The organism is Rhizobium anhuiense bv. trifolii, assembly GCF_024346605.1.
Classification (GTDB): Bacteria; Pseudomonadota; Alphaproteobacteria; order Rhizobiales; family Rhizobiaceae; genus Rhizobium; species Rhizobium anhuiense.
On record NZ_CP098803.1, the window covers coordinates 3,181,678 to 3,238,255 of the forward strand.

At 60.9% G+C, this 56,578-nt stretch carries 56 protein-coding genes and 1 pseudogene; 24 read left to right on the forward strand and 33 right to left on the reverse strand.

The window, feature by feature from the left end; translation table 11 throughout:
- Positions 1-131 precede the first annotated feature (131 nt).
- Positions 132-515, reverse strand: a complete 384-nt coding sequence (locus tag NE851_RS24450) for a VOC family protein (protein ID WP_254958375.1) — start codon at positions 513-515, stop codon at positions 132-134.
- A gap of 206 nt (positions 516-721) precedes the next feature.
- Here NE851_RS24450 and ubiA point away from each other — a divergent pair, with 206 nt between their 5' ends.
- The 3 genes from ubiA to NE851_RS24465 all read left to right on the forward strand — a co-directional run bounded on the left by ubiA (position 722) and on the right by NE851_RS24465 (position 3,205).
- Complete coding sequence (gene ubiA, locus NE851_RS24455) at positions 722-1,636, forward strand: 4-hydroxybenzoate octaprenyltransferase (protein ID WP_132573297.1); 915 nt, start codon at positions 722-724, stop codon at positions 1,634-1,636.
- Positions 1,637-1,659: 23 nt separating this feature from the next.
- On the forward strand, positions 1,660-2,436 hold the full coding sequence (locus tag NE851_RS24460) for a phosphodiester glycosidase family protein (protein ID WP_254958376.1): 777 nt from the start codon (positions 1,660-1,662) through the stop codon (positions 2,434-2,436).
- Positions 2,437-2,590: 154 nt separating this feature from the next.
- Positions 2,591-3,205, forward strand: coding sequence for a LysE family translocator (locus NE851_RS24465; RefSeq protein ID WP_028758944.1), 615 nt, complete (start codon positions 2,591-2,593; stop codon positions 3,203-3,205).
- 35 nt (positions 3,206-3,240) lie between these two features.
- On the opposite strand, the gene NE851_RS24470 is transcribed toward NE851_RS24465, so the two are convergent.
- On the reverse strand, positions 3,241-5,121 hold the full coding sequence (locus NE851_RS24470; protein ID WP_132572268.1) for an ABC transporter ATP-binding protein: 1,881 nt from the start codon (positions 5,119-5,121) through the stop codon (positions 3,241-3,243).
- A 231-nt stretch (positions 5,122-5,352) separates the two neighbouring features.
- Between NE851_RS24470 and NE851_RS24475 the strand changes: the two genes are divergently transcribed.
- Positions 5,353-5,754, forward strand: coding sequence for a GFA family protein (locus NE851_RS24475; protein ID WP_028827839.1), 402 nt, complete (start codon positions 5,353-5,355; stop codon positions 5,752-5,754).
- A gap of 100 nt (positions 5,755-5,854) precedes the next feature.
- On the opposite strand, the gene NE851_RS24480 is transcribed toward NE851_RS24475, so the two are convergent.
- The gene (locus NE851_RS24480) at positions 5,855-6,328 is read right to left on the reverse strand and encodes a VOC family protein (protein WP_018242578.1); all 474 of its coding nucleotides are present in this window, start codon (positions 6,326-6,328) and stop codon (positions 5,855-5,857) included.
- 245 nt (positions 6,329-6,573) lie between these two features.
- Between NE851_RS24480 and NE851_RS24485 the strand changes: the two genes are divergently transcribed.
- On the forward strand, positions 6,574-7,158 hold the full coding sequence (locus tag NE851_RS24485; RefSeq protein ID WP_028758918.1) for a histidine phosphatase family protein: 585 nt from the start codon (positions 6,574-6,576) through the stop codon (positions 7,156-7,158).
- Between the two features lie 147 nt (positions 7,159-7,305).
- Positions 7,306-7,521, forward strand: coding sequence for a hypothetical protein (locus NE851_RS24490; protein ID WP_047611689.1), 216 nt, complete (start codon positions 7,306-7,308; stop codon positions 7,519-7,521).
- A gap of 32 nt (positions 7,522-7,553) precedes the next feature.
- Here NE851_RS24490 and NE851_RS24495 read toward each other — a convergent pair whose 3' ends face one another.
- On the reverse strand, positions 7,554-7,817 hold the full coding sequence (locus NE851_RS24495; RefSeq protein ID WP_047610514.1) for a hypothetical protein: 264 nt from the start codon (positions 7,815-7,817) through the stop codon (positions 7,554-7,556).
- An 86-nt stretch (positions 7,818-7,903) separates the two neighbouring features.
- On the opposite strand from NE851_RS24495, the gene dapB reads away from it, so the two are divergent.
- Positions 7,904-8,674 (forward strand): 4-hydroxy-tetrahydrodipicolinate reductase, encoded by a 771-nt coding sequence (gene dapB / locus NE851_RS24500; RefSeq protein WP_028758920.1) that lies wholly within the window; start codon positions 7,904-7,906, stop codon positions 8,672-8,674.
- Between the two features lie 15 nt (positions 8,675-8,689).
- On the opposite strand, the gene NE851_RS24505 is transcribed toward dapB, so the two are convergent.
- The 3 genes from NE851_RS24505 to NE851_RS24515 all read right to left on the reverse strand — a co-directional run bounded on the left by NE851_RS24505 (position 8,690) and on the right by NE851_RS24515 (position 10,714).
- Positions 8,690-9,610 carry an ornithine cyclodeaminase family protein gene (locus NE851_RS24505; protein ID WP_063475127.1) on the reverse strand — a complete coding sequence of 307 codons (921 nt, stop codon included), beginning with the start codon at positions 9,608-9,610 and terminating at the stop codon, positions 8,690-8,692.
- A gap of 86 nt (positions 9,611-9,696) precedes the next feature.
- Positions 9,697-10,203 (reverse strand): GNAT family N-acetyltransferase, encoded by a 507-nt coding sequence (locus tag NE851_RS24510; protein ID WP_028759167.1) that lies wholly within the window; start codon positions 10,201-10,203, stop codon positions 9,697-9,699.
- A gap of 109 nt (positions 10,204-10,312) precedes the next feature.
- Positions 10,313-10,714 (reverse strand): hypothetical protein, encoded by a 402-nt coding sequence (locus NE851_RS24515; RefSeq protein ID WP_097542290.1) that lies wholly within the window; start codon positions 10,712-10,714, stop codon positions 10,313-10,315.
- A gap of 311 nt (positions 10,715-11,025) precedes the next feature.
- On the opposite strand from NE851_RS24515, the gene NE851_RS24520 reads away from it, so the two are divergent.
- From NE851_RS24520 to NE851_RS24530, 3 genes and pseudogenes are all read left to right on the forward strand, one after another.
- A complete protein-coding gene (locus NE851_RS24520; RefSeq protein ID WP_047610523.1) occupies positions 11,026-12,423 on the forward strand; it encodes a pyridoxal phosphate-dependent decarboxylase family protein in 1,398 nt (465 codons plus the stop codon).
- Positions 12,424-12,563: 140 nt separating this feature from the next.
- On the forward strand, positions 12,564-13,229 hold the full coding sequence (locus NE851_RS24525; RefSeq protein WP_254958388.1) for a hypothetical protein: 666 nt from the start codon (positions 12,564-12,566) through the stop codon (positions 13,227-13,229).
- Between the two features lie 128 nt (positions 13,230-13,357).
- Positions 13,358-14,142 (forward strand): annotated as a pseudogene (locus NE851_RS24530) (class I SAM-dependent methyltransferase).
- Positions 14,143-14,180: 38 nt separating this feature from the next.
- On the opposite strand, the gene NE851_RS24535 reads toward NE851_RS24530, so the two are convergent.
- The 3 genes from NE851_RS24535 to tyrS form a co-directional block, all read right to left on the reverse strand.
- Positions 14,181-14,603: a TIGR02594 family protein gene (locus tag NE851_RS24535; protein ID WP_028758913.1), complete on the reverse strand. Its 423-nt coding sequence runs from the start codon at positions 14,601-14,603 to the stop codon at positions 14,181-14,183.
- Between the two features lie 504 nt (positions 14,604-15,107).
- A complete protein-coding gene (locus NE851_RS24540) occupies positions 15,108-16,283 on the reverse strand; it encodes an MFS transporter (RefSeq protein WP_097542287.1) in 1,176 nt (391 codons plus the stop codon).
- Positions 16,284-16,418: 135 nt separating this feature from the next.
- The gene (tyrS, locus tag NE851_RS24545) at positions 16,419-17,699 is read right to left on the reverse strand and encodes a tyrosine--tRNA ligase (RefSeq protein ID WP_132572271.1); all 1,281 of its coding nucleotides are present in this window, start codon (positions 17,697-17,699) and stop codon (positions 16,419-16,421) included.
- Positions 17,700-18,044: 345 nt separating this feature from the next.
- Between tyrS and NE851_RS24550 the strand changes: the two genes are divergently transcribed.
- Complete coding sequence (locus NE851_RS24550; protein ID WP_028827843.1) at positions 18,045-19,946, forward strand: potassium transporter Kup; 1,902 nt, start codon at positions 18,045-18,047, stop codon at positions 19,944-19,946.
- 99 nt (positions 19,947-20,045) lie between these two features.
- Here the strand turns inward: NE851_RS24550 and NE851_RS24555 are convergent, their stop codons facing one another.
- Together NE851_RS24555 and NE851_RS24560 are read right to left on the reverse strand one after the other, a co-directional pair.
- Complete coding sequence (locus NE851_RS24555; protein WP_028827844.1) at positions 20,046-21,629, reverse strand: Na+/H+ antiporter; 1,584 nt, start codon at positions 21,627-21,629, stop codon at positions 20,046-20,048.
- A gap of 50 nt (positions 21,630-21,679) precedes the next feature.
- Entirely contained in the window at positions 21,680-21,991 is a 312-nt protein-coding gene (locus tag NE851_RS24560) for a hypothetical protein (RefSeq protein WP_132572277.1), read from the reverse strand.
- Between the two features lie 38 nt (positions 21,992-22,029).
- Here NE851_RS24560 and NE851_RS24565 point away from each other — a divergent pair, with 38 nt between their 5' ends.
- Positions 22,030-22,806 carry a dioxygenase family protein gene (locus NE851_RS24565; RefSeq protein ID WP_132572280.1) on the forward strand — a complete coding sequence of 259 codons (777 nt, stop codon included), beginning with the start codon at positions 22,030-22,032 and terminating at the stop codon, positions 22,804-22,806.
- A gap of 47 nt (positions 22,807-22,853) precedes the next feature.
- On the opposite strand, the gene NE851_RS24570 is transcribed toward NE851_RS24565, so the two are convergent.
- The 3 genes from NE851_RS24570 to NE851_RS24580 all read right to left on the reverse strand — a co-directional run bounded on the left by NE851_RS24570 (position 22,854) and on the right by NE851_RS24580 (position 24,823).
- A complete protein-coding gene (locus NE851_RS24570; protein WP_132572283.1) occupies positions 22,854-23,630 on the reverse strand; it encodes a molybdopterin-binding protein in 777 nt (258 codons plus the stop codon).
- Complete coding sequence (locus NE851_RS24575) at positions 23,627-24,469, reverse strand: cytochrome b/b6 domain-containing protein (RefSeq protein WP_132572286.1); 843 nt, start codon at positions 24,467-24,469, stop codon at positions 23,627-23,629. Before NE851_RS24575 ends, NE851_RS24570 begins: the two co-directional genes overlap by 4 nt.
- An 84-nt stretch (positions 24,470-24,553) precedes the next feature.
- Positions 24,554-24,823 carry a pentapeptide MXKDX repeat protein gene (locus NE851_RS24580; protein ID WP_132572289.1) on the reverse strand — a complete coding sequence of 90 codons (270 nt, stop codon included), beginning with the start codon at positions 24,821-24,823 and terminating at the stop codon, positions 24,554-24,556.
- A 182-nt stretch (positions 24,824-25,005) separates the two neighbouring features.
- Between NE851_RS24580 and NE851_RS24585 the strand changes: the two genes are divergently transcribed.
- The 3 genes from NE851_RS24585 to NE851_RS24595 all read left to right on the forward strand — a co-directional run bounded on the left by NE851_RS24585 (position 25,006) and on the right by NE851_RS24595 (position 26,645).
- Positions 25,006-25,554, forward strand: coding sequence for a sigma-70 family RNA polymerase sigma factor (locus NE851_RS24585; protein ID WP_132572292.1), 549 nt, complete (start codon positions 25,006-25,008; stop codon positions 25,552-25,554).
- Positions 25,551-26,195, forward strand: a complete 645-nt coding sequence (locus tag NE851_RS24590) for an NrsF family protein (RefSeq protein ID WP_047610542.1) — start codon at positions 25,551-25,553, stop codon at positions 26,193-26,195. Before NE851_RS24585 ends, NE851_RS24590 begins: the two co-directional genes overlap by 4 nt.
- A gap of 168 nt (positions 26,196-26,363) precedes the next feature.
- Positions 26,364-26,645, forward strand: coding sequence for a hypothetical protein (locus NE851_RS24595; protein ID WP_047610543.1), 282 nt, complete (start codon positions 26,364-26,366; stop codon positions 26,643-26,645).
- Between the two features lie 70 nt (positions 26,646-26,715).
- On the opposite strand, the gene NE851_RS24600 is transcribed toward NE851_RS24595, so the two are convergent.
- The 7 genes from NE851_RS24600 to NE851_RS24630 all read right to left on the reverse strand — a co-directional run bounded on the left by NE851_RS24600 (position 26,716) and on the right by NE851_RS24630 (position 36,051).
- The gene (locus NE851_RS24600; protein ID WP_254958402.1) at positions 26,716-28,197 is read right to left on the reverse strand and encodes a right-handed parallel beta-helix repeat-containing protein; all 1,482 of its coding nucleotides are present in this window, start codon (positions 28,195-28,197) and stop codon (positions 26,716-26,718) included.
- A gap of 597 nt (positions 28,198-28,794) precedes the next feature.
- Positions 28,795-30,282: a right-handed parallel beta-helix repeat-containing protein gene (locus tag NE851_RS24605; protein ID WP_254958403.1), complete on the reverse strand. Its 1,488-nt coding sequence runs from the start codon at positions 30,280-30,282 to the stop codon at positions 28,795-28,797.
- Between the two features lie 320 nt (positions 30,283-30,602).
- Positions 30,603-31,817, reverse strand: coding sequence for an ABC transporter permease (locus NE851_RS24610; RefSeq protein ID WP_127430301.1), 1,215 nt, complete (start codon positions 31,815-31,817; stop codon positions 30,603-30,605).
- Between the two features lie 4 nt (positions 31,818-31,821).
- Positions 31,822-32,961: an ABC transporter permease gene (locus NE851_RS24615; RefSeq protein ID WP_127430300.1), complete on the reverse strand. Its 1,140-nt coding sequence runs from the start codon at positions 32,959-32,961 to the stop codon at positions 31,822-31,824.
- The gene (locus NE851_RS24620) at positions 32,958-33,662 is read right to left on the reverse strand and encodes an ABC transporter ATP-binding protein (RefSeq protein WP_047614052.1); all 705 of its coding nucleotides are present in this window, start codon (positions 33,660-33,662) and stop codon (positions 32,958-32,960) included. Before NE851_RS24620 ends, NE851_RS24615 begins: the two co-directional genes overlap by 4 nt.
- Positions 33,659-34,948 (reverse strand): efflux RND transporter periplasmic adaptor subunit, encoded by a 1,290-nt coding sequence (locus NE851_RS24625; RefSeq protein ID WP_373289055.1) that lies wholly within the window; start codon positions 34,946-34,948, stop codon positions 33,659-33,661. Before NE851_RS24625 ends, NE851_RS24620 begins: the two co-directional genes overlap by 4 nt.
- Positions 34,945-36,051, reverse strand: coding sequence for a helix-turn-helix domain-containing protein (locus NE851_RS24630; protein WP_063475139.1), 1,107 nt, complete (start codon positions 36,049-36,051; stop codon positions 34,945-34,947). Before NE851_RS24630 ends, NE851_RS24625 begins: the two co-directional genes overlap by 4 nt.
- Before the next feature lie 343 nt (positions 36,052-36,394).
- Here NE851_RS24630 and msuE point away from each other — a divergent pair, with 343 nt between their 5' ends.
- The 8 genes from msuE to NE851_RS24670 all read left to right on the forward strand — a co-directional run bounded on the left by msuE (position 36,395) and on the right by NE851_RS24670 (position 44,644).
- Complete coding sequence (gene msuE, locus NE851_RS24635) at positions 36,395-36,979, forward strand: FMN reductase (RefSeq protein WP_127430298.1); 585 nt, start codon at positions 36,395-36,397, stop codon at positions 36,977-36,979.
- A gap of 28 nt (positions 36,980-37,007) precedes the next feature.
- Positions 37,008-38,117: a dimethylsulfone monooxygenase SfnG gene (sfnG, locus tag NE851_RS24640; RefSeq protein ID WP_127430297.1), complete on the forward strand. Its 1,110-nt coding sequence runs from the start codon at positions 37,008-37,010 to the stop codon at positions 38,115-38,117.
- 112 nt (positions 38,118-38,229) lie between these two features.
- The gene (locus NE851_RS24645) at positions 38,230-39,141 is read left to right on the forward strand and encodes an ABC transporter ATP-binding protein (RefSeq protein ID WP_127430296.1); all 912 of its coding nucleotides are present in this window, start codon (positions 38,230-38,232) and stop codon (positions 39,139-39,141) included.
- Entirely contained in the window at positions 39,141-40,037 is an 897-nt protein-coding gene (locus NE851_RS24650) for a branched-chain amino acid ABC transporter permease (RefSeq protein ID WP_254958404.1), read from the forward strand. Before NE851_RS24645 ends, NE851_RS24650 begins: the two co-directional genes overlap by 1 nt.
- A gap of 3 nt (positions 40,038-40,040) precedes the next feature.
- Positions 40,041-41,087, forward strand: coding sequence for a branched-chain amino acid ABC transporter permease (locus tag NE851_RS24655; protein WP_127430294.1), 1,047 nt, complete (start codon positions 40,041-40,043; stop codon positions 41,085-41,087).
- 69 nt (positions 41,088-41,156) lie between these two features.
- On the forward strand, positions 41,157-42,500 hold the full coding sequence (locus NE851_RS24660) for an ABC transporter substrate-binding protein (protein ID WP_127430293.1): 1,344 nt from the start codon (positions 41,157-41,159) through the stop codon (positions 42,498-42,500).
- Between the two features lie 90 nt (positions 42,501-42,590).
- Entirely contained in the window at positions 42,591-43,370 is a 780-nt protein-coding gene (locus NE851_RS24665; protein ID WP_127430292.1) for an ABC transporter ATP-binding protein, read from the forward strand.
- Between the two features lie 35 nt (positions 43,371-43,405).
- Positions 43,406-44,644, forward strand: coding sequence for an SfnB family sulfur acquisition oxidoreductase (locus tag NE851_RS24670; RefSeq protein WP_254958410.1), 1,239 nt, complete (start codon positions 43,406-43,408; stop codon positions 44,642-44,644).
- Positions 44,645-44,794: 150 nt separating this feature from the next.
- Here NE851_RS24670 and NE851_RS24675 read toward each other — a convergent pair whose 3' ends face one another.
- From NE851_RS24675 to NE851_RS24695, 5 genes are all read right to left on the reverse strand, one after another.
- A complete protein-coding gene (locus NE851_RS24675; protein WP_127430290.1) occupies positions 44,795-45,532 on the reverse strand; it encodes an SDR family oxidoreductase in 738 nt (245 codons plus the stop codon).
- 266 nt (positions 45,533-45,798) lie between these two features.
- Positions 45,799-46,395 (reverse strand): dienelactone hydrolase family protein, encoded by a 597-nt coding sequence (locus NE851_RS24680; protein ID WP_127430289.1) that lies wholly within the window; start codon positions 46,393-46,395, stop codon positions 45,799-45,801.
- A gap of 97 nt (positions 46,396-46,492) precedes the next feature.
- Entirely contained in the window at positions 46,493-48,481 is a 1,989-nt protein-coding gene (locus NE851_RS24685) for a primary-amine oxidase (protein WP_127430288.1), read from the reverse strand.
- A 93-nt stretch (positions 48,482-48,574) separates the two neighbouring features.
- Positions 48,575-48,748, reverse strand: coding sequence for a hypothetical protein (locus NE851_RS24690; RefSeq protein ID WP_164735912.1), 174 nt, complete (start codon positions 48,746-48,748; stop codon positions 48,575-48,577).
- Positions 48,745-50,196: an APC family permease gene (locus NE851_RS24695; RefSeq protein ID WP_127430287.1), complete on the reverse strand. Its 1,452-nt coding sequence runs from the start codon at positions 50,194-50,196 to the stop codon at positions 48,745-48,747. Before NE851_RS24695 ends, NE851_RS24690 begins: the two co-directional genes overlap by 4 nt.
- A gap of 122 nt (positions 50,197-50,318) precedes the next feature.
- Between NE851_RS24695 and NE851_RS24700 the strand changes: the two genes are divergently transcribed.
- Positions 50,319-51,356, forward strand: coding sequence for an AraC family transcriptional regulator (locus tag NE851_RS24700; RefSeq protein WP_127430286.1), 1,038 nt, complete (start codon positions 50,319-50,321; stop codon positions 51,354-51,356).
- A gap of 63 nt (positions 51,357-51,419) precedes the next feature.
- Here NE851_RS24700 and NE851_RS24705 read toward each other — a convergent pair whose 3' ends face one another.
- The 6 genes from NE851_RS24705 to NE851_RS24730 form a co-directional block, all read right to left on the reverse strand.
- Positions 51,420-51,785 carry a cytochrome C oxidase subunit IV family protein gene (locus tag NE851_RS24705; RefSeq protein WP_127430285.1) on the reverse strand — a complete coding sequence of 122 codons (366 nt, stop codon included), beginning with the start codon at positions 51,783-51,785 and terminating at the stop codon, positions 51,420-51,422.
- Between the two features lie 7 nt (positions 51,786-51,792).
- Positions 51,793-52,512 carry a heme-copper oxidase subunit III family protein gene (locus NE851_RS24710; protein WP_127430284.1) on the reverse strand — a complete coding sequence of 240 codons (720 nt, stop codon included), beginning with the start codon at positions 52,510-52,512 and terminating at the stop codon, positions 51,793-51,795.
- Positions 52,513-52,521: 9 nt separating this feature from the next.
- Positions 52,522-53,235 carry a cytochrome c oxidase subunit 3 gene (locus NE851_RS24715; RefSeq protein ID WP_127430283.1) on the reverse strand — a complete coding sequence of 238 codons (714 nt, stop codon included), beginning with the start codon at positions 53,233-53,235 and terminating at the stop codon, positions 52,522-52,524.
- Positions 53,232-55,001, reverse strand: a complete 1,770-nt coding sequence (ctaD, locus tag NE851_RS24720) for a cytochrome c oxidase subunit I (protein WP_127430282.1) — start codon at positions 54,999-55,001, stop codon at positions 53,232-53,234. The genes NE851_RS24715 and ctaD overlap by 4 nt, the downstream gene beginning before the upstream one ends.
- A 64-nt stretch (positions 55,002-55,065) precedes the next feature.
- The gene (locus NE851_RS24725) at positions 55,066-55,884 is read right to left on the reverse strand and encodes a cytochrome c oxidase subunit II (protein WP_047610571.1); all 819 of its coding nucleotides are present in this window, start codon (positions 55,882-55,884) and stop codon (positions 55,066-55,068) included.
- A 148-nt stretch (positions 55,885-56,032) separates the two neighbouring features.
- The gene (locus NE851_RS24730; RefSeq protein WP_127430281.1) at positions 56,033-56,422 is read right to left on the reverse strand and encodes a c-type cytochrome; all 390 of its coding nucleotides are present in this window, start codon (positions 56,420-56,422) and stop codon (positions 56,033-56,035) included.
- Positions 56,423-56,578 lie beyond the last annotated feature (156 nt).

Below are 56,578 nucleotides of genomic sequence, written 5' to 3' on the forward strand. Positions count from 1 at the left end.
ATCCGTAGGATCGCCTCGAAGAACACACGCAACGCCGCTTCTTGCCTGTCGGACGCCTGCGGTACCGATCCCCATGTTAGGGGAAATATGAACATTCTCCGAGACATCGGAGAGCGGAAATCGGGATGACCTCAGCCGTCGTAGACGACAGCAACCTTGTTCCCAGCCGGGTCACGCATGTAAGCGGAATACCAGTTCGGCCCGTAATGCGGACGTAGACCAGGTGCGCCCTCATCCGTTCCCGAATTGCTCATCGCAGCTTCGTAGAAAGCGTCTACTTCGGCGCGGGACTGGGCCATGAAACCAACCATCGAGCCGTTTCCGGCGCTTGCCTGCTCCCCATTGAAGGGCTTGCAGACCCACAGAATAAAACCTTCGCCTTTCCCGCCTTCGGAATAGGCTCGCCATCCAGGAAATTCCTTATGTTTGCTCCATCCGATCGTTGCCAGAGCGGCATCGTAAAAGGCGTTCGATTTGGCGAAATCGATTGCGCCGAGGGTTGCGTAAACGTTCATCACCTTCCCTTCCCTGCTGCAGGATCACGCAGAATTCATATCGCGCACACACGAACATAACAAGAACAATTACGGGCAGTTTTGCGAAGGATCCTCGCAGCAGACGGTGATTGCCGTGTCTGCAAAAATTCCTATTCTGCGCATTGCCGATGGCGATGAAACCTCGGTGTACCCCCATGACTGCGACGGGAAATTTGGATCACATCATGATGACTTTGGACCGCCCTGATCTCAGCGATATCCACCGTGGCGACTGGGTGGATCGCCGTTTGCCGGCCGCATGGCGGCCATATACGCGGTTGGCGCGGCTGGATCGCCCGGTCGGGATATGGCTGACACTTTTCCCATGCTGGGCCGCCCTTATTCAGGCATCGAACGGCCTCCCGGACCTCAGGCAATTGGCGATCTTTTCCCTCGGCGCTCTTCTGATGAGAAGCGCCGGTTCCACAATCAACGACATCGCCGACCGGAAGTTTGACGGCCATGTGGAACGGACCCGCTTTCGGCCCTTGGCAAGCGGAGAGATTTCCACGCTGCCGGCCTTTGTCTTCCTGGCCGTTGAACTCGCACTGGCGGCTTTGCTTCTGTTCTTCCTGACGCCCTACACACGCCTCATTGCGATATGTGTACTGCCGCTCGTCTTCGTCTATCCGCTCTGCAAGCGCTTCACCCACTGGCCGCAGGCCGTCCTGGGCGCAGCGTTCAATTGGGGGATGCTAATGGCATGGGCCGAGGCTGCAGGCCACATCCCGGTTGGTGCCATGCTCATGTGGGCCGGCGCCATCGCCTGGCAGATTGGCTATGATACCGTCTATGCCTATGTCGATCTGAAGGACGACACCCGTCTCGGCCTGAAATCGACGGCAATCCTGTTCGGCCGGCATGGCAAGATCTTGATCGGCCTGTTCTATGCCTTGGCGGTCGGCGCGTGGTCGCTCGGGGGCTGGCTGTTGGAAATGTCACCGCCTTATGCGATCGGAATGCTGGTGATCGCTGTCCATCTTGGCTGGCAGACCCGGCGGATCGACCTTGCCCGCCCGGACGTGAATTTTCGCTTGTTCCTGGCGAATATCCTGACGGGAGTGCTGCTCGCTTGCACGACGTTTTCAGGCACATGGTAAGCAGCTCGAGGACGTTAGCACCGATGACCTACGTCAAACATGGCGTGCTCGCCGCGGTCGTGACGCTGGCGGCAACGATGACATCCCTCCATCAGGCGTATGCGCAACCATGCGAGCAGCAAACCTTCGAAGAGGCGAAATATGTCGTCTGCACGCTGGAACCGGGCAAAGCCGATCTGCGATTGTTCTGGAAGGATGACGATGGCGCGCCATACCGCGCTTTTTCAAGCCTTGCCGAAGCTGTTCGCGCCGAGGGGCGAACCCTGGTTTTCGCCGTCAATGCCGGGATGTATCGGGCCGATTTTTCGCCGATGGGACTTTATGTCGAGAACAGCAGGGAATTGAACCCCGCCAATACGACGCCAGCCGAAAGCTCCGCCGGTCAGGTGCCGAATTTCTACAAGAAGCCGAACGGCGTGTTCTTTCTGAGTGAAGCAGGCGCCGGGATACTCCCGACCGCTGAATTTCTGAAGCGTCGGCCCAAGGTGCGGTTCGCCACCCAGTCCGGCCCGATGCTTGTTATCGCCGACAAGCTGAACCCAATCTTCATCGTCGGCTCGACGGACCGAACCCGCCGCAGCGGTGTCGGAGCCTGCGAGCGCGGCACGGTTCGTTTCGCGATCAGCAAAGACGGGGTGAATTTCCACGATTTCGCACGGCTCTTCCGCGACCATCTGAAATGCCGGGACGCCTTGTTTCTCGATGGCGGACGAGGGGTCGGACTTTACAATCCGGACATGGGCTACAACGACTGGTCCTGGCACGGCGGCTACGGCCCTATCTTCGGGTTTGTCGAGTAGCGCAAGGAAAAGCCGGCTTCTACCAGGCCGAGGATCCTTTCAGTCGACCTTTCACTGCCAGTCCGATGCCTGATGGATGATGTCCAGGATGACGCGCCTTTCAAAAACCGCCTGCTTCGCATAGGCTCCCAAATTTCAAAGTTGGAAGGGCCGGATGGAATATATCGATTCACTCGCATTGCTCATCAGCGTCTATGTCGTCTCCCTCGTCAGCCCCGGACCGAATTTCATCATCGTCACCAACACCAGCATGACGGTGTCGCGCGCGGCCGGCCTCTTTGCGGGTCTCGGACTTGCGATCGCATCCCTGACCTGGGCCGTCATGGCGATGGCAGGCCTCGGCTTTCTGCTGACCCATTTCGATTGGCTGCATATGACGTTGCAGGTGGTCGGCGCGCTGTATCTGATCTGGCTGGGCCTGAAGATGATCCGCGGCGCGGCCAAGCCCTTGAAGACGACCGGACCGACTGAGGTCACATGGCGCTCCGCCATGCGCCGTGCTTACGTCGTCAGCATGACCAATCCGAAATCAGTGGCTTTCTTCGGAAGCATCTTTGCGCTTGTCATCCCGGCACATGCGCCTGTCTGGCTCTATTGCGTCATTGCCCTGACCTGCTTCCTGCTCTCGGCTCTCTGGTATTGCGGCCTGGCCTTTTTCTTCTCGAACCCGCGCGTTTCCGCCAGCTTCCTGCGGTTCAAGGCCGGCATCGAGCGCGTGATGGGCGCCGCCCTCATCCTCATCGGCGGCCGCCTGCTCTGGGCTCGCTGATGTCATTCCGGCATGCGGGAGGGCCGGCCACTCGGTCAGGCAGCAGGCGAGGCCGCCAAGGGTTCGTCGATCTCTTCGGGAATGAAGCCGCCGGTCTGGCGTTTCCATAGGCGGGCAAACAGGCCGTCCCGTTCGACCAGTTCATCCGGCCTGCCCTCCTCCACGATGCGCCCGTGATCGAGCACGACGATCCGGTCCATCCTGGCAATGGTCGACAGGCGGTGGGCGATAGCGATCACCGTCTTTCCCTCCATGACGAGGTTCAGCTTTTCCTGGATGGCGGCTTCGGATTCGCTGTCGAGGGCGGAAGTCGCCTCGTCGAGCACCAGGATCGGCGCGTCCTTCAGGAGAACGCGGGCGATGGCCACGCGCTGGCGCTGGCCGCCGGAAAGTTTGATGCCGCGGTCGCCGACGAAGGCATCATAGCCCCTGCGGCCTTCGCCATCGGAAAGATCGGCTATGAAGGCATCGGCGCTGGCCATCTTCGCCACCCTTTCGATCTCGTCCGTCGTCGCCTCCGGCCGGCCGTAACGGATATTGTCGCCGACCGAACGATGCAGCAGCGCGACGTCCTGCGCGATGACGCCGATGGCGCGGCGAAGGCTTGCCTGCGTGACCGTGCGGATGTCCTGCCCGTCGATCAGGATCGCGCCGTCGGCGATGTCGTAGAAGCGTAAGAGCAAGCTCACCAGCGTCGTCTTGCCGGCCCCGGAGAGGCCGACGAGCCCCACCTTTTCGCCGGCACGAACCGTCAGCGACAGGTCATCGATAACAGGCTTGCCGGAGGTGTAGGCGAATCGGACATTCTCGAAACAGATTTCCCCACGGCTGACCGTCAATTCGGTCGCATCCGGCCGGTCGGTGATGGTGGGTGGTGTCGTCATGACCGGCATGGCATCCTTGATCGTGCCAAGTGCGCGGAAGATCTGCTGTCCCATTTGCAGGAAGGTGAAAGACCCGGCCGAAAGGCGCTGGAGGATGTACACCGTTGCAACGAAATCGCCCACGGTCAGGAATCGGTCAAACAGACCCCAGAAACCAATGCTGAGCATGACGAGCCAGAGCACCATGTTGAGGCTGATGACGACGAGTTCCGTTGTCCGGTAGATGCGCTGTTCGTGGTGAAGCGTGTCGACCCCCTTGGACATGGTCTTTCTCAGCGCACCCGCCTCGCTATCTTCTGCTGCGAACTGCTTGACCATCTGGATGTTGCCGTAGATGTCCGTCAGGGCACCGGAGATGAGGCTGTTCTGCTTTGCCGAGCGGCGCGCGCGCTCCGTAAAATCCGGAACGACCTTGATCGTGAAGAGCACGTTGAAGGCAACCCAGACGACGACCGGCAGCGCAAGCTGCCAGGAGAGCGCGAGCAGAAGAACCACCGACCCGATGATCTGAAGCAGAAAGCGGGGGGCCGTCTGGAACGCGATCACGATCTGTTGCTGAACGGCATTGGCGACCTGACCGAGCCTTGATGCGACCTGACCGGCGAAAAGATCATGGAAGAAGGCGAGATCCTGCCGCTCGACGGCCTTGTGCCCCTGCCATTGAATTGCAACGGGCAGGCTGATGCCGATCGTGTGCGAGTTGAGAATATTGGTGATATAGAAAAGAACGGGCATCACCGGAAAAAGCAGAAAGGCAAGGACTGCCAGCAGCCCGAACTTGCTGTCGACGAAGAGTTCGACACCCTGCGTCGTCACTCCGTCGACAATGACCGAAAGCCCCCAGATGATCGTAAGATTGATTGCTTCGATGGCCATCGAGCTCGCCGCCATAGCGATGATGACGCCTCGAAACATCGCGATGAAGTGCAAAAGAACCGCCACAGGTCCCTTCGTGGGCAGCGGCCGGTAGGGGATATCGAGCGGCCGGATCAAGGTTTCGAAGGGACGATAGATCGCATCTGAAATCGACATGGGCCACTCGGATCAAAAAATCGGGAGGAGGCGTGGACTCAGCTACGCTGGGTCGCAGAAAATCATCTTCCGGCCGCGATCTCAATTAGAAATTTCAGAAAACGCCCGATACAAAAGGTGTCGTGAAAGCCGTTTCAGGAGCACGTGGCGCCTGAAAGCGCCAATTGCGGTCATCGCGTAATTGCGGCAGGATGTCGTCCGTAAACAGGGGGCAGGATTGAACCGGCGATCATGCTGACGGGCTCATGTCATTGCGGCAAGGCGAGCTGGACACTCGAAGGTGATCCCGGCTCGATCACCGCGTGCAACTGTACGCTCTGCCGGCGCTACGGCACGTTGTGGGCCTATGATTACGAAGGAGAGCGTATCGCTCTCACTGGAGAGACCGCCTCCTACACCCGCGCCGACAGGGACGAGCCGTCTCTAGAAATATTATTCTGCCCATCCTGCGCCTGTGTCTTGAGCTGGCGCGGCCTGCGGCTTCGAAAGGATGGCCGCCGGCGCATGGCCGTCAACATGCGGCTTGCGCCGGCCGATCTCGTTCAGGACCTGCCGATCGATCATTTCGACGGCCTGGACACGTTTGAAGACCTTCCTTCCAAAGGGCGCTGCGTGCGCGACCTCTGGTTCTGACAGCCTGTCTCGTGTCGACCGGCCGATTGCGAAAATCGCTACCCGGCCGGGTCGCACCAGACGCAGCGCTCTGACGAAAGATCGTTCCGCGATAGGCTTCTCAGCCGCGCCGCGCCGCCTCGATCGCTGCGATGTCGATCTTCCTCATGGTCATCATCGCGTCAAAAGCACGCTTTGCCTGGCCACCGCCTGCCGAGAGCGCTTCGGAGAGGACGCGCGGCGTGATCTGCCAGGACACCCCCCATTTGTCTTTGCACCAGCCGCACGCACTTTCCTGGCCGCCATTGCCGACGATGGCGTTCCAGTAGCGATCGGTTTCCTCCTGATCGTCGGTCGCGATCTGAAAGGAGAAGGCCTCGTTGTGTTTGATCGCGGGACCGCCGTTCAACCCGATGCAGGGAATCCCCGCAACGGTGAACTCGACAACCAGCACATCTCCCTGCTTACCCTCGGGATAATCTCCCGGTGCACGAATAACGGCGTCCACGGTACTGTCGGGAAAAGTCGCAGCATAGAAGCGGGCGGCAGCCTCAGCATCCTTGTCGTACCATACGCAGATCGTGTTCTTTGCCATTGTGTGCTCTCTCGCTCCTCGTTTCGCATTTCCAACTGAAATAAGAGGCAAGCCGTCTTTCTCCAGCCCACGGCAGCGATTTCCCGCGGGCAACTGCCGAGCGCTGCTAAAATGGTCGAAGTACCCGCTTCGGCCGACAGCAGAAGACGTGGCACATATGGATCGGAGCAGTTGCGGTCATTATTGATCTGTCGCATCACTTGGCCGCTGAACCAGCCTTTTGGCATTCTTTTAGGACAACACAAGTGATTTACCTGCTTCGCCACGGCGAGACCATTTGGAACACCTTGGGTCGGTTCCAGGGCCAAAAAGATTCACCACTTACAGCGCGCGGTATCGAACAGGCCGAACAAATGGCGAAGCTTTTGAAGAAGGAAATTGCAGGCAGTGAGCGATCGTTCCAGCTTCACGTCAGCCCTCTCGGCAGAACGCAGGAGACCGCGGCTCGCATCGAACGGGTATTGCCGCTGGCCGCTCGTCCGGAATCGCGGCTCATGGAGGTGACCGTCGGTTCTTGGGACGGCATGACCAAGTTCGAGATCGACAACGAGTTTCCAGGAATGCTGGACAGGTCCGACGCTTTTGATTGGTATTTCAGATCTCCAGACGGGGAGAGCTTCGATGCCGCCTGTGCGCGAGCAAAGAACTGGATCTCAGGCATATATGAACCGACAATTGCGATTTCTCACGGGCTGTTTGGCCGATTGGTACGTGGCGTATATTCCGGCCTTTCGAAGCGGGAAATGCTGGAATTGCCCGTTCCCCAAGATGGGTTTTATCGTCTTTGCGACGGTGAGTTCAGTCTGGTAAGCGCGTCGGCCGATACTTAGCACCACGACATTCATAAAAACAAAGACCTGCGACCGTCGCATGAATCAAATTCTAAACGACGCGCTTTTTCTGTCTTCGACACAAAACTCGTGTCAGACTGGGCTATCTACGCATACGCCTGCACGACGATCGAAAGGCTCGAAGCCATGCACAAGTTCACTGTCACTATTACGCGGGAGATCGAGGCTGACACCGCCGAGGAGGCCGCCCTGCTCCTCTATCAGGAACTGTCGAGGGGACCGGTCCCCGATCGCTACGCGGTCACCGACGAGACGAACGCCACCACGGAGGTGAAGCTGGACCGCGAAAAGGCCGATGAATTCGCCAGCATCGATCACACCGCCGACCCAGGCAATTGGTAGGCGTCAGGCAACCCGGTGGAATATAATCCGCACTATCCGACAATCTTGCCGGAGTTCATCGCGCTTTCACTTGTTTTCGTTTTGAACGTCCTGATACCTGCTTCAGCAATTTTCGCTGCGCGAAGGCTCAAGCGGCGCCGATGGTTGCCGCACGCGATCGCATTTCTATGGGTGTTCTTCTCGCCATTGACGCTCGCTATATTGGCGACGCCAACGATGGCGCCAGACGAAGTTGGCGGCGCTGGCGATGGCTTCATCATACTTCCGATCTTGGCGGAAACACCGATCGTACTCATTGTTTATGCTATCGTTTTGCTTGGTTTGCGCGCAAAACGCCAAAACCCCTCCGCACCACACCTGCCCTCCTGAGTTAGGAAAGACCGTGATCTCACCAATCAAAATAGCCGTCGCCGGCGCGAGGGGCCGCATGGGTCGTGCCATCCTGCCACTGCTGGCGGCCGATCCGGCTTTTGCGTTCGTCGGCGGCATTGGCCGTGAGGGCTCTATGGGTGCCGGGCTGATCGATCGTTCGGCCGCGATCGGAGCGGCCGACGTGATCCTGGATTTCACGACGGGAAGCGCTGCGGCCGAACTTGCCGGCTTGTGTGCTTCGGCCGGTGGACCGGCCTTGGTAATCGGGGCGACAGGTTTCGAGCCAGATGAACTGGAACGGATCGCCGAGGCCGCCCGCACGATTCCGATCCTGCGCTCCGGCAATTTCTCCATCGGCGTCAACATGCTGATCGGTCTGGTCGCCCAAACCGCCCGCGCCCTTCCTGCGCATGAGTGGGATATCGAAATCCTCGAAGCCCATCACAACAGGAAGATCGACGCGCCCTCCGGCACGGCGCTGATGCTTGGTGAAGCAGCCGCCGAGGGCCGCGGCGTTTCTCTCGCATCCGTCGAGCGGCGCGGCCGTGACGGCATCACCGGCGAGCGGCCGCCCGGCGAGATCGGTTTCGCCGTGTTGCGCGCCGGCGGGATCGTCGGAGAACACAGCGTGATGTTTGCCGCCGCCGAGGAAGTCGTGACGCTCTCGCATTCGGCTCTCGATCGCGGCATGTTCGCCCGCGGCGCGCTTGCCGCCGCCCGCTGGATCGCGGGACGCGCACCCGGCGAATACGGCATGAGGGATGCGCTGGGGCTGGCGTGAATAAGGGAAACAAGCTCACAGCATATCGAGGATTGCCGAAGCGACGACCACTTCGGTTCCGGCCAGTCCCACTGAGCAAAACAGCGTCGTATCCTCAGGTGATCTCCGCCCCGTCGCTTTCCCGGCAATGATATCGGCAAGGTCGACCATGCGACTGTCGTTGCCCGAGCCGGCAAGGAAAAACGGCGACGCATAGGCGCGCGTCTGCTCCGGAGAATCCGTCGCGATCACGGCTGCCGCATCGGCGATATCCAGGCCGAGTTCGTATCCCCGATACGTTTTCGGGCCGACGGTGTTGACGTGCGCACCGGGCTTCAAATCTCCAGCATGAACGACAGGCGTTTGGCTCGTTGTCGCGCAGATGACGATATCGGCATCATCGACGGCTTCGATGGCGCTGCCGGCAACCTCCACCTCAATATCCAAGGCGTGCTGCATCTCGCTTGCGAAAGCCGTACGCTTTTCCTCGTCGCGGCTATAGACGCGGGCGCGATCCAGTTTTCGAACCGCGGCGGCTGCGGCAAGCTGGGTTCGCGCTTGCGCTCCGCTGCCGAGTATCCCCACGGTCCTGGCATCCGGCGCGCTGAGGTGACGGATGGCGAGACCTCCGATCGCACCGGTCCTGAGATTGCCGAGACGCTCTCCGAGAACGATACCTTTGAGCCTGGCGTCGTCGGCCGACCATACCGCCACGATCTGCGAATGCTCCACCCCCTCGAATGTTTCATAGGCCCGAAAGCCCGCGAGCGGTTTGTCGCCGAGGATGCCGCCGACGGTGAAGACGAGATCGCCGCGATCGGCAAACGAGACATGATGCCGGGGCGGAGAGATCAGCCGATTGCCGGCTCTCGCGAGAAAAGCGGTCTCGAGCGCATCGATCGCGACCGTCATCAACGCGCCATCGACCAGATCTTCGTCTCTCAGGACTTTCGCCATCCCCAAACCTCCGGTTCATGCCGGCACCCTGCAACCCCAACCCCGCTTGAGGTCAATAGGTCAGCAAACCGATATGCGCGGGAGACTTAATCGACCAGACGGCGCGCCATCATGACGTCGTCGATCTCCCTGCCCTCCTCCAGAACCCCGCCGGGAATCCTGCCGATTTCGGAGAAGCCTTCCCGCTGGTAGAACCGTATTGCCGCCGGGTTCTCAGCGCTGACGAAGAGTTCCAGCTGCAGGATGCCGATATCGCGGGCGTGATCGGCAACCGCACTGAGCAGCCTGCTGGCAAGGCCCGTTCCGCGCAGGCTCCTTCTGACATAGACCATGATGATCGTTGCGCGATGGGCCATCTTGCTCGACCGCTGGCGAAGCAGGCCGGTTATGCCGACGGGTTCATCGCCCTGAAACGCGATGAAAACCGGCTCGTTCAGGCGATTGCGCCATTCCTCGAGAGAAAGAACCTCCCAGTCTTCGTAGCGGCTTGCAAAGAGGGACGGTTCGGTGCGAAGCGCTTCCAGACGGATGCGCCGGAAAGCCTCCACCTCGTCTGCCCTGATATGCCTGATCGCTGTACCGCTTCCATCCATCGGAACCTCCTTCGAGATGAGAGGTACAGTCAATACAGATGGGCTCAGCCGATGCAACCGGCGTTGAAAGCTTCATGCCCCAGCCTGTGGCGATCGTCTCAAGCGCCGATCACTGCGCCGGACTCCTCAGCCGGCCGCCCTTCCGGACGGCCGGTTCACGGGGTGGGTCGACCACTGTTTGATCGGTTGGGGGCGCGGCCGGTTCGCCGGTTGGGCCGACCGCTGGTTTATCGGTTGGCCCGTCGACAGGCTGCCTCGTCGACCGGACGATCAACGGATCGGCTGGCTGGACGGCGGATTGATCGGTTGTCGGCCCGTTCACCGGTTCCCCGGTTGGCCCGGCGGCCGATTGTTCGGTTGGTTCGCCCGCTGCTTCATCAGTTGGCTTGTCGATCTTGAACGATACAACTTCATGGATGATGACGAGAAGAACTATCCCGACCAACGTGCATGTCAGCGCGTAGAGAAGGAAATATTTCAGTGCATATCCCTCGCTAGTTGGCAGCACCAACTTGACAATGGTGCAAACGATATTTCCGCATTATTGAACGATACTTGAGACGAAGGCAATCATTTTCAAGCATAGCTATGAAATTTCAAAAATGGACAGAACGGAATAGAGTAAGTATTGTAGATATTTAGGAAGCCCTCTCTGGATGCTCAATTTATCTTGAGCCTCGGCAAGGACGAGAAAGTACTCTGGATCCCAAGCCCGGGTCTCCTGGGCGAAGACAGAGCTGGCGATATGGGCTAAATTGCATAGCGCCGGCAGCCTGCCTTCGGGGGCGGTCCCTCCAGGATCGGCGGCGGCAGGGGGAACTTATGTCGGCAATTGCATCTCTGTTTCAGGAAGCCGCCCGGCTTGCTGCGGGGTTCCGGCAGGCAGGGCCCGCCCGCCATGTGCCTGCCCACGATTACGCAGCCTCGCTTGCCTGCTTCGACGAACCGCTGCCGGCAGCCGGTTGCGATATGCTCAATGTCATCAGGCAGTTGGCGAGTGACGCCGAACCCGGGCTGCACGCAACCACGGGCCCGCGCTTCTTCGGCTGGGTCATCGGCGGCTCCCATCCGGTCGGCGTCGCGGCCGATTTCCTCACCAGCGCCTGGGGCCAGAACGCCGGAAACCATGCCGCCGCCCCGGCCGCAGCCGCAGTCGAGACCATCGCGGCGAGATGGCTCCTCGATCTCCTGAAGCTGCCGGCCGAAAGCTCGGTCGGCTTCGTCACCGGGGCGACAGTGGCGAACTTCACCTGCCTTGCCGCCGCCCGCGGCGAAGTGCTGCGCCGGGCGGGCTGGGATGCCGATGCGAGTGGCCTGTTCGGCGCGCCTGAGATCACCGTGCTGATCGGCGACGACGCCCATACGACGGTCTTCTCCGCACTGCAATTTCTCGGCCTCGGGCACGATCGCGTGTTGCGCGTGCGCACCGATCCAGTAGGCCGGATAGACCCGGTCGCGCTGACCGGCACACTCGATACCGTCTCCGGTCCCCTCATCGCCATCCTCCAGGCGGGGCAGATCAATACTGGCGCCTTCGACGATTTCGCCGCCATCATCCCGCTGTTGAAGGCGAAAGGCGCCTGGGTGCATGTCGACGGCGCCTTCGGCCTCTGGGCGCAGACGTCGGTGAAAACCAGCCACCTCAGCCGCGGCATCGAAGCGGCCGACAGCTGGGCGACCGACGGCCACAAATGGCTGCAGACGCCCTATGATTGCGGCTATGCGATCGTCCGCGACGAACTCGCCCATCGCCGCGCCATGACGATCGCCGCAAGCTATCTGCCGCTCGCTGGCGAAGGCGAGCGCGATCCTTCCCATTACGTGCCCGAGCTTTCGCGAAGGGCGCGCGGCTTTGCCACTTGGGCGATGCTGAAACATCTCGGCCGCGAGGGTGTAACCGCCCTCATCGACCAGTGCTGCGCCTCGGCGCAGCTGATCGCCGATCGGCTCGCACGCGAGCCCGGCATCGCCATTCTGAACGAGGTGGCCCTGAACCAGCTCGTCATCCGCTTCGGTACCGACCTGCCCTCCGAAGAAGGCGACGCGCTGACGCGAAAGACCATCGAAAAGATCAAGGCGGACGGCATGATCTTCGCAGGCGGCGCCAAATGGCGCGGCCGCGACATCCTGCGTCTCTCCGTCACCAATTTCCAGACGACATCAGATCAGGCGCAACTCGCCGCAGAAAGCATCATCGCCGCCTTCAAGAGTGTCAGCTGAGAATGATGCATCAGCTCCCCTGGTTCGCCCGCGCACAGAATGGTGCTGTCGCCGGCCGCGCATCCCAAATGAAACTTTCCGCGAGAAGCCCCGGCCATTAACGCAAATGTGGAATAGTTCCTGTCGCAAGAATGAAGCTCATGACAGGCCCCGCGGGTTCCAGTATTTCCAGGCGATCAAACGAGATCGGTCCAGTCTTATCGGAAACGAGAACCATGTTTAAGAATCGCCTTGCTTCATTATTCATTGCCGCCCTTCTGCCTGTTTCGGTTCATGCAGCCGATTGTCCGTCTGCTGACACCGCCGCCAAGGGTTTTGTGCTGGAAAATACCGGCGCACGGAGCGAATTCCACAAGGCGGAAGGGCAGATCGTCAAGACTGTCAATCATTTCGGCGGCTCACAGCAGCAGACGGTGTTTTCCTTTGCAGGTCTCTTCGATCTGGCCCGCTTCAGCAAAAACGAACAATATGCGATCCACCCGCTCTCCGATCTGAGCCGCATCGTTCCGCTGAAGAAAGGCGCTCGAACCAACGTTGCTTTCTTAGCGCTTGGCCCGGACGAGCGGGCGGATACGCGCTGGAGCCTGGAATTGACCGTCGCCGGACAGGAGAGCTTCAGTCTCGGCGAATGCAAATACAAGGTGTTCAGGATCAAGCAAGTGACCAAGAGAGGCGACGAGCAGGTCGACATCTTGAGCGTGCTCTATTCGCCTGACCTCCAGGCCACGTTGGCGAAGGTCTATGACGAGGGCACGGCCGACGAGTACACGGTCCGCTACGACAGGATCCAATCCCTGACGCACTGATGCTACGACGCATCAGTTATTGGCACACTTCTTCTCTTCCAGATTGAGGCGCGACAGCTCGTCTTCTCATTGTCACAGGCTGCGCTTATAGCTCCCCGCCCGTTCCGATCGCGCAAGGAGGAAGAGCCATGAAAGCCAATGATGTCGCCGCCCATTGGGAGAGCAATGCCGAGACGTGGACGATCTATTCCAGGGCGGGCTACGACAAGTATCGCGATGCGCTGAACACGCCGACCTTTCTGGAGATGCTGCCGTCGGTCGGCGGCCTGAGAGGTCTCGACCTCGGCTGCGGCGAAGGCTCCAATACCCGCGCGGTCGCCCGGCTCGGCGCCCGCGTGACCGGCCTCGACATCGCCCCGACCTTCATTCGTTTGCCCGCGAGAGCGAGGCAGACGCGCCGCTCGGCATCGACTATGTGCTCGGCGACGGTCAGAGCATCGATTTCCCGGAAGCGAGCTTCGATTTCGTCACCGCCTTCATGTCGATGATGGACATGGCTGATCAGCGCGAGGTGCTGAAGGGCATCCACCGCATTCTGAAGCCCGGCGGCTTCCTGCAGTTTTCGATCCTGCATCCCTGCTTCGTGCCGCCGACGCGCCGTAACATCCGCAATGAGGCCGGCGAGCCCGTCGCGGTAGAGATCGCCGACTATTTCGACGAGAGCGACGGCCGGATCGACCGTTGGATCTTTTCCTCGATACCGCAAGCGGAACGGGCGGCGCTGACGCCGTTTTCCGTTCCGCGCTTTCACCGCACGCTGTCGACCTGGGTGTCGATGATCGTCGAAGCGGGGCTTACGATCGAGGCCTTTGGCGAGCCGATGGCCTCAGCCGTGGTGGCGCAGGCCGAACCCGTCGTCGCCGACACCCGCGTCGCGCCGATCTTCCTGCATATCAGGGCACGCAAGGCATAGGACCTGTTTTCCCGCCGGCATTGAGGTTTGGAACCGGCTTATCGTCGCACGGCAACGACCGAACTGGCGCGATAGCGCGACAGCTGCACCCGGTTGGATTGGTTGCCGCCGAAGAGATAGACATATTGCCGGCGCTGGTCGATGTGATCGAACAGGCTGACATGAAAGCGCCGGCCGGTGCGGATCACCACGACATCCCCACGCCTGGCGGAGCGGACGCCGACCGGCTTGCCGAACTTCTTCCAGGACGCCGCCATGTTGGGGTTGGGCGGCGGCTCCCTTGAAGATCGTTTGGCGACAAAGGCCAGGAACGCCCCGCACCACGATACCCTGCGCGGATTGATGCTAAGGAAGGAGATGGAGCGTTCATGCATGCTTTTGTACTTGGACGCCGTGCCGAGCATATCCGCCTCACAGGGCACGGCAAGCGCCGTGAGGACGATGACGAGAATAACCTTCATAGTTACCCACCATTGTTTGTATTATGCTGAAATTCCAAAATGTGGCGAAGAATAAAACAGGCGCGGCAACGTAGATGCGAATTATGGCGTGAATTAGAAACAACTAATACTGGCATTTTGGCGGCGGGAATTTGTCCGAAGAGAGGCACGGATCGGCGCTGACCAGCCTCTCGTTGCGGCCGAACGCGACGATCGAAGAACTCGTAGAACCCTTATTTTGCAGGCTCGAAAGGCTGACATAGGCCGTCCGGGCCAGGTGTATGCAGAGAAGGTGGACCGCGCCCGCAAGTGCTTGAGCGGCAAGACCATTCACCAAGAGTTGACGATCCTGCACGGCCTTGGGCCATCACCTATACGAGCTATATTTGAGACGGCCATCAGTAATACTTAGACGTCACCGGCAATACATTGCGCCCGCCCTATTCAACAGCGAAAATCGGTGGTCAGCCCCCGCCGATTGCGAACATGCGCGACCTTGGGATAACGGAACGGCGGCGCGGCGTATCAACCGTGTGGTTGTACCGGTTCGGGCTGCCCTGTGATCGGGGCAGGAGCAGCGATGAGCGCCTTGGTGACGAGGAGCGCAGCGGCGATCACAGGGACGACCACCCAGTACGAAAAGCGGATACCGAAGTGTTCGGCAACGAAACCGAGCAATGGCGGCCCAGCGAAAAACACGAGAAAGGTCGTCTGCCCGAGCGCTGCAACGCTGACCGATGCGGGTCGGTCCGTGCGCCGGGCCGCGGCCGAGATGGCAAGCGGATAGACCGACGAGCAGCCGATCCCCGTCAGGCCAAAGCCCGCGAGGGCGACGACAGGCTGTGCCGCCGTCGCAACCAAGACAAGGCCGATGGCCGCGATCCCGAGGAGGGTTATTGCGACGGGGCGTGGATTGAAGCGGTCAATCACAGAGTCCATGCCGAGCCGTCCGATGGCGATGAACGAGGAGAAAATGGCCACGCTGAGCCCGCCGACAAATGGTTCGACCGCAAATACGTCGCGCATATAGATCGCCGACCAATCGACGCTCGCGCCCTCGGCGAGAAGCGGAGCAGCGCCTATGAGGCAAAGGGGAAGCAGCCCGATCGTGGGAAAAGCGACGAGCGGAGCATCGCCGGGGTGAGCGTCATGCCGCCGGGGCGCATTCTCGATCCCGGAGAAAACGATCGACCCGGCAATCAAGACCGTCACGAGGACGATGAAGCTATGCAGTTCGATGGAGACTGCGGCCTGCCGCATACCGGCGGCAACAAGGGCGGTGATGCAGAATCCGAGGCTCCACATGCCGTGAGCCCGGCTCATGATGCGGTAGCCGAGCAGCGCCTCATGGCGATCGGTTTCGAGATTGGCGTTGATCTCGAATGCGCCGGCGAAAATGCCGGCAACAAAGAATAATGGCATCGCCAGGGAAACTGCAGGCATCCAGGGGATCAGCGCATAAAACAACGTCACACCGAAGACGGTGACGAAGGCCGTTGTGCGCGCACCAAGCCTCTCGATGAGCCTCGCCGAGAACGTCAACCCGCAGAGAACCCCGAGGGACATGATGGCGAGCAAAAGGCCCAGCTCTCCTTCGCTCAGGCTAAACTTGAGCTGAATGTCGGGCAGCCGCGAAAGAAACGCCCCCACGGAAAGGGCCACGGCAAACTGAATGAAGAAAATACGATGGTGCGGCTTCATCTCGGGGCTCTGCTCCGATTGGCGGGATTGAAGTCCAACTATCCCCCGTGGGATAGCCGGACATTCCGACGAAATGGCGACTGGCTCGGAAACCCGCGGCTTCAGCATTGTCGACCACCATGCTGACAGCCCCTGTCAGCATGGCGGCGCCACCGCCGATTGAAGGAGGACGTGTCGCTTCTTGCCGACGGACAGCCGGATGACGCCGTCCTGGACATCGGAGTGACCAAGCTGCATTGCCTCGTCGTTTACGCTGCCGCCGTTCACCCGCACACCGCCGCCGGCGATCAATCGACGTGCTTCGCTTTTCGACTTGGCGAGCCCGGCAATGACCATCGCATCAGCGAGCGGAAAGGTGCTGCGAAGGCTATCCGGGAACCTGACGGTCGGGAGGCCGACCGGCACCTCACCTTCTTCGAAGGTACGCCGGGAGGTTTCGGAAGCTTGCGCTGCCGCATCCGTCCCGTGGCACAGGCTGGTGATCTCGTCGGCAAGTATCTTTTTCGCTTCGTTGATCTCGGAATCCCGAAGCACGTCAAGGCGGGCAATTTCACTTAACGGCAACTCGGTGAACAGCCTGAGAAAACGACCCACATCGGCATCTCCGGTGTTTCTCCAGAATTGCCAGAATTCATAGGGCGACAACCGGTCGGCGTTGAGCCAGACCGCCCCCGAAACGCTTTTGCCCATCTTCGCGCCCGACGATGTCGTCAGCAGCGGAGCGGTCAATCCAAACAAGGCGCGTCCACCGATCCGCCGCCCAAATTCGACGCCGCTGACGATGTTGCCCCATTGGTCGGAACCACCAAGCTGAAGCAGGCAGCCGCGGCTTTCTGCGAGCACATGAAAGTCGTAGGCCTGCATGACCATGTAGTTGAATTCCAGCAATGACAGCGATTGCTCCCGCTCCAACCGTTGGCGCACGCTCTCCGATGTCAGCATCCGGTTGACTGAAAAATGCGGTCCAACATCGCGCAGGAAGTCGAGGTAGTTGAGCCTGCCCAACCAATCGGCATTGTTGACCATCACCGCATCGGCCGGGCCATCCCCGAAAGCGAGGAACCGCTCGAAGACACGCCGGATGCCGAGCAGGTTTTTCATGATCTGCTCTTCACTGAGAAGGGGGCGTGACGTGTCGCGCAAACTCGGATCGCCCAGCCGACTTGTCGCACCACCCAGCAACGCGATGGGTTTGTTACCAGTCTTCTGGAACCAGCGGAGCATCATGATCGGAATGAGATGCCCGACATGCAGGCTGTCGGCGGTGAGATCGAAGCCGTTATAGGCTGTGCCGGCTCCCGAACAAAGCCAGCTGTCGAGTGCTTCCAAGTCGGTACATTGATGCAGGAAACCGCGCTCGGTCAGGGTGCGGAGAAAGTCGGATCGGGGTCCGGTGGGCTGAGAGGATCGTGTCACGGGGTCTCCATTGGGGCCGATGAGGCCGGAGACCTTCTGTTGACACGCGTGCCGCCGACCATGCGGCGTCTCGGGTGTCAGGAATATGACCTTGCGCCGCTCTCTATGGGAGCAGCGTATAATAGAAGCTCGAAAGGTTCAGGGTGCAGGTCATGGATCCTCATTACCATGCGACTGCGCAATCGCAAGAGGCGACCGCCGAAGTCCAAGCCGATCGTGCGCCCCACCCCTCTCCCGCTCACGCCGCCGCCCCTCACAAAAAATTCGCACACGCATCAATTTACTTGCCGTTCTGCAATGCGGCATATGTTTGTGTTCATAGGCAAGGGGCATAAGCGGGGAACCATGGCGTCGACGCATATAGACAATACGGGTGAAGGTGCCGGCCGGAAGGGCTTTGCCGGACTGGTCGTCGGCGCGATCGGCGTCGTCTATGGCGATATCGGTACCAGCCCGCTCTATGCCCTTCGTGAGGCGCTGAGGCCTTTTGCCGCCGATGGCGTACACGAGGCCGAGGTCATCGGTCTCATTTCGCTGATGATCTGGACGCTGACGGTCATCGTGACCTTCAAATATGTGCTCTTCCTTCTCAGGGCGGACAATGACGGTGAAGGCGGCACGCTTTCGCTTCTCGCCCTGCTGATGAAGAAGATGGGGCGAAACGTGCCGGTGCTCTTCTTCGCAGGCCTGATCGGAGCGGCGCTCTTCATCGGCGATGCGATGATTACGCCGGCCCTGTCGGTGATGTCGGCGCTCGAAGGCCTGAAGCTGGTCACGCCGGCCTTTGCCGAATACGTCCCGCTCGCGTCGGCTGCGATCATGATCATCCTCTTTGCCGTCCAGTCCCGGGGAACGGCCGCCGTCTCGATGTTTTTCGGGCCGATCACGGTCTTGTGGTTTCTGGCCATGGCAGCGGGCGGCCTGATCCATATCGGCGACGACTGGAGGATTCTCGAAGCGCTCAATCCGATCAACGCGCTGTCGTTCCTCGCCCATGCCGGCACCGTCGGCCTCATTGTGCTTGGCGCCGTCTTTCTGACGGTGACGGGCGCCGAGGCGCTCTATGCTGATCTCGGGCATTTCGGGCGCCGCCCGATCCAGATGGCGTGGTTCGTGCTCGTCTTTCCGGCATTGCTCTTGAATTATCTCGGCCAGGGCGCGCTGGTTCTCGCCCATCCCCACGCAGCCACCAATCCGTTCTTTCTGATGTATCCTGATTGGGCCTTGCTGCCGGTGGTTCTTCTGGCAACGATGGCAACGATCATCGCCAGCCAGGCGGTGATAACAGGCGCATTTTCGCTGGCCCGCTCGGCGGTTCACCTCGGCTTCCTGCCGAGGCTGCGCATCAAGTTCACATCGGAGACCAACACCGGCCAGATCTACGTGCCGAGCGTCAATCTTCTGCTGCTGGTCGGCGTCTTGATGCTGATCTTTTCCTTCGGCGATTCCGAGTCGCTGGCGACGGCCTATGGCATCTCGGTGACCGGAACCATGGTCATCTCGACCATGCTGGTCTTCCAGTTCCTTCGGGCCGTCTGGGGTTACTCCCTCGTGGTTGCCGCCCTCCTGCTGCTGCCGCTCTTCTTCATCGAAGTCATGTTCCTGGCGGCCAACCTGCTTAAGATCCATGATGGCGGCTGGGTTCCGGTCGCCCTTGCGCTGGCGATCATGATCCTGATGTGGACATGGACCCGAGGACAGGCCTATCTGAAGCGACTGCGGGCCAACAACGAGATCCCGCTCGATTCCTTCATCCGGTCGATCGAGCGAAAGTCGGACCATTCGCCGGTCACCGTTCCAGGAACGGCCGTCTTCCTGACCAGCGTCCCGGATCGCACGCCGAATGTTCTGCTCCACAATCTCAAGCACAACCACGTGCTCCATGAACAGAACGTTATCCTGACCGTCTGGACCGAAGACGAACCTTACGTCCCCGACAACAGGCGCATCAAGCTCAGCCAGCTCTCGCCACGCTTCGTGCGTCTCGATATCACCTTCGGCTTCATGGACGACCCCGACGTTACCCGGGCACTGGCGCTCTGCCGCGAGGGCGGCTTCAAGTTCGAAATCATGAAGACCTCCTTCTATCTCGGCCGCAGGAACCTCGTCAGAACGCCGAACACCGGGCTGCCCGGTTGGCAGGAGCGCATATTCATGGCGCTGGAGGGCTTGGCGATCGATCCTTCCGACTATTTCAACCTGCCGTCCAACCGTGTCGTCGAACTCGGTGAGCAGATTGCCATTTAGAGCATGATGCCGAGGCGGGGGAGTCGCAGCTGGGATAGGAGAGATGGAAGCGAGGCACGAGTGGCTCCCGTCGCAAGCGTCACGGCGTGAGGCGCGAAATCATGCCTTGGCCGAGATCGCGCTCAACTCCTCAAGATCGAGATCCCGTTCCAGCTCCCGCAACGTCTCGTCATCGATCTCGCCGGCGCGATGGAGGCGGATGAGTTCCCGGCGTCCCGTTGCAACCGCTTCGAGAATGACGTCGAAATGCGCATGCAGCACCGGTATGTAGTGCTCGGTTCTCTCGGCATAGTCGACGATCGACGTCGCCCGGCGCTGGTAGCGCTCCAGCAATTGCGGATGGATGAGTTTCCCCTCGGCGTCATACGCCAGGCTCTGGACGGTCCCGAACTGCGCCTGGGCCATGGCGGCTTCGGCCTGGCTCATCGTCAGGCGCGCTCTTTCCGAATCCGGCTCCACCAGCCGCGCCCAGGCGATCACCCGCCCCAATGTCGTGCCCTGTATGAGCACGGTTCCGAGAATGACGGCGAACGATGTGACGAGGATGAAGTCACGACCTGCGAACCCTTCGGGCAGGCTCAGCGCCAGGGCAAGCGTGACCACCCCGCGCACGCCCGCCCAGCTCAGAACCGTCGCACCACCGGCGCCGAGCGGTCGGGCGCGCGTGAACCCCAGGACAGCACAGAACCTGAGAACGAAATCGGAGGCGAAGACCCAGGCAAAACGCGCGATCACGAGCGTGACGAGGATCGCCAGCATCGGCAGTCCCATTGTCGCGATCACAGTGGTAAAACCGCCGCCGCGTTCGACGACATCCCTGAGCGACAGCCCGATCAAGATGAACACCGCAGCTTCCATCAGGAAGATCATCACCGTCCAGAACGAGGTGCCGCGCATGCGCATTGCAGCTGAAAGCACTGTGTGCTGGTGCCAGCTCATGATCAGCCCCGCGGTAACGGTGGCGATGACGCCGGAAACATGCAGCTGCTCTCCGAGCAGATAGGCAATCCAGCCGAGCAGCACCGAGGCTGCAATGATGAGATATTCGTCGCCGAGACGCCGGACGAGTTTGAACCACGCCGTTCCCACAACGATGCCGACGATGGCGCCGCCGAGCGCCAGCACGAAGAAATTGCCGATCACCTCCCCCGTGCTGAAGGCTCCGGTTGCAGCGGCGGCAACGGCAAAACGGAAAAGAACCAGGCCACTCGCATCGTTGAGCAAGCTCTCGCCTTCGAGCAGAATCTGAAGCCGCCGCGGCAGCCTGACGCGCTCCAGTACGGCGCGCGCCGAAACCGCGTCCGGCGGCGCGACGATCGCGCCGAGTGCTGCGCATGCAGCCCAGGGAAGTGAGGGAAAGAGGAGATGGGCGACAACGGCGACGACGGCGCAGGTGAAGAGCACCGCACCGACGGCAAGTGAAGCGATGCCGATCACATGACGCCGCAAGCGCGCGAGCGCGATCGACCAGGCGCCGTCCATCAACAGCGGCGGCAGGAAGATGACCAGAACCAGTCCGGGGTCGACTGATATCGCCGGCAGTCCCGGCGCAAAGGCCAACAAGGCGCCACCGGTCAACAGCGCGACGGACGGCGGCAGCCCGAGCCTGTGGGCGGCATAATGCAGCGCGATGATCGCGAGAAACATCACGATAACGAGCTCGAATAAGTGGGTTGGTTCCATCTGCCTCTGCCCCTGCTCAGCAACGGATGTCGCATGCCTGCCGCAAAGAGTTACAGCGACCTCGCGCGTCTGAAAAGACGCACCGCGCTGTAAAGCCGCCGAACCGGGAAAACCGCTTCGCCCCAGAGGCGACCGGCGATAATGTCCACCTTGTGCCATAGCTGGTTGGAGTCGGTACTGCCATAAAGCTTGTCGGCATAGCCCGAGCCGGTCAACCACGCGATCGAGACATAGACGTGACCCCTGGCGTCACCGGAGTTGACGGCCACATTGGCAAGGTTTGCCCTGCACGGCAGGCATTTGATGTCGATGATCGCTTGCCGTCGATCATTGCCGGGATTTAATTGGAATTTCCTGCGCATCCTCCTTACACCCTGAGTCTTGAGGCAAAGGACGATATATGAAGAGACGGACCCTTGTGCTTGGAGGTGCGGCGATCGTTGCATCGTCCGTCGCGGCGGTAGCGATCTGGCCCCGGCGGCATATCACGGTCGCCGCCAGGACATTCGACTGGAAGGGGACGGATTTCCTGAGCGGCGGCACCAAATCGGTCGCCTTGGAAAAGCTGCCCGTCCCGCTCTTCCGCAGCCGTCCGAATTGCGTCGTCACCGTCGCTCAGACTCTTGGCCCCTGCCACGTCAACAATATTCCCGCCCGTCAGGACGTCTCGGAAGGAAAGGCTGGACTGCCCTTGCGGTTGGCCGTCCGGATCGTCCATGCAGCCGATTGCCGGCCGGTCGAGAATGCCGATATCGAAATCTGGCATACGGATCACCGCGGCATCTATTCCGGCCGCGAGGCTGCGAAGATGTGTACACTTGGCGATGCCGAGGCGATCAGCGGGCTCGCCTTTCGCGGTCGCCAGCTGACGGATGCACAGGGGCAGGCAGGCTTCCTGACGGCCTATCCCGGATGGTACCAGGGCCGCACACCCCATGTTCATTGCCGAATCCTCGTCGACGGCAAGGAGCTTCTCGTCAGCCAGATCTATTTCGACGATGCGCTGAGCGACATCATCTATGGCGAGCATCCGGACTATATTGGACGCCCGGCCCGCGATACGCGCAATGACGACGACGGCATCATCCCTGAGGACGCCGCCGATCACATATTCGATTTCGAGAAGCTCGATGGCGGCGTGCTCTCCGCCACCATCACGATCGGCCTCTCTGCCTGAGCGAGGCAGCGGCGGGGCTTCCCACATCCTCGTCGGTGGGCTCGCGCCTATATGCCCGCATACCATTCATAACCGCGATCTTCCCAGAAGCCGCCATTGCCGCCGTAAAGCTGGCCGAGATCGGCGACGGCTTCGATGCCGGTCAGGTATTTTGCCTGCTTGTAGCCGAGCTGGCGCTCGACCCGGAGCCGGAGCGGCGCGCCGTGGGCGACTTCGAGATCGCTGCCGTTCATGGTGTGGGCGAGGATGGTCTGGGGATGAAACGCGTCGACGAGATCGATGCTTTCGTAATACCAGCCGCTGCCGTCGAGCGTCTTTTCGTATTCGTCGGCGCAGTGGAACACAATGTAGCGGGCTTCGGGTTTCAGACCGGCTGCCTGTAGCAGCGCGCCGAGCGGCACGCCGGTCCATTTGCCGATGGCGCTCCAGCCCTCGACGCAGTCGTGCCGAGTGATCTGTGTACGGGCCGGCAGGGCTTTCAACTCCGCCAGCGACAGTTGCATCGGCTTGTCGACCAGCCCGCCGACCTCGAGCCGCCAGCTTGAAAACCGCTGGTTCATCCAGTCGATATAGCGGGCATTGTCGGGCATGCTCGTGCCGTTGGCGCGGAAGGTCGGTGAGATATCGGCTTCCGTGAACTCGCGGGCGAGTGCGTCGTCGCCGAGCAGGAAGCGCTGGGTCTTCATGCTGAGGCCTTCGGCGATCTTGAGCACCGATTTCGTCCGATCGCTTTCGCCGAGCGCATCGCAGCCGGCAAGCCCCAGCGCCGACGCCGTCATGGTCGCGCCGATCAGGAAGCGGCGTCTGGTAATGATGCGGCTCATGATTTCCCTCCCTGGCCGGCGTCGTAATAGCCGGTGATCATCGAGCGCAGATTGTTGAACACGCCCGAGACCAGCACCATCGCCACATGCACCGCGACGAAGGCGACAAGCGAGAAAGCAGTCAGAAAATGCAGCGTCCGCGCCGATTGCCGGCCACCGAACAGGTCGAGCAGCCAGGGCGCGACCGCATTGAAGCCCGGCGACATGGTGAGACCGGTTCCAACCATCAGCGGCAGCAGCACGAAGATCACCGCGATATAGGCGAGTTTCTGCAGCGTGTTGTAGTGGCGTGCCTCAGGCCCCTTGGGAAAGCGCAGCCGGGCGTGATTGACGATCTCATGGCCGAGATGCGAAGGCTTCAGCTCCTGGGGCGCCGGCAACAAATCGCGGCGGAAATGCCGGCTGATAAAACCATAGGCGAGGTAGATGAAGCCGTTGATGACGAACAGCCAGGCAAAAAAGAAATGCCAGCGCCGGCCCGTCGCCAGGTCCCGGTAGCTCGGCATGGTCAGCCAGCTCGGAAAACCTTGCACAGAAGCCTCGCCGTCGACATTCGAAACCCCGAGAACGCCCGTCGTGTCGAAGGTCAATCCGCCCAGGCGTGTCACCCCTTTCAACGCATCGCCTTCCTGCTCCGCTTCCATGGAAATGAAGGACGGATCGTCATCAGCGCCATACTGGCCCCAATAGAGCGCCGGGTGGGCGTTGAATATCTGCAGGCCGCTGAACAGCAGCACCGTCATGCACAGCACGTTTACCCAGTGCGACAGGCGCACCAGCAGGCCATGGCGGTAGAAGAGCGTTCGTCCGCTCGCCATGCCGGCATCGGTCGTGGCCATCGTAGGTCCTCCGGATCGACTTGAAAGGTCTTCTCGAAAAGACGCGGCCGCGGGCAAAATAGTTTCAGCGGCCGCGATCCACTATTACTTCATCGCGTCGCAGGCCTTCATCATCGTGTCCTTCTTCATAGAGTCCTTCTCCATGCCGGCATTGTGCATGCAGTCGGCCTTGGTGCTGCCGGTCGCCATGTTGTCCTGCTTCATCGCGTCCTTCGACATGGCATCCTTAGACATCGCGTCGGTCTTCATGCTGTCTTTCTTCATGGCATCGCTGCTTTGAGCGCTGGCGGCGCCGGCAAGCGACAGGCCGATAACGAAGGTGCAGGCGGCAAGGGTGGAAAGGATCTTGGTCATGAGGGTCTCCTCGGATCGATTGATGTGTCCGCGGCACCCGCCGACGGCTCACAGTGCTGAATTCGATCTTCTTGCGAAGGCAGTTACAGCCTCAGGCTTATGTGATAGCGCTGGCCCGTCAGGAGATTTTCGAATCCGCCTGTAACCAAAGCGTCATCCACGCGAATGACATTGCAGACGACATGACGAACGCCCATTCGGAACACGCCCTGAAGATGCTGATGCTTCTGTCCCTCGACGGGGACGAGGCTGCCTATCGGCGTCTGCTCGGCACGTTGCGAACCCTGCTCGTCGGCTACTACGGCGGGCGTATCGGCACCGCGGCGAAGTCCGACACGGAAGATCTCGTGCAGGAGACGTTGCTGGCGCTGCATGCGCGCCGGGCGACCTATGACAGGGAGCGGCCGTTTACCGCGTGGTTCTTCTCGATTGCCCGCTACAAGCTGATCGACCATCACCGAAAACATGGCGGTCGCTACAAGTCGGAAATGGAGCTTAACGAGGAGATCGAAGGCGACTTCAGGGAGGATGCGATTGCAGCGCGCATGGATGTCGAGCGGCTGTTGAACGGCCTGCCGCAGCACCAGCAGGAACTGATCCGTCAGGTCAAGCTCGAAGGGCAGTCGGTGGCCGATACGGCAAGCCGCACCGGACAGTCGGAATCGGCGGTCAAGGTCGGTGTTCACAGAGGCATCAAGGCGCTGGCGGCAAGATTGCGAGGTGGGACGTGAGAGAAACTGAGGACGTGATCGACATCCTTGTCAGAGATCTGAAGCCGGTACCGAGACATGCGCTGGAACGCCGTTTCGTGCTCGCCGTCCTGCCTGCTTTGGCAGTCTCGCTGCTGCTGATGCTTGTTGTCGTCGGCCTTCGCACAGACATGACGCAGGCGCTGACGCTGCCGGTTTTCTGGATCAAATCCGGCTATAATGCCCTGCTCGCAATCGCCGCCTTCGCCGCCGTTTACCGCCTCTCCCGGCCGGATGGCTCGGAAGGCCGCTTTTTCGGCATTGGCGCTGCAATCGTGCTGGCTCTGGCCGCCATGGCGGTCATCCAGCTCGCTTTGTCGCCGGCATCAAGCTATCCCGTGCTGGTGCTCGGCTCCTCCGCCCTGCATTGCCCGCTGCTGATCCTTGCCTTTGCCATGCCCATCCTGATCGCCAATACATGGGTGCTACGCGGCGCCGCACCAAGCAAGCTTGGGATGACAGGCTTCGTCGCCGGCATTGCAGCAGGCGCATCCGGCGCCTGGGTCTATTCCTGGTTCTGCACCGAAAACGGCCTGCCCTTCGTCGTCCTCTGGTATTCGCTCGGCATCCTGTTAACAGGCGCAATCGGCGCCCTCTTCAGTCGTCGCCTTCTGCGCTGGTAGGACCGGCTGTCGGATTCTTGCGCCCCGATACCACGATGCAATAACCAATTTTTCCGTGAAGGAATCGGAGCGGCGCGCACTAATCCTGCATCCGGCATGAAACCAGATGCAGCATTCCTGCGTACTACCCCTCAGGACAGGCAAACGAAGGCAGCGAGGGGTGATGGCATGGTCAGGAAAGAAGGCATAGCACACATTCCCCGGCAAGCCGCCGAACAAGGGCTGGCCAGGCTGATGATGAGGCTGCCCGCGACGCGGGCAACCATCAGAGCAGCCGCGGCGAGCCGCCCCCATCTTTATGAATTGTGCGGCGCCTATGGCGAGGCCTGCGCCGTCCTTGACCGCATGCGCAGGGAAATCTCCGCCGATCCCGCAATCGTCACCGAATACGAGATCATCTGCGCGGAAATCGAAATCGACGTCACCAGGATCCTGTTCAGCGACCGCTGAGACATGCGCTCTCCTCCTCCATCGCCGCGCCTCGGACCGGGCAAGGCGCCGTTTGCTGCCCACATTCCTCTCAGCTCAGCAAGTCATCCACATGGATGGAGATGCTCAGCGTATCCGTGTCGAAATGGTGCGCGGCCCCGTCGGAGATCTTATAGTAAAAAGTCTCGCTCACCTCACCGCTAAGCCCGGCAAGCTTCGTCGCGTCGACCGTGTAGCTATAGTCACCATGATCGTCGACATGGATGGTGCCGTATTGGCCGGTCAGCGTCAGACCGTTCTTGTTGACCAACTCGCCGTCAAAGCGGCGAAGCAGCAGGATCCCATTGGCCGAGCTGTCATTTTCGAGGAGATTGCCATGATGGGCGTCCGCGTCGGCCGAGATTTTCAGGCTGTCATGGGTTGCGACGATCGTCGGGGTTGCGTCCGCATGCGTTGCATCTCCCGAAACGTGACTATCAAGAATCGCAAGCTGGGCCTCTTCGAGCGTCGTGTTGTTGCTGACCGGAAAGGTGTTCGCGGCGATGATGGCCGGGGATATGCTGTAGGGCGTGACATCGCTGGCGATGACATTGTCATGAAAAGAGCCGGATGCAGGCCTGTCGACCTTCAGCGCCGCCTGCGACAGGTCGTCGAAGACATTGCCGTAGATCTCGATACCTTCGCGAACGTAACTGGTGGTGCCGGCAGAGCTGACCGCCACGCCCCATACGCCGTCATGGATATAGTTGCCTGAGATATCGTAGTCCCGCGTATTGCCCTGGTCCCCGAGACCGATGGCATAGGACCAGCTGTACCCGCCATAGCCTGAAATATCATTGTCGTGGATGGCGATATTCGTGCCCGCTTGGGCGCTGATCCCGAAGCCGCCACCAATCAGCGTATTATCCTCGACCACGGCATTCACCGGCCGGATGAGCGCAATGACGCCCTTCGGCGTCGCAGCGCCCGTCTGGTCGAGGTAATTGCCGCTGATCACGATATTGCTGCTGTCGTTCATCTGTACGGCATCTGCCGCGGTGCCGTGGGCGTTGGTGACGGTGTTGTTGAGAAAATTGACGCCGTTGACCTTCTCGATCCAGACGCCGTCACCGTTCACGCCGGTGATCGTGCTGTTTTCGATGGTGATGTTCGAGCCGGTCCTGAACGTGACGGAGCCGGTCTTGGTGGAGCTTCCGGTATTTTCCACCTCGACATTGCGGACGGTCCAGTTCGAAACATAGCCGCCATAGATGGCCGCGCCTGCTGTCTCGGAGATCTTGAGGTTCTCGATGACGATATTCGACGCATAGAGGCTGTGAATGCCGTCGCCGGGGCTATGGATAACCGGCGCGTCGCCGACCCCATAGCTGCCGATGGTGATCGGGGCGCTAGCGGTGCCGGAATATTTCAGGTCGAGTTGGTCGTTGAACACGCTTCCGGCGGCGAGCAGCACGCTGTCGCCCGGCTGCAGCTTCAAGTTTTCCACCGCCCAGAACGATGCAAACGGCGTGTCCACGCTCGTTCCATTGTTGCCGTTGGAGCCTATCGCTGGATTCACATAATAGATTGCCATATCGCCTTGTTCTCGAATTGCCGCGCAGCCGTCTGCATCGGCTGCAACGCGTGGATCGGATGCGGTCGGGGTTAAAGGCCATCAAGAGGGCCTTCGATATTGCCTTCACGGCGGTTGGCAGACCCTGTGGGCGGCCTGCCTTGGTCCCGAGAAACGCCTGGCGGTGGCGGTATATTAAAGACTACAACTTATAAGAAAATAATCTACAGAACAACGACCGAAAGGTGAATGAACCGTATCGCAGCTCGCGACCAATGGTCACCGGCGCTGACAGTGAACACCCTTTTGCAGGCTTTCCGGTGCATTTGAATGCAGCTGCGGTTCATTATGAGACACCGCGACGTTCCGCGGGCAAGGACGAGGTCCGCATCCTGGAAGGCGCTGCCTCCGCCGATGCACGACCGGGTTGCAGCTGCGGCGAAGGTTGTGCCCGTTCCGTCGTTGCCTGAATCCGATCCCGTGGCAACGAACAGCCGGCAAAAACTTACGGTTGAGCTTGAAAAAACGCGTCCGCGCCCCGCACGGGGGCTGACGGCTGCTTATGAAATCCCGGAAACTTTCCGGGATTTCTCCTTGTGTCATTGCAGCCTCGCACCCTCAGCCCAGCAAGTTATCCATATGGATGTAGACGGTCAGCGTATCGCCGTCGGTATGGTGCGAGTTTCCGTCGTTGATCCCGTAGCTGAAGGACTCGCTCACATGGCCGTCATGGTCGGGAAGCTTCGTTTCATCGAGCGTGTAGGCATAGTTGCCTTCCCGGTCCACGTGGATGACGCCGTAGTCGCCGGTCAGCGTGAGGCCGTGTTTGCCGACGCTTTCGTCGCCGAAGCGGCGCAGAACCAAGGTGTCGTTGTCAGAGCTGTCGTTTTCGAGAAGATTGCCGCGATGGGCCTCGCCCGTATCGCTGAAGATCTTCAAATTGTCATGGACGGCGGCAACCGCCGGATCCGCGGACGCCTCCGTGACTGCGGCAGTCTTGGCAACCGGGCGCGCCAGCACCGTTTCGACATTGGCGACCGTATGGTTGTTGCTGACGGTGAAGGTGTGCGCGTCGACGATGGACGGCGATATGGCGGTGGCCGTGGTGCCGGTCTCGATCGTATTGTTGGTGAAGGAGCCGGAAGCCGGCCTGTCGACCTTCAGCGCCGCCTGCGAGAGGTCGTCGAAGACATTGTCGTGCACCTTGATATTCGTGCGGGTATAGCTGGTGCCGCTGGCGTCGCTGATGGCAACGCCCCATGCGCCGTCATGAATGTGGTTGCCTGAAATATCATAATCCCGCGCATTGCCCTGATCGCCGAGGCCGACGCCGAAGGACCAACTGTAACCGTGAAATCCCGATATGTCGTTGTCGCGAATTGCGACATTCTTGCCGGCCGGCGCGCTGATGCCGAAGCCGCCGCCGGTGAGCACATTGTCCTCGACCACGGCATCGGTGGCCCGCACCAGCGCGATCACGCCCTTGGGGCTATCGGCGTTCGTCTGATCAAGATGGTTGCCCTTGATCAGAATATTGCTGCTGTCGTTCACCTGCACGGCATCGGCGGTCGAGCCGTTCGCGCTGGTCACGGTGTTGTCGAGAAGCTTGACGCCGGCGACCTTTTCGATCCAGAAGCCGTCGCCCTTGACGGCCGTTATCTTGCTGTCTTCGACCGTGACGTTCGTGCTGCTCCGGAAGGTGACGGCGCCGGCATTTTCCGACATGCCTGTCTTGGCGATCTCGACATTGCGGACCGTCCAGTTCGTGACACTGCCGCCATAAATGCCGGCAGTCCCGGTATTCGATATTTTGAGGTTCTCGATGACGATGTTCGAGGCATAGAGACTGTGAATGCCGTCGCCGCCGCTGTGGATGACGGGCGCTGCCCCCGTCCCGTAACTGCCGATCTTGATCGGCGCGCTTTCGGTGCCGGAATATTTGATATCAAACTGCTCGTTGAACACGCTCCCCTTGGCAAGAAGCACGCTGTCGCCCGGTTTCAGTTTCAAGGATTCCACTTTGGACAAAGTCGCAAAAGCCGAGTTCTGGCCCGTTCCGTTGTTGCGGTCGGAGCCAGTCGCTGAGTTCACATAGTAGATTGTCATATCGCCAATGTTGCCCTGTTCGTCGGATCGCTAAGTCGCCACGAAGATCGACCGGGATCGGCCGATCGAGCGCGGCGGGGGCAACCGTCCACGGCAAGAAGGCGATAAGATGTTGTCAATGGGGCAACTGGCCGGTTCACGGGCCGTATTCCACAGGCAATGGCCTGGGCGCCGCATAGATGGCCGAAAGCTGCAACTTCGGCCTGGAAAACAACGACTTCGAGGCGAATAAATCGGGGACCTGCTGCGCGGGACTTATGTTAGCTCAAGCTGTTTAACATGCGATTCGTGGCTTCGCTTACGCGCAGCGTATTCGCTCCTCACCCCCTCGCCTGCAAAGCCCCCCTCAACGGCAGCCGCGTCGCCGCCAGCGCCGGCAAGGCTCCGCCGACAATCCCGATCGCAAGTCCCAGCAGGCCCGCGGTAAGTACGACGTCGCTGGTAACGTCGAGCTGGAAGGCCATCTTGGTATTGTTGGCGCCCATCGTGCTTGCCCGCCAGCCGTCGAAGGCGAGCCGCGAGGCGAGGATGCCGACGACCGCGCCCACCGACGACAGCAGCACCGCCTCGACCCAGGTCGCAGCGAAGGCCGGCACGCGGGCGAAGCCGATCATACGCAGCGTGGCGATCTCGACGGTGCGGTCGGAAACCGAACTCATCATCGTGTTCAGCGCCCCAGCCGTGGCACCGACCGCCATCAATAGCGCAATCGGCCAGCCGAACAGGCGAATGAGGCTCTCGGTGCGCTCCGCCTGCCCGGCATAGAGATCGGCTTCGGAGACTGAGGTAAGTGGGGCGCCGGGAACCGCAGAAAGGCGCGCGCGCAGCGTCGTCAGCGGAAGAGCGGGATCGCCCCGCCCGTCGAGGCGCACGCGCAGGCTCTGCACCTGCCCCAGCCGGTCGAAAGCCGATTGCACAGCCTCCAGATCCGCCCAGATCTCGGATTCGAAGGCGCTGCCGCCGGAGGTGAAATGCCCCACGACAGTCCATTCGACCGGGCCGAGCCGCACCCTGTCGCCGACCGCAAAGCCGGAGAATTCGTCGGCGATACGGGCGCCGACGACGATTTCGCGGGCGCCCTGGGAAAACAGCCGCCCCTGCGAAAGCGCCGCACGATCGCGCAAGCCGGGACCCAGCGGGTCCATGCCTCTCAACGACAGCGTCTGCTCCGCGCCGTCGACTTGCCTGACGACATCGACGGGAACGACGATCTCGCGCGACAGCGCCAGCCCGCCCGCGCCATCCCGCACCACGCCGATATCACCGGTCATGGCGGCAAGGCTGCGGATCGCCTCGGCAGGTACGTCAGAGCCGATCTCCTGGTTGGTCCCGCCGCCGAGAATGACGGCGATGCCAGGCGAGCCGGCGCCGGCAAGCGCGGTTTCAAATCCCCGCGCCATGGCGAGAAATCCTGCGAGCACCGCCACCACGAGAGCGACCGAGAGCACCATCGACAGCGAGATCCAGAGCCGCCGCGGCAGGCTGCCGAGGTTGATTCTGATCATGAGAAAGGTCTGCTTGAGCACTGATGACATTGGACTATCTCGATCTGAAGGCATTGACGATGGGCATGCGCATGGCGTTCCAGGCGGGCAGCAGCCCAGTCAGGAGGCCGAGACCCGCAATGATGGCGAGGGATTTCGACAGCACCGACAGACTGAAGACGAGGCCGAATTCAGGCCCGATCAACAGTGTCGCAAGCTTGGCAAGAAGGAGCCCGGCCGCCCCACCGGCGGCAAAGATGAACAGCGTCTCGCCGAGCACCAGCGTCATGATCCGGCCTTGGGAAAAGCCCAACACCTTCATCACGCCGATCTCGAAGCTGCGTTCCCTCACGGCAAAGAGCATGGTGTTCACCGTGATCATCAGGATGGTCACGAAAGCCGCGCCGACGACGAGGCCGACAATCAGGCCGACATCGGCGAACTGCCGCAGGAAGCCTTCGAGGAACTGCTTTTCCGATTGCGTCCGCGTCTGTGCCGCCGAATTGGCAAACAGCGCATCGATCCGCGCCGCCAGCACGCCGGATGATACTCCCTCGCGCGGGCGCACCACGAAGGTGTCGACCGTATCCTTGTCTCGCGCCCGGGCCTCATTGATCGTGTCGTAACGGGCCAGCATGAAATAGGTGTCGGTGCTGGCATTAGCTCCCTCGAAGATGCCTGATATCACGAAGCGCCAGTCGCGGCTGCCGTCGGCCCTCATCAACTGGCTGGTGACGCCGATGCGCTGGCCGACCGACCAACCCTGAGCCTCCGCCAACGCTTTGCCGACGAGCACCCGGTCACGGCCCTCTTCGAGTGCTGCGATCAGATCAGGCGTCAGTCCAAGCTCATCGCCATTGGCAGCGGCGACCGCGCGCGGATCGACCGCGCTGGTCATCACGATATTCTTCTCGACCTCGACGAACCCGCGCATCCGCGCGGTATAGGCAACGGCGGCGACATCAGCGTCCGCAGCGATCCGGTTGAGATAGGCGAGCGGCAGCGGCAACCCGCGGCCCGACTTGTTGAAGACGCCGAGCAGGTTGTCGCTGGCGCCCGCCGCCCCTTGGCTGCCGCCGAGGAAGCTGGCGGTCAGGGCGTAAATCAGGAAGGCGACGCCGACCGAGAACATCAGCAGTGTCGCCCTCAGCCGCTTGCGCCAGGCATTGCGCCGCATGAGCTGGAAGAAAGTCATTGGCCCCTCCCTTGCTGCTCGACGAATTCGCCCTTGTTGAGATGCAACGTGCGCCGGGCAAAGGCGGCGGCCTCGGGATCATGCGTGACCATGATGATCGTCTTCTGAAGCTCACGATTGAGAAAGCCCAGCATCTCCAGGATATCGTTGGCCGATTTCCGGTCGAGATCGCCGGTCGGTTCATCGCAGAGCAGAAGGTCGGGATCACCGACGATGGCGCGCGCAATGCCGACGCGCTGCTGCTGCCCGCCGGACATGCTCGACGGAAACTGCCGCTGCCGGCCCGCAAGCCCGACGAGATCCATGACGGTCTCGACGCGGGCGCGCCGCTCCTTTCGCCCGAGCGGCTTCAAAAGCAGCGGCAGCTCGATATTCTCGCTCGCATTCAGCATCGGCAGCAGATTGTAGAACTGGAAGACGATGCCCATGCCATGCGCCCGCCATGCGGCTCTGGCGCCCTCGCCCATCTGTTCGAGATGACTGCGGCCGATCCTGATCTCCCCGGCATCAGGGCTGTCGAGGCCGCCCAACATGTTGAGCAGCGTCGATTTCCCCGAGCCCGATGGTCCCATGACGGCGACGAAATCGCCGCGCGCAATGGAAAGGTCGAGCCCGGAAAAGATCGGGATCGTCTCCGCACCGATCCTGAATGCCTTCTGGACGCCGCGAAGCGCGATATAGGGCTCTTGCGTATCGTTCATCGCTCTGCTCCTTGCTGATGATCTGTGATATCCGCGGCCTGTGGCCGAACGGTCGCAGCTCCGCCCGCCTGTGAGCCGGAAGCTGTTGTCTCATCCACCACAAGGCGGATGCGCGCGGCCATCGCAGGGCGCATGCCCGGCGGCGACGAAGACAGCGACAGGCGAAGCGTCACCGTTCCCTTCTCCCGCGAAATCATGGGCGCGATCTTCGACACTACGACCGCAAAGGGCCGATCGGGAAAGCCGTCGAGGACCGCCTCACCGGATAGGCCCGGTCGCATCTGCGCGATGTTGGTCTCCGCCACATCGGCATCAATGGCCATGTTTGCCGTGTCGGTAATCACAAGCAGGCTTTCATTCTCCCGCACGCTGTCCTCGCGCGACAGCACGGTGTCGCCGGCATGCGCGGTAAGCCGCGTGACGGTGCCCGATATCGGCGCCCGGACGGTCAGCGCCTCCACCTGCTCGCGCGCCCTGTCGATATCGAGATCCGCCTTGGCCACATTCTGCCGTGCCTGCAGGGCAGCATTCTCGGCAGTGTCGAAAGCAGTCCTCGCCTCCTCCAGCGTCTGCGCCGACATGGCATCGCGCCCGGCCAGCCGCTCGATGCGCGTCAGGGAAGACCGCGCCTGCGCGAGATCGATATTCTTTGCATCAAGCGCCAGTGCCGCCGCCTGCCGGGCGATCTCGGCCCCCCGAAGCGCAAAGCGGGCGCCCGCATCGTCGAGCCGCACCAGCACCTGCCCCGCGGCAACCCTGTCACCCGCCTCGACCTCGACGGTGACGATCCGGCCTTCATATTTGGAAAAGACGGTCGCGGCATCGGGCGCCACGACATAGCCGGAGCCGGTGACCTCCCGGGCCGGCAAGGCCCGAACCGCCGGTGCATCAGCAACAGCCCGCATCCGCTCGGCAGCGGCACCCTCGGCAGGCCCTTGCGTTCCGCCTATTGGTGTCGTCGCCCCGCGCTGAACCGCGAGGCCTGCAAGCACCGTTTCGATGCGCTGCAGCATCTCGGGCCGAGAGAAAAGAACCACCGCGAGCGATGCCGTCGCGGCAAGCGCAAGCATAGCAAGTGGCATCACGCGCCGCCGGGCTTCACGCTCCGGCGGCTCTGTCTTGAAGGCCGCGGGTTCGATCGAAAGCGATCTCAGCTTGGCGGCAAGGTTTCGGTCATGTTCTGATGTCGTGTTCATGCCGACAGAATGGTCGCAGGCTGCAAAACCGCGACCTCGAACACGTTTCCGGCAGTCCTCGATCGCGATTGTGTACGTGGCGTATCTCAGGACGAGGCCGGAGAGCCTCCCACCCCACCCTTCCTCTGCCGCCAGGCAAGCGGTGTCATATCCGTAACCCGGCGGAATTCGCGGTTGAAGTTGGACTTCGTCTGGAAGCCCACCTCGAACATCACCTCGGTCACCGATTTCTCGGTGCCGGCAAGCAGCCGGCAGGCATCGCCGATCCTGTAATCATTGACATATTGCGAAACGTTCTTGTCCATCGCCCGGTTGATCGCCGCCGAGATCTGGCGCGCGGGAATGCCCGCCTTGCGAGCCAGCCGGTCGAGATTGAGATTGGCGTCGCGATAGAGTTTTCTTGCTTCCATCAGCGCATCGACCGTGGCGATGGTCTCCTTGTCCTCGGTCGTTTCGGACTTCGATGCCGTCTCCACCGTCTCGGCCGGCGCCCGGCTTCGGCTGGCCGCCGCCGCCGCAATGCCGAGGATGACGAGGACGGCGAGATTGCTGACGCTGATTAGCGTCACCGCATGCTCGCCATGTGCCCAAGTGAAGTCGAGAAACACGAAAATATCGACTGCCGCCGACAGGCACAGCGCCACCGCCGCGAAGATGATCGCCCGATAGGCCGGCACCGCCCCCTCAAAGGGCGCAAGCCGAAGCGCATCCGCGCCCGGCCGCATCAGAAGCAGGATGGCCAAGGCATACCCGATGAAAACAAGCACCAGCGCGATATCGATCGCCTCCCGCCGGAAGGTGATCAACAAGAGGATGACGGCGGCCGGCGCGGCATGCAGCGCAATCCGCTGCGGCAGCGACCGGCGGCTCGTCCGCACCAGCCTGGATACTCCGGCATAGGCAAGCGGCGGCACCATCGCCGCAATGACAGGCGCGATCATACCCACCGCCTTCACTCCGTAGCCCCAGCGCAAGCCGGAGAGGATGGACAGCAAGACGCTCAGGAGGATCAGTGCCAGAAATGGCCGGTTCGGCGCCGCCTCCTCGTCGCGCTTGAGCACGGTAACGAAGAGGACGAGCAGCAGAAGAGCAACGACGAAGGGAAGCGGAATGAACAGCATGGCCTGGTGGGATCGGAGTGACGAATAGATGCCATCATTGCCGAGATCCTCACTAGGCGCGACCTCCATCATGTTTTAGAACCTGTTTTCGCGTGGGATTTTTGATGACCGGCATGTATTACCGGCCCATCAGGCTCTGAGGCGCACCTTCTCCGACTAACTCCTTCCGCGCGAAAATCTCCACGGGAGATTCGTGAGGGACCGAGGCAAGGACAGCTGGCCGAAGGCCCGAATTCGCCCGGCGGGTGTTGCGGCGACCGCTTTCCGCGTGCCAGCGCCTGCGAAGGCAGATGAAAATATTTCTAAAAATGGATGTTCTTTGGAATTTGATATTCCGATCGCCGGTCAAATCGGATGTCCCACTCGTTGCCAATAGTCTAGTTAATTTATAGGTTTTGTGCATTGGAGGATCCCCATGCAAGAACTGCGCATCGTCGGAATATCAGGAAATGTAAAGGCGCCATCCCGCACATCGGCGCTGGTCGCGTCCATCCTTCGGCGCATCGAGTCTGAACTTGGCATCCCTGGACGGCACATTGACCTGGCTGTGTCTGCACCGGTGCTGTTTCGAGCCTTGCGGGCTGACCAACTGGGTGAGGAAGGCGCGGAGATCGTGCGCACGGTTGAGCGCGCGGATGTCCTCATCGTCGGCTCCCCGGTTTATCGCGCTTCATATAGCGGGGCGTTCAAGCACCTGTTCGACCTAGTTCACTATGAGGCGCTGGTCGGCAAACCGGTGATCCTCGCCGCAACGGGCGGAACGCCGTTGCACGGCCTGATGATCGACCATCAGCTCCGGCCCCTGTTCAGCTTCTTCAAAGCGCTGCCGCTGCCAACATCGGTCTACGCGCTTGAGAGCGAATTCGACTCATACGCCATTGCAAGTTCAGACATCCAGAAACGGATCAGAGCGGCCGTGCGGGAACTGGAACTGATCGTTCCGCACGCCAGGATGCTCGCCTTAGCCCGCGCCGAAGAACAATCGCGGCTAAGCGCCTGACAAATTACGAATAAGCACGGAGAGACCGATGTCACAATCGAAGAAAGAACCCTTGAAATTTGCCTACTGGGTGCCGAACGTGTCGGGCGGCCTGGTTATCAGTTCGGTCGAACAACGCACCGATTGGGGTATCGACTACAACCGCAAGCTCGCCCAGATCGCCGAACAGTCGGGTTTTGAGTTTGCCCTGAGCCAGATTCGCTTCACGGCCGGATATGGCGCCGACAACCAGCACGAGTCGGTCTCCTTTTCCCACGCACTTCTTGCAGCCACCGAGAAGCTTCGCGTCATTGCCGCCGTCTTGCCCGGACCGTGGAACCCGGCGCTGCTTGCCAAGCAGATCGCCACCATTAGCCACCTCACCAACGGCCGCGTCGACGTCAACATCGTCTCCGGCTGGTTCCGCGGCGAGTTCGCCGCCATCGGCGAGCCCTGGCTGGACCATGACGAACGCTATCGTCGCTCCGAGGAGTTCATCCGTGCGATCCGCGGCATCTGGACGGAAGACGTCTATAACCTGCGCGGCGATTTCTATCGCTTCACGGATTATTCGATGAAGCCGAAGCCGATCGGCGGCGTTCCGCAGGTATTCCAGGGCGGTTCCTCGCGCGCGGCTCGTGACATGGCGGCCCGCGTGTCCGACTGGTACTTCACCAACGGCAACACGCCGGAAGGTCTGAAGGCCCAGGTGGATGACATCCGCACCAAGGAAAAGGCTTTCGGCAAGACCTGGCACACGAAGATCGGCATGAATGCTTTCGGCATCGTCCGCTCCTCGGAGAAGGAAGCGCAGGAGGTCCTCCAGGAGATCCTCGACAAGGCCATTCCCGAGGCGGTCAAGGGTTTCCACCACGAGGTTCAGAATGCCGGGAATTCCTCGCCGGAGCGCGAAGGCAACTGGGCGAAATCAACCTTCCAGGATCTGGTGCAATACAACGACGGTTTCCGTTCGAACCTGATCGGCACGCCGGAGCAGGTGGCCGAACGCATCATCGGTCACAAGCGGGCCGGCGCGGACCTCATTCTGCTCGGCTTCCTGCATTTCCAGGAAGAGGTGGAATATTTCGGCAAGCACGTCCGGCCGATCGTCCGCGAACTGGAAGCGATCGAAGACCAGCGGCTGGAAGCCGCCGAATAACGGCTTCCTTCACAAACTGAAAAAGCGAACGGCTCCCCATTCCAGGGGAGCCGGATGGTGGCGCGCGTCTTCAGGCTGGGCCTGCGGATTTCTGCGCATAACGGAGCAGACGATGGTGAATGCGCATTACACGGCACTCGATGAGACTTCTACGGTGAGGGAATATTCCCCGCTGCCGGTGTCCGGTCAATCGAGCCGTAGCGTGGCGACTGCCGACAGCAATGCGCTGAGCCACCCGCCCATATTGGCGCTCGCGGGCATCACACTCTCCTTCGGCGGCGTCACGGCGATCTCGAATGTCGATCTTGCGGTCCAGCCGGGCGAGATCCGCGCGATCATCGGCCCTAACGGCGCCGGCAAGAGTTCGCTGATCAACGTGATTTCAGGGCAATACCGGCCGGATGTCGGCCATGTCAGCCTCAATGGCAAGACCTATGCGCAGGTGCCGGCGCAGAAAGCCGCGCGGCTCGGCATCGCCCGCACCTTCCAGAATCTTGCACTATTCAAAGGGCTGACGGTTCTCGAAAACGTCATGACCGGCCTGACATTCCAGCGCCGCTCGACCTTCATCGGCCAGGCGCTCGGCTCGCCCCGCGCGCGCCGCGAGGAGCGCGAGGCGCGTGAACGGGCACGGCAAGTCATCGACTTCCTGCATCTCGGCCATGTGCATGACCGGCTTGCCGGCTCGCTCCCCTATGGCCTGCAGAAGCGCGTCGAACTTGCCCGGGCGCTAGTGCCCGATCCGCAGATCCTGCTGCTCGACGAGCCGATGGCCGGCATGACCGCCACCGAAAAGCAGGAAATGGCAGGCTTCGTCCGCGCCGCGCGGGAGGGTTACGGCACGACGATTATCCTCATCGAACACGATATCGGCGTGGTCATGGGGCTTTCAGACCGGATCGCCGTGCTCGACTACGGCCGCAAGATCGCCGACGGCACCCCGGCCGAAGTGCGCGCCGACCAAGCCGTCATCGACGCCTATCTTGGCGTTACCCGCGAGGACCAGGAAGAGGGGGACGCGTAATGGAAAGCTTCGACTATCTCTTCTTCCTCGAGGTGCTGACTGGCGGACTGCTCTCCGGCGTCATGTACTCGCTCGTCGCGATCGGTTTCGTGCTGATCTACAAGACCTCGGGCGTCTTGAATTTCGCGCAAGGGGCGCTGCTCCTGTTTGCCGCCCTCACCTTCGTCTCGCTGGTCGAGCGCGGAGTGCCTTTCTATCTGGCGCTTGCCCTTACCTTCGCCATCATGGTGCTGCTGGGCATCGGCGTCGAACGCGCGGTGCTCCGACCGCTCGTCAACAAGCCGCCGATCACGCTGTTCATGGCGACGCTCGGGCTTTCCTACATCATCGAGGGTGCTGCCCAGCTTCTCTGGGGCACGCAGGTCCATGCCCTGGAGCTTGGTATCGAGGATGTGCCTTTCGAATTTTACGGAGTCTTCATCTCGCAGTTCGATCTCTTCGCCTCGGCCGTCGCAGCCTTGATGGTCATCGGACTGACGCTCTTCTTTCGCTATACCCGGGTCGGCCTGACCTTCCGCGCGGTGGCGGACGACCAGTTTGCGGCACTCGCCGTCGGACTTCGCCTGCCGCGCATCTGGGCCACCGCCTGGGCAACCTCGGGCCTCGTCGCACTGGTCGCAGGCCTTCTCTGGGGCGCGCGCAGCGGGGTACAATTCTCACTCTCGCTCGTGGTGCTGAAGGCTCTGCCAGTGCTGGTGCTCGGCGGTTTCGATTCTATCGCCGGCGCCATCATCGGCGGCCTGCTGATCGGCGCCTCGGAAAAGCTCGCCGAAGTCTATATCGGCGAATATTTTGGCGGCGGCATCGAGGGCTGGTTCGCCTATGCGATCGCGCTGGTCTTCCTGCTCATCCGCCCCTCCGGCCTGTTCGGCCAGAAGCTTGTGGAAAGGGTCTGAGCCATGGCTGCCATCACCTCCCAACCCGTCGTTTCGGCAAAACTTCCAGGCTGGATCGCGCCGCTTGCCATCCTCATCACCGCCTTCGCCGTCGTGCCCTTCATCGGCTCGAGCTATCTCATCGAAGCGCTGCTGCTGCCGTTCCTGGCATTGTCGCTGGCCGGCGTCGGCCTCAACCTGCTCACCGGCTATGCCGGGCAGGTATCGCTCGGCGGTGCTGCCTTCATGGCCGTCGGCGCCTTTGCCGCCTTCAATTTCAATCTGCGTGTCGAAGGCCTGCCGCTTCTCGTCTCCATCGCGCTCGCCGGCGGTATTACGGCTGCGGTCGGCATCGTCTTCGGCCTGCCAAGCCTGCGGCTGCGCGGCTTCTATCTCGCGGTTTCCACGCTTGCAGCACAGTTCTTCGTTCAGTGGGCACTGACCAAGTTCGGCTGGTTCTCAAACGACGATCCGTCGGGCGTGATCGACGCGCCGAAACTCACTATCGCCGGCATCGATTTCGACAGTTCGACTGGGCGCTACTATTTCTCGCTGATCGTCGTCACGGTGCTGACTTTCTTCGCCTGGCGTATCGCATCCTCCCAGACCGGACGCAACTTCATCGCCATTCGCGACAATGAGACGGCGGCCAGGATCATCGGCGTGCCGGTGCTGCGCACCAAGCTGCTCGCCTTCGCGCTTTCCTCCTTCATCATCGGGATCGCTGGCGCGCTCTGGGCCTTTGCCTATCTGCGCACAGTGGAGCCGGCCGGCTTCAATCTCGACCGTTCGTTCCAGATCCTGTTCATCATCATCATCGGCGGGCTGGCGACGATCCGCGGCGCCTTCCTGGGCGCGGCGTTGATGGTGGTCTTTCCTGTCGTACTGTCGCGGGTCGGATCGTTCCTCCTCGGCGATCTGTTCGATTCAGGCGTGCTCGACATGAGCCAGCGCATCGTCATCGGCACACTCATCATCGTCTTCCTGATCCTCGAACCCGATGGGCTCGCGGCGCTCGGAAGGCGGCTGACCGGACGGTTCAGGCCCAGCACGCCAGAACCCGTCGGCTGAGCTGCCACATCATCATCTTTGAACGCATTGGAACACCGGCATAGCCGGTCAACAGAGGGAGTATGTCCAATGAAAAATCTGAAAACCACAGTCAAGGCGGCGGTCGCAGCGCTCGCCATCATCGGTGGGGTCGGCTTGGCACCGGCCCATGCCGATGAACAATATTTCCCGCTGCAGAGCTATCGCGTCGGGCCTTATGCCGCCGGCGGCACCGGTTTCTTCGGTGGTTTCATCGACTACCTGAACCTGATCAACACCCGCGACGGCGGCGTGAACGGCGTCAAGCTCACCTGGGACGAATGCGAAACCCAGTATGAGGTCGAACGCGGCGTCGAATGCTACGAGCGCCAGAAGAGCCATCCGAACGCGGCAGCCTGGAACCCGCTTTCGGTCGGCATCGCTTATGCCATGATCGACCGCATCACCGGCGACAAGGTGCCGCTGATCACGGTGAACCATGGCCGTACAGACTCCACCGACGGACGCGTTTTCCCCTACGTCTTCCCACTGTTGCTCAATCCCTATTCGGAAACATCGGGCATCGTGAACTACCTTGCCTCTAGGGAAGGTGGTCTCGACAAGCTCAAGGGTAAGAAGATCGTCGTGCTCTATCACGGCTCGCCCTATGGCAAGGAAACCATTCCGATCTATGACTTGTTGGCCGAGAAGTATGGCTTCACGGTTCAGCAAATCGAGGTGCCGCATCCCGGCAACGAGCAGCAGTCGCAGTGGTTGACGATCCGTCGTGCCAAGCCGGATTACGTCGTCCTGCGCGGCTGGGGCGTGATGAACCCGGTGGCGTTGAAGACCGCGGCCAAGGTCGGCTTCCCCGCCTCCAAGATCGTCGGCAATGTCTGGTCGAATTCGGAAGAAGACGTGATCCCCGCAGGCGAGGCGGCGGTCGGCTATACCGCGATCACCACCCAGGCTTCAGGCCAGCAGTATCCTGTCCTGCAGGAGATCGTGAAGACGCTCTACGATCAAGGCAAGGGTAATCTCGAAGATAAGAAGCGCATCGGCTCGGTCTACCACAACCTCGGCATCGTCAATGGCATCCTGAATGTCGAAGCGATCCGCACCGCACAGGAAAAATTCGGCAAGCGTACGCTGACCGGCGACGAAGTGCGCTGGGGCTTCGAGCACCTGAAGCTCGATGAGGCCAAGGTCGCAGCACTGGGCGCCAAGGACCTGTTCCACTCCATCAACGTCTCCTGGGACAACCACGAAGGCGATGGCTATGTGACCTTCCAGCAATGGGACGGCAAGAAGTGGAACGTCGTCTCCGACTGGATCGCGCCGGACTGGAAGCTGCTGCGTCCGATCATCGAAAAATCCTCGGAAGCCTACGCCAAGGAAAAGGGCATCAAGCTGCGCACAGCGGCCGATGCCGAAGGCACCGTGACCACGAACTGACGATGTGAGGGATGGCGCAAGCCGCCATCCCTCATTCCATAACCCGGTGCGGCAGATCGGTTTGCGCTGATTGGCTTTGGAACGAACGACATGTCCGACGAAACGATCCTTCTTGATATCAACTCCGTGCACGCCGTCTACAACAAGACGATCAAAGCCCTGAACGGCGTGAGCTTTCAGCTACGGCGCGGAGAAATCCTTGCCCTTCTCGGGTCGAATGGCGCGGGCAAGACGACGGCACTGAAGGCTATCTCGAACCTGTTGCCGGCCGAACGAGGCCAGGTGACATCGGGCACGATCCGTTTCGAAGGCCGCGATGTGCTCAGCGAGAAGCCCGCCAATCTGGTGCGATCGGGCCTGGTGCAGGTGCTCGAAGGGCGGCATTGCTTCAAAAGCCTGTCGGTTGAGGAAAATCTCATCTCCGGCGGCCTCGGGCGTTCATCGTCCAGGCGCGAGATCGCTGCCGACCTCGAGCGCATCTATGCCATTTTCCCCCGGCTCAAGGAAAAGCGCCGTACAGCGGCTGGACTTACTTCAGGCGGCGAGCAGCAGATGACGGCGATCGGTCGCGCGCTGATGTCGCGGCCGCGGCTGCTTGTTCTCGACGAGCCCTCGATGGGTCTGGCACCCCTCGTGATCAAGGATATCTTCCGTTCGCTCAAGGCGCTGAACCGGGAGGATGGACTTTCCATCCTGGTTGCTGAACAGAATTCGACGGTGGCGCTTCAGTACGCCGACCACGCCACCGTCATCGAAAACGGCGTCGCCGTGCTGTCGGGTTCCGCCGCCGAATTGCGCAGCCGTGACGACATCAAGGCTTTTTATCTCGGGGAAAGCGCGGCCTTCGCCCACGGCAGGCCGGCGGCCTGATCCATTCACATCCATCACGCAGAAGGGAGACCAAAATGAACGTCATTGCCAAAACAGACAGGGTTGCCGTACCCGGCGTCAAGCGGCCGGAAAAGCCTGCGCATATCATCAAGGGCGACGCAGAAGCGATCGCGGTCGCTCACCGGCTCGCCGCGGAGTTCGTCAAGGGTTCCGCAGATCGTGACCGCGAGCGGATCTGGCCGGCGGAAGAATTGGATGCCTTCTCGCAGAGCGGACTCTGGTCGATCAATGTGCCCAAGGCGTTCGGCGGACCGGAGGTCTCCTACGTCACGCTCGCAAAGGTGATCGAGATCATCTCCGAGGCAGATTCGTCAATCGGCCAGATCTCGCAGAACCATCTCGGCGTCGTGGCGGCAATCCGTACGGTTTCAGACGAAGCGCAGCAGGAACTGTTGTTCGGCGAAATTCTCAAGGGCACCCGCTTCGGTAATGCCTTTTCGGAATTCGGCTCCAAACGCGCGGTCGATTTTGAAACCAGGTTTGTCGACCATGGCGACCACGTCGTGGTGAACGGTCAGAAATTCTATTCGTCCGGCGCCTTGCTTGCCCATAAGGTGCCAATCGTGGCGCTCGATGACGAGGGCTGCGCCTGGTACGCGATCGCCGATCGCGATGCGCCGGGTTTGACTGTCATCGACGACTGGTCGAGCTTTGGCCAGCGAACCACGCTGTCGGGCACCGTCATCCTCGACAGTGTCAAAGTCGACAAGGCGTGGCTGGTGCCCGGTTACAAGGGCTATGACAGACCGACGGCCGACGGCGCCATCTTCCAAATCATCCAGGTTGCCGTCGATACCGGCATCGCATCGGCAGCGATTAAGGAGACGATCGATTTCGTCCGCACCAAATCCCGCGCCTGGGTCGATAGCGGCCTCGACCATGCCTGGGATGATCCTTACACGATCCAGGCGATCGGAGGACTCCAGCTCAGGCTGCATGCGGCTCAGGCGCTGCTCGAGAAAGCCGGACTTGCAATCGACCGGGCGGTCGCCAATCCCAATGCCGATACCGTGGCGGAAGCCCAGGTCTTCACGGCCGAGGCCAAGATCCTCTCCACCGAGATCGCTATCGAGGCGACCAACAAGCTGTTCGAACTGGCGGGCACCCGCTCGACGCTTGCCGAGCACAATCTCGACCGCCATTGGCGCAATGCCCGGACGCATACGCTGCACGATCCGGTACGATGGAAATACTCGATCCTCGGCAAGTATTTCCTCAATGGAGAGAAGCCGCCGCTGCACGCCTGGAGCTAAAAAGGCTGCCATTCGCGCTTCGAAACTCAGAATATTTCAGTGGCGAGAGGGACCTCATCGCCACTGTCCTGCTATCCTTATATGTCGAGAGCATCCAGTGACCGCGGCGTTTCGGATTGATCTGCTCCCTGGAATATAAGCGGTCTTAGGTTAGCCGCCGTTCAACCGCTCGAACATCGCTTCGCCATGCTTGCGCGTGTGGACGGCGGTGCCGACCAGCAGTTCGTCCTGGTCATTCTCCAACTGGGCAAGTGCGTCCGTGGCGAATTCCTCCGGCGACATCATGTATTGCCGCTCCGCACCCGCTGCCCGCACGCCACCGCCGAGATTGGTGTCGACCACCGGCGGGACCATCTCGACCACCCGCACGCCCGTCGCCTTCAACTGGTGGCGAAGCGACAGCGTGAAGGAATGGAGGGCGGCCTTGGTCGCACAATAGACGGGAATGTCGGCCTTCGGCGTAAACGCCAGTCCCGAGGTGACGTTGACGATGACGGCGCTGGGTTGCCGCTTCAGCATCGGCAGCAGCTCGCCGATCAGTTGGATCGGCGCGGCAAGGTTGATGGCTATCTCCTGGTCGAGATCGGCCACGGCCTGATCATCGTCGAAATGCCTGACGTACTGCACCCCGGCATTGTTGATCAGCATGTTGAGGTCGGGATGGTTGTTTTCCAGCCAGCCCGACAGGCTGTCACGATTGTCGAGATCGGTGACGTCGCAGACCCGCGTTATCAGAGCAGGAACGGCCGCCTGCGCCGTGTCCAGCGCCTCCCTGCTCCTGCCGCAGATGATGACGCGATTTTTCCGTTCGGAAAGTTGCTTAGCGAGCGCCAGCCCGATGCCGCTTGCGCCGCCGGTGATGAGAATGGTGTTGTCCGTCAGTTTCAAGTCGAACGTCCTTCTATGTTGACATGAAGGTGCGCCGACAAAGGTTTCAGAGTTCCCGGCGGACACACCTACGAGACCGGCAAGCCGGCTGCGGTGTCGCGGTTACCCTGAAAGGAGGAGTTGCCGCCCGATGGGCGACGGCCGGGCTACCATCCGACCAGCACTCTTTCGACGGAATTTTTATAAGGCAGATTTTGCTACGATGGCAAGTGGCGACGATGGCTATGCCGAACTGCTGCGCTCAGCCGCATCCCTGCCCTCCAGCCTCATCCAGACGTGTCGTCCAAGGAGTCCAGGAACGCGAGCACTCGGCTGGTGAGGAGCGCGGCCGCATCCGCGTCATAGGATGGAAGCGAGCTGTCGGCGAAGTAGTGCTGATCGCCGGGGTAGAGGAAAAGCTCCGCCTTCTCGACCTTTTCCACAATCTCGCGGGCGGCTTCGATATCGCCCTCGCCTGCGAAAATCGGGTCGTTGTCCATACCGTGGATCTGCACCGCGACGCCATCCGGCCATGGTCCGAAGGCCCACTCGCCGCTGATCGGCAGGCAGGAGTAGAAGAGCAGCGCCCCACGGGCCCCAGGCCGCGTCTGCGCCAGCTTCTGCGCCGGCAGCACACCCAATGAGAACCCGCCATAGACGAGCTCGACCGGCAGTTCGTCGGCGAGGCGGACGCCACGCTCCCTGACAGCGTCGAATCCGATTTCACCGATATAGGCGAGGCCTTCTTCGATGCTGGGGAAGGTACGCCCGTCGAACAGATCAGGCGTATGCACGATGTGGCCGGCTGCCCTCAAAGCGTCGGCGAACGCATGCACACCCGGGGTCAGCCCCTGTGCGTGGTGGAATAACAAGACCTCAGCCATACGAAGCCTCCGGATGGGATGATCGGGCGCACATTCGGCAACTCTACCGGGTCATCGCCTCGTCGGGAAGACGTCAGTCGCAGGCCAGTGCCATACTCTAGGTGTGGCAGCAGGGACCGTTCCCGCTGTCATCGGGTGAAGGCTGCAGGCGATTGTCGACACTCTCCTCGTTTCCACCAGGCGGCAGGTCCATGGCGATGTTGGATGCGAAAAAGCCGTTCGGTTTCAGTGTGAAGCCTGCATATTCCACCGGCATGATCGGAAAATCCTCGGGCTTGCAGACATGGGTATGACCGAAGGAATGCCAGAGCACGATATCGGCATTCTCGATTTCGCGATTCTGCTTGACATAACCCGGCAGGCCGTCGCCGCCGGCATGCACGTTCGGATAATCGCCGCTCGCATATTTCTCCCTGGCATCGAAGGCCGTGACCCAGATGTGTTTCTTGGCGAAGCCGCCGCGCTGGGCAACGGTCGAATCCGGCTGGGCAAGCATGACCGGTGACGGCATGACGATGATCTTGTAGCCCGGCGTTTTGCCGACGCTGTTCTGCATGTTGGGGTTGGAGACTTTCCAGTAGCGGCCGGTCTCACCATTGGCGAGTGAAGGCGAATCGAGTTCGCGCTTCAACACGCGAGTCCTGGTATCGAAGACATTGCCATAGGGATTGTCCTCACCCCAGGGACGCGGCACGAACTCATGCTCGGTCACAGTGTTACCACCGCCATCGACATCCATATGCAGGCGCGCATTGAAGAAATGCTGGTGGGTCGGACCGCCGAGATTGTCATCGACCATGCCGCCCCACGGATAGGTTTCGCCGGTCGCGACTGCCGCCGTCTGGATGATGCCGGTAAGCTTGGCTTCGAGCTGGATCGTGCCGTCCTGGTAGAGATACCAGTAGAAGCCGTAATCATAATTGCCGACGGTTGCGAAGAAGGAGATGACGAGGCGGCGGGAGCGGCGCACTTCGAAAATACCGTTGCGAAATTCGTAATGCTTCCAGAGGATTCCGTAATCCTCCTCATGCAAGCAGATGGCGTTCTTCATGATGAAAGGCTGGCCGAAATCATCGGCCGCCGGCACGTCGAAATAGTGAATATGGCCGAGGCAGTCGCAGCCGAGTTCGAGGCAATTGGCCAGGCGCCCGAGGCCATATTCGCCGGCATCGAAAGCGCTCTTCCAATAATGGTTCGCAGTCGGATCGGCATAGGGAACGACCATTTCGGTGACGCTGGCGCGAAAGACGACAGGCCGCAGCCTGCCCTGATCCCTGATGCCGAGTTCATGCAGAACGAGGCCTTCGCGCGGGGTGAAACCGACACGGAAACTCCAGTTCTGCCATTCGACTTTCCAGCCGTCGACAGCAAAGCTCGGCCCTTGCGGCTGAACGATATGCAGCGGCTTGAGATCGGGTCGGAGTTCCGGGAAGGTTTCGCGGCCATAATTGCGCTTCTTCCGTGGAACCGGAATGATCTTTTCATCGTCGACGAGATCGACCACTCGGTTGGTGATCAGGTCGACCACCGCCACCACACCCTCGATCGGATGCGCATAGCCGTTGTCGCGGATATCCTCGCGCCAATAGGACACGGCGCGGACGATGCGCTTTCCCTTCTCGAATTCGCGGCCAAAATAGCCGGAGGAAAAAGGATCGATCTGGATGAGCGGAATATCCTCGTCGGTGATGCCCCGCTTCTTGACGGCAGCAATCCAGCGCGGATCGGATTTGACGGTGCCCTCAACGGTTTCGAATTCACACAGCATGACCGGCGGCTGGCCATAAGGCAGCTCGCCAAGAGGCAGTCTTATATAGGAGGACACTTTGCCGGCGGTCAGATCGACGATGCCCTCGAAGGTCTCGCCGTTGCTGATATCCATGGCCAGAATGAAGGCGAGACGCGGCAGACTATCGCCCAAGCGATAAGTGGCAAGATCCGTCTTGGCCGGCTCCTCCAGCCGGGTTATCGGAAAGCGGAAGGTGGCTGCGAGTTTCTGCGTATCCTTGAGGATGGCAACGGCAGAAGCGATCTCGGCCAGGCTCAGGGGATCGAGCGGATGGGTGACTGCGACAACGGCGTCCATGGACATACCTCTTTGATTTGGGCCTCTTTGATTTTGGGCCTCTTGGCTTCCGGAAAGACGACGCACCATCGCGCGTCGCAAGCTGTGCGGTGATCAGGATCGACCGGAGCAGATCTGCGTCTCGATCGTCATTGCCTCTGCGTGAATGCAAAACACCGAGCAGAAGACATGCGCCTCAACGGCAACCAGCAAAGTCGCGCCGGTAAGGATCGCGCTCGCGAGAGCCAGAAAGCGATCGACGGGTGCAAGTTCGGCAATGGCACTCATTCGAAGACCTTTCCGAGTGAGGCATAGAGAGCGGGCTTGGACTTCTTGACCTGGATCGCAAAAAGCGCACCGAGAATGCCCACCAGTACCATCGCATAGGGGAAAGCCTTGACGATCGGGCTTTCGCTGCCGGAAAGCAGGGAAAGATTGGAACTGACCAGCACCAGCGAACCCATCAGGCCGAGCAGCGCCAGCGCCGGAGCGATCATCGTGGTCCAGGCGCTGTAGCTGTTCGGCGTCTTGCGGAAGAACATGACGATCGCGACGGAGACCAGCACCTGCACCAGCAGGATACCGATCCCTGCAAGCGCCGCCATCCACGAGAACACGACGGTGTAGGGATCGGCGCCGAAGATGACGAACAGGGCAAGAACGACGGCCGCGATCAGACTTTGCAACAGGCCTGCGGCATAGGGTGAGCCATGCTTGGCGTGAACCTTGCCAAGCACCTTGACGGCCAGCCCTTCCCGGCCAAGGGCGAAGAAATAGCGGTTGAGCGTATTGTGGAAGGACAGGATGCAGGCAAACAGGCTGGTGATCAGCAGCACGTTCATCACCTGGCTCGACCATGCGCCGAGCACGGAATTGGCGGCAACGAAGTAGAAACTGTCGAGGCCGGCGGCAGCGGAGGCCTGCACATTGCCCGGACCGTAGAATTGCACGATGGCCCAGGTGGAGAAGGCGTAGAACAGGGTGATGAGCAGCACCGCAACATAGGTGGCGCGGGGGATGGTCTTTTCCGGATTTTCGGCTTCCTCGCCGAAAATGGCCGTCGCTTCGAAGCCGATGAAGGAACCGATGACGAAGACCAGCGCCACACCAAGACCTGATGTAAAGACCGACGATGGAGCGAAGGAGGAAAAGGTGATGCCTTCTGGTCCGCCGCCTGAAAAGACGATGGCAAGATCGAGAACCAGCAATATGGCGATTTCGGCGATCATGCAGACGCCAAGGATCGCGCCTGAGAAGGCGATGTTGCGTTGACCGCAGACCAGCACGACGACGAGTGCCGCGAAGGCCCAGGCCCACCACGGCAGGACCAGCCCAAGCGGCGCTATGGCGTTGGCCACGAAGAAGCCGAACAGCCCATAGATGGCGATCTGAACCGCGCTATAGGTGACCAGCGCCATGAAGGCGCCACCCACCCCGGCCGGCTTACCGATGCCATGGGTGATATAGGTGTAGAAGGCCCCCGCCCCGCCCACATGCCGGCTCATGGCGGTGAAGCCGACCGAGAAGAGCAGGTAAAGCAGGCCGGCGAGCACGAAAGCGCCGGGAACGCCTGCGCCATTGCCAAAGGCAAAGGCGGCCGGTGAAGCGCCGACGACGGCCGTGAGAGGCGCGGCCGCGGCAACGACGAAGAACACGATATGGGCAAGCCCCACCGAGTCCTTGGCCAGACGACGCTCCGGCGATGACGGCGCGGGCATGCTTGCTTCCAATGTCATGGAGAAACCCCTCTTTGCTTGTTTGTTGCCAAGAGGGTAAGCGCGGCGATCTGGCCTCGAAATTGCAGTTTATGCCAATGAATCGATAATTCGCGCCACGACGGTCACCGGAGACGCTGAAAATGGCAGTTGCACGGCATTTGATCAGCCGAATGCCCGCAGTTGCTTCAATTCGAGCCTCTGTCTTGATCCCGCTGGTGCAACAAATCGATAAAAGATCCGGGAAAACCGACCTTCTTCTGGCTTCGCACGGCATTCTGCGCTCGCAACTCGAAGATCCCTACGCTGTCCTGCCTATGGCGCGTTATGTCGCGCTGTTCGAGGATGCCGCGACGATAACAGGCGAACCGGCACTCGGAGCCCGCATGGGCACCGGTTTCAGGCCCGCCGATCTCGGCCCCATCGGCATGCTCTTTGCGCTCTCGCCGAACATTCGCAGCGCTTTCGAACGGCTGTCGAAATATGTGAACGCGTTGCAGGGCGCGACCAGTTCCGGCGTATTCGAGGAGAATGGCGATTTTGTCTGGAGCTACCGGATCGTCGACCCCAGCATGTGGCCGCGCCGGCAGGACAGCGAATTCACGATTGCCGCCTCCTGTCAGCTCGTCCGTTCGTGCTTCCGCCGAGGCTGGCGGCCGATCGAAATCCAGCTCGAGCATCACGCCCCACGCGATGCCGGCGTGCTGGAACGCATCTATGGCGCGCCCATCCTGTTCGGCCAATCCGGCAACCGCATCGTCATGAACAAGGCGGATGCCGATCGTGTCCACCGCTCGGAAGACAAAAGCCTGATCGAAATCCTGGAGCGGCACATCGGCGATCTGGTCAACGAGCCGGCGGCCGGCGAAGCTGTCAAGGAAAAGGTCCAGGCCCTGATCGGCATCTATCTTGGCCGCAAACCGATCACGGTCGCAATCCTCGCCGCCGAACTGAAGATGTCGCCGCGAAGCCTGCAGCGTCGGCTGTCGGAGGAAGGCGTGTCGCTTCGCGATCTCGTTCGCCAACACCGCCAGACACTCGCCGCCCATTATCTCGGCGACCGACATGCCGCGCCGATGTCCGAGGTGGCGCGTGTGCTGGGTTATGCAGACAATACGGTGCTCTGGCGTGCGCTGCGGTCCTGGGAGAAGAAAGGAAACCGCTCATCTTCGATAGGTTGAACGAAGATGTAAAAGCAAAGCAAATACGAACGGAACGGCAACGGAGACTGCCCGATTGCCGCTCTACGGCGTAGCACCGAAAAACGCTATCCGGGTGAAGATCGTATAGTCCGCTTCCGAGACCATCAGCGCCACGAAAACCAGTACCAGCAGCGGCGGCAGCAGGATGGCGTAGACCAGCGCCAGCCGTTCCCAGGCCATGTGCATGAAGACGGCGACGATCAATCCGGCTTTCAGCATCATGAACACCAGGATCAGCGTCCACCTGAGATAGCTCTGGACGCCAAGATAATCGACCATATAGGACGCCGCGCTGAGCACGAAGAGCAGGCCCCAGACGAAGAAATAGAGCCCGATCGGGTGCTGCTGTCCGCTGTGTGCCTGTGCGTCCATCGTTTGGCTTTGTGCATGCGCCGTTGTCTCGCTCATGACGACCTCACCACAGATAAAAGAATGCAAAGATGAAGACCCAGACCAGGTCGACGAAGTGCCAGTAGAGGCCCATGATCTCGACGGCCTCGTAGCGGCCTTTCCGGCTGGTGAAGAAGCCACGCCGTTCCACGTCGAAATCGCCGCGCCAGACCTTGCGGGCGACGATGAGGAGGAAGATGACGCCGATCGTGACATGGGTGCCGTGAAAGCCTGTTATCATGAAGAAGGTCGAGCCGAACTGCGCCGCCCCCCACGGGTTTTCCCAGGGGCGCACGCCTTCGGTGATCAGCTTCGTCCATTCGAAGGCCTGCATGCCGACGAAGCATGCGCCGAGAAGCGCTGTCAGCAGCATCAGCACCGCCGTCGTGCGGCGGTCGCGGCGATAGCCGAAATTGACCGCCATCGCCATGGTGCCGCTGCTCGAGATCAGCACGAAGGTCATGATCGCGATCAGGATCAACGGCACATCCTGGCCGCCGATATGCAGCGCGAAGACCTCGCTCGGATTGGGCCATGGTACGGGCGTCGACATTCGGGCGGTCATATAGGCGATTAGGAAACAACCGAAGACGAAGGTGTCGCTCAAGAGAAAGATCCACATCATCGCCTTGCCCCAGGAGGCGGTCTTGAAGGCGCGCTGATCCGAGCTGAAATCGGCGGCGACACCGCGAAGGCCTGATGGCCTGAGGTCAGCCCCGCCATGTGTCTCGATAGTCTGTGCCATCTGCACCCCCTAGCTAATCAACGTCCGGCAGAGATCGACGAAATCGCTGGCCCAGCCGGCAAAAAGCGCGAAGAGCAGCAGCCAGACCGCAAGCATGAAATGCGAATAGATAGCCGAGAGATCGACGCTAAGGCTCAGCCTCTCCGGCGCGATATCGGCTGCGAAGGCCTTGACCGTCGTGCGCGCCAGCACCGCCAGCCCACCAAGAATATGCAGGCCATGCAACCCGGTCAGCATGTAGAAGAAGCTGTTGGCAGGGTTATCATCAAGCACGTAGCCTGCCGCGACCAACTCCCGCCATGCCTGGATCTGCCCGGCGAGGAAGAAGACCGCAAGCGCAAGTGCCGTAACGAGCGCAGGCCGCAGGCTTTCCATGCGGCCATGCCGCTCTTCGCGCTTAGCCCATTGCAGCGCCGCACTGCTCAAGGCCAGCGCCGCGGTGTTCACCCAGAGCAGGCGCGGAACCGGCATCCCCCACCAGTCGGCCGAGGCTGCGCGCATGAAATAGGCGCTGACGGCAAGGCTGAAGAGCGCGCCGACGACGCCGAGAAAGACGAAGAGACCGATCTTCACCGGCGGCACCGGCGGCCGGCCGGTGCCGTCATGAACCGGCATCTGCACGGAGCCGGTCTCCAGCCAGGGCTTCGAGGTCAGCCGCTGCCCGGAGAGCCACCAGATCATGATGGCGGCGATGGCGGCCAGAAAGATCAGCACGACGCTCATGCCGGCGTCTCCCGGGTGACGCCAGCCGTTGCCGGCACATTCTGCGGAATGAAATCCTCGGCCGCCCCCGGCACGCTGTAATCATAGGCCCAGCGATAGACCACAGGCAGGTCGTTGCCCCAGTTGCCATGCGCCGGCGGCGTCTCAGGCGTCTGCCATTCCAACGTCGTTGCCCGCCATGGATTGCCGCCGGCCTCCCTGCCCCGGAAGAGGCTCCAGGCGAGATTGAACAGGAAGACCATCTGCCCGGCGCCCACGACCAGCGCCATGACTGTGATGAAGATGTTCAGCGTGTGGGCCGACGGCGGAACGAAGGCCGTCTCCCCCATCTCGAAATAGCGGCGCGGCACGCCGAGCAGACCGAGATAGTGCATCGGAAAGAAGATCGCATAGGTGCCGAGGAAGGTGATCCAGAAGTGGATATGGCCGAGCACATCGTTCAGCATGCGCCCCGTCACCTTCGGATACCAGTGATAAATCGCCCCGAAGATGACGAGGATCGGCGCGACCCCCATGACCATGTGGAAGTGGGCCACGACGAACATCGTATCCGACAGCGGCACGTCGACGACGACATTGCCGAGGAACAGGCCGGTCAGCCCGCCATTGACGAAGGTGACGATGAAGGCGAGCGCAAAGAGCATCGGCAGCGTCAGGTGGATATCGCCGCGCCACAGCGTCAGCACCCAGTTATAGACCTTGATCGCCGTCGGGATGGCGATGATCAGCGTCGTCGTGGCGAAGAAGAAGCCGAAGGCCGGGTGCATGCCGCTGACATACATGTGGTGCGCCCAGACGACGAAGCTCAACGCCCCGATGATGACGATCGCCCAGACCATCATGCGGTAGCCGAAGATATTCTTGCGCGCATGCGTGCTGATCAGGTCCGAGACGATGCCGAAGGCCGGCAGCGCCACGATATAGACCTCGGGATGGCCGAAGAACCAGAAGAGGTGCTGGAACAGGATCGGGCTGCCGCCGCCATGCTGGAGCTGCGTGCCCATCTCGACGATGGCGGGCATGAAGAAGCTGGTGCCGAGCACGCGGTCGAAGAGCATCATGACGCAGGCGACGAAGAGTGCGGGAAAAGCGAGCAGCGCCATCACCGTCGCGGTGAAAATGCCCCAGACGGTGAGCGGCATCCGCATCAGCGTCATCCCTCGCGCCCGCCCCTGCAGCACGGTTACCACATAGTTCAGCCCGCCCATCGTGAAGCCGATGATGAAGACGATCAGCGAGGTCAGCATCAGCAGGATGCCCCAGTCCTTGCCGCCTGGTGTGCCTGAGAGAACGGATTGCGGCGGATAAAGCGTCCAGCCGGCCCCTGTCGGGCCGCCGGGGGCGAAGAAGCCGGCGGCGAGGATCAGCACCGCGAGGAGGTAGATCCAGTAGCTCAGCATGTTGGCGTAAGGGAAAACCATGTCGCGCGCGCCGACCATCAGCGGAATGAGGTAATTGCCGAAGCCGCCGAGGAAGAGCGCAGTCAGGAGATAGATCACCATGATCATCCCGTGCATGGTGATGAACTGGTAATAGTGATCGGCATCGATGAAGGTGAAATAGCCGGGGAAGGCGAGCTGAATCCGCATCAGCCAGGAGAGTACCAGCGCCACTAGGCCGATCGCGATGGCGGTGATCGAATATTGCACGGCGATGATCTTGGCATCCTGGCTGAACACATATTTCGTCCACCAGCTGTGTGGATGATAAAGCTCCACATCCTCGACTTCGGCGGATGGGATGCTGCCGGATGGAATCTCGACCATGATCTCTCTTCCCTTCCCCCGCCGGTTCACCGAACCGGCCTGCGGTCTGCGACCACTGCACGGTTCAGTTTGCCGACGGCAGCTCTCCCGATGACGCCGTCAACTGGGTGAATGTTTGCTGCTGCCCGAGCCAGGTCTGATAGTCCACGTCGTTGTCGACGACGACGGTGCCGCGCATTTGCGGATGACCGACGCCGCAGAGTTCGGCGCAGAGGATCTCGAAGGTACCCGTCCGCGTCGGCGTGAGCCAGAAGTAGGTGACCATGCCGGGGATCATGTCCATCTTGGCGCGAAACTCAGGCACGTAGAAATCATGAAGCACATCGACCGAGCGCAGCAACATGTGCACCGGCTTGCCGATCGGCAGGTGCAGTTCGCCGCCTTCGATGATGATGTCATCGAGGCCGCTTGCATCGTTCTTGTCGAGGCCGAGCGGGTTTTCGGGCGTAACGTCGCGCGTTTCGGCGCGGCCGAGCTTTCCGTCCGCCCCCGGCAGGCGGAAGCTCCACAGCCACTGCTGGCTGACGACCTCCACCGATGCGGCATCGGCGGGCACCGTGATGAACTGGTTCCAGACGATGAGGCCGGGCGCCAGCATGGCGGCGACGCCGACCGCCGTTCCCGAGGCGAGCATCACCTCCAGCCTGCGGTTTTCAGGCTCGTAATGCGCCTTGTTGCCCGGCTTATGCCGGAAGCGAAAGACGCAATAGGCCATGAACAAGACCACTGCCACGAAGACGATGCCGGTGATCCAGAAGGTGATGACGAGAGTGCTGTCGATATAGGTCCAGTTGGACGCGATCGGCGTCCACCACCACGGGCTCAGCACATGGAACAGCACGGAGCCGACGACAATCAGGACGAGGATCAGCACGACAGCCATTTCCGCTCCTCCTCGAGCAGGTTGACCCGTGAAACCGCATTCCGCAAAAAGTCCGTCTTTATTATCGCACAGATAGAAAATATCGGCAATTACGGCAATTTAGGCACCTGCCGCGTCACTTCCACCCGTCATTTTGGAGTATGGCCCATCATTTGGAATATTGCTTGAGATAGGCGATGAGATCGGTGATCTCCTGGTCGTCCTTCACGCCGACGAAGGCCATCTTCGTGCCCTTCACCTTCGCTTTCGGATTATGCAGATAGTCGCGCAGCACTGTCTCGTCCCAGACCAGACCGCCTTCGCCGGCCGCCTTCATTCCGGCCGAATAGGCGAAATCAGGATGCGTGCCGGCCTGTCGGCCGAACAACTTGTTCAGCGACGGACCGACCTTGTTCGTATCGGAATCGGCGACATGACAGGTTGCGCATTTCTTGAAAACGACGGCACCCGCGGTCGCATCGCCTTCCTGCGCCCCGGCGCGACCGGGGGAAAGGGCAATCACGGATGTGGCAATCAGCAGAATAACACGATAGTCCATGGCAAACCTCATCCTCCTCAAGGTTGCCAGCCACTTGCACCCTCAGCAATCTCTCGCGTATGGGTAGTGGTTGTATGGCTTAAAGCTTAGTCCTTCGCGGCAGCAAGTCAATCGGCCCTACAATTGGAGCCATCTGAACGTAATCTGATACGAGGT

Coding starts and splice junctions, on each gene's coding strand:
- NE851_RS24450 (WP_254958375.1), bottom strand. CDS start 515: ATGAACGTTTACGCAACCCTCGGCGCAATCGATTTCGCCAAATCGAAC.
- ubiA (WP_132573297.1), top strand. CDS start 722: ATGATGACTTTGGACCGCCCTGATCTCAGCGATATCCACCGTGGCGAC.
- NE851_RS24460 (WP_254958376.1), top strand. CDS start 1,660: ATGACCTACGTCAAACATGGCGTGCTCGCCGCGGTCGTGACGCTGGCG.
- NE851_RS24465 (WP_028758944.1), top strand. CDS start 2,591: ATGGAATATATCGATTCACTCGCATTGCTCATCAGCGTCTATGTCGTC.
- NE851_RS24470 (WP_132572268.1), bottom strand. CDS start 5,121: ATGTCGATTTCAGATGCGATCTATCGTCCCTTCGAAACCTTGATCCGG.
- NE851_RS24475 (WP_028827839.1), top strand. CDS start 5,353: ATGCTGACGGGCTCATGTCATTGCGGCAAGGCGAGCTGGACACTCGAA.
- NE851_RS24480 (WP_018242578.1), bottom strand. CDS start 6,328: ATGGCAAAGAACACGATCTGCGTATGGTACGACAAGGATGCTGAGGCT.
- NE851_RS24490 (WP_047611689.1), top strand. CDS start 7,306: ATGCACAAGTTCACTGTCACTATTACGCGGGAGATCGAGGCTGACACC.
- NE851_RS24495 (WP_047610514.1), bottom strand. CDS start 7,817: ATGAGTACGATCGGTGTTTCCGCCAAGATCGGAAGTATGATGAAGCCA.
- NE851_RS24505 (WP_063475127.1), bottom strand. CDS start 9,610: ATGGCGAAAGTCCTGAGAGACGAAGATCTGGTCGATGGCGCGTTGATG.
- NE851_RS24510 (WP_028759167.1), bottom strand. CDS start 10,203: ATGGATGGAAGCGGTACAGCGATCAGGCATATCAGGGCAGACGAGGTG.
- NE851_RS24520 (WP_047610523.1), top strand. CDS start 11,026: ATGTCGGCAATTGCATCTCTGTTTCAGGAAGCCGCCCGGCTTGCTGCG.
- NE851_RS24525 (WP_254958388.1), top strand. CDS start 12,564: ATGACAGGCCCCGCGGGTTCCAGTATTTCCAGGCGATCAAACGAGATC.
- NE851_RS24535 (WP_028758913.1), bottom strand. CDS start 14,603: ATGAAGGTTATTCTCGTCATCGTCCTCACGGCGCTTGCCGTGCCCTGT.
- NE851_RS24540 (WP_097542287.1), bottom strand. CDS start 16,283: ATGAAGCCGCACCATCGTATTTTCTTCATTCAGTTTGCCGTGGCCCTT.
- NE851_RS24550 (WP_028827843.1), top strand. CDS start 18,045: ATGGCGTCGACGCATATAGACAATACGGGTGAAGGTGCCGGCCGGAAG.
- NE851_RS24555 (WP_028827844.1), bottom strand. CDS start 21,629: ATGGAACCAACCCACTTATTCGAGCTCGTTATCGTGATGTTTCTCGCG.
- NE851_RS24560 (WP_132572277.1), bottom strand. CDS start 21,991: ATGCGCAGGAAATTCCAATTAAATCCCGGCAATGATCGACGGCAAGCG.
- NE851_RS24565 (WP_132572280.1), top strand. CDS start 22,030: ATGAAGAGACGGACCCTTGTGCTTGGAGGTGCGGCGATCGTTGCATCG.
- NE851_RS24570 (WP_132572283.1), bottom strand. CDS start 23,630: ATGAGCCGCATCATTACCAGACGCCGCTTCCTGATCGGCGCGACCATG.
- NE851_RS24575 (WP_132572286.1), bottom strand. CDS start 24,469: ATGGCCACGACCGATGCCGGCATGGCGAGCGGACGAACGCTCTTCTAC.
- NE851_RS24580 (WP_132572289.1), bottom strand. CDS start 24,823: ATGACCAAGATCCTTTCCACCCTTGCCGCCTGCACCTTCGTTATCGGC.
- NE851_RS24585 (WP_132572292.1), top strand. CDS start 25,006: ATGACGAACGCCCATTCGGAACACGCCCTGAAGATGCTGATGCTTCTG.
- NE851_RS24595 (WP_047610543.1), top strand. CDS start 26,364: ATGGTCAGGAAAGAAGGCATAGCACACATTCCCCGGCAAGCCGCCGAA.
- NE851_RS24600 (WP_254958402.1), bottom strand. CDS start 28,197: ATGGCAATCTATTATGTGAATCCAGCGATAGGCTCCAACGGCAACAAT.
- NE851_RS24605 (WP_254958403.1), bottom strand. CDS start 30,282: ATGACAATCTACTATGTGAACTCAGCGACTGGCTCCGACCGCAACAAC.
- NE851_RS24610 (WP_127430301.1), bottom strand. CDS start 31,817: ATGTCATCAGTGCTCAAGCAGACCTTTCTCATGATCAGAATCAACCTC.
- NE851_RS24615 (WP_127430300.1), bottom strand. CDS start 32,961: ATGACTTTCTTCCAGCTCATGCGGCGCAATGCCTGGCGCAAGCGGCTG.
- NE851_RS24620 (WP_047614052.1), bottom strand. CDS start 33,662: ATGAACGATACGCAAGAGCCCTATATCGCGCTTCGCGGCGTCCAGAAG.
- NE851_RS24630 (WP_063475139.1), bottom strand. CDS start 36,051: ATGATGGAGGTCGCGCCTAGTGAGGATCTCGGCAATGATGGCATCTAT.
- msuE (WP_127430298.1), top strand. CDS start 36,395: ATGCAAGAACTGCGCATCGTCGGAATATCAGGAAATGTAAAGGCGCCA.
- sfnG (WP_127430297.1), top strand. CDS start 37,008: ATGTCACAATCGAAGAAAGAACCCTTGAAATTTGCCTACTGGGTGCCG.
- NE851_RS24645 (WP_127430296.1), top strand. CDS start 38,230: ATGGTGAATGCGCATTACACGGCACTCGATGAGACTTCTACGGTGAGG.
- NE851_RS24650 (WP_254958404.1), top strand. CDS start 39,141: ATGGAAAGCTTCGACTATCTCTTCTTCCTCGAGGTGCTGACTGGCGGA.
- NE851_RS24655 (WP_127430294.1), top strand. CDS start 40,041: ATGGCTGCCATCACCTCCCAACCCGTCGTTTCGGCAAAACTTCCAGGC.
- NE851_RS24660 (WP_127430293.1), top strand. CDS start 41,157: ATGAAAAATCTGAAAACCACAGTCAAGGCGGCGGTCGCAGCGCTCGCC.
- NE851_RS24665 (WP_127430292.1), top strand. CDS start 42,591: ATGTCCGACGAAACGATCCTTCTTGATATCAACTCCGTGCACGCCGTC.
- NE851_RS24670 (WP_254958410.1), top strand. CDS start 43,406: ATGAACGTCATTGCCAAAACAGACAGGGTTGCCGTACCCGGCGTCAAG.
- NE851_RS24680 (WP_127430289.1), bottom strand. CDS start 46,395: ATGGCTGAGGTCTTGTTATTCCACCACGCACAGGGGCTGACCCCGGGT.
- NE851_RS24685 (WP_127430288.1), bottom strand. CDS start 48,481: ATGGACGCCGTTGTCGCAGTCACCCATCCGCTCGATCCCCTGAGCCTG.
- NE851_RS24690 (WP_164735912.1), bottom strand. CDS start 48,748: ATGAGTGCCATTGCCGAACTTGCACCCGTCGATCGCTTTCTGGCTCTC.
- NE851_RS24695 (WP_127430287.1), bottom strand. CDS start 50,196: ATGACATTGGAAGCAAGCATGCCCGCGCCGTCATCGCCGGAGCGTCGT.
- NE851_RS24700 (WP_127430286.1), top strand. CDS start 50,319: ATGGCAGTTGCACGGCATTTGATCAGCCGAATGCCCGCAGTTGCTTCA.
- NE851_RS24705 (WP_127430285.1), bottom strand. CDS start 51,785: ATGAGCGAGACAACGGCGCATGCACAAAGCCAAACGATGGACGCACAG.
- NE851_RS24710 (WP_127430284.1), bottom strand. CDS start 52,512: ATGGCACAGACTATCGAGACACATGGCGGGGCTGACCTCAGGCCATCA.
- NE851_RS24715 (WP_127430283.1), bottom strand. CDS start 53,235: ATGAGCGTCGTGCTGATCTTTCTGGCCGCCATCGCCGCCATCATGATC.
- ctaD (WP_127430282.1), bottom strand. CDS start 55,001: ATGGTCGAGATTCCATCCGGCAGCATCCCATCCGCCGAAGTCGAGGAT.
- NE851_RS24725 (WP_047610571.1), bottom strand. CDS start 55,884: ATGGCTGTCGTGCTGATCCTCGTCCTGATTGTCGTCGGCTCCGTGCTG.
- NE851_RS24730 (WP_127430281.1), bottom strand. CDS start 56,422: ATGGACTATCGTGTTATTCTGCTGATTGCCACATCCGTGATTGCCCTT.